The organism is Bradyrhizobium sp. BRP56 (assembly GCF_020194035.1).
GTDB lineage: Bacteria > Pseudomonadota > Alphaproteobacteria > Rhizobiales > Xanthobacteraceae > Bradyrhizobium > Bradyrhizobium australafricanum.
On the sequence record NZ_JADYVV010000041.1, the window covers coordinates 1 to 57,671 of the forward strand.

Consider the following 57,671-nt stretch of genomic DNA (forward strand, 5'->3'; position numbering starts at 1 on the left):
CCCTCCGCCGCCTCCCCCGATCGGCGAAGATCCGCCTCCGCGAGAACGCCCGCTGCCTGCCGACGGCAAGGGTCCATACGACAACGCACTCCACTTTCGCATCTTGAACGTCGCGGTGTCCGGCACTCCTGTCACGATCGTGGCCTCCGCGCCGAGAGACGCGGTGCGCGGGCCATTGTGGGAAGCGATGCGCACGTTGGCCTTGTCGCTCGCGGTGCTCGGCATCGCATTGATCTTAGCGATGCTGATCCAGGTTCGTCTGGGGTTGCGTCCCCTCGAGCGACTTCGTCAGGCGGTCGCCGATGTAAGAGCTGGACTTCGCGACAACGTACCCGACGCACAGCCGGGCGAGGTGCAGCCATTGGCCACCGAACTGAATGCGCTGCTGGGTCAGAACGCCTCCAACCTGGAGCGGGCGCGCAAACACGTGTCGAATCTGGCGCACGGACTGAAGACGCCGCTTGCGACGCTGGCGGTCGCGCTGCAGAAGCAATCGTCAGGCTCAGAAGATCTGCACGGTCTCGTCGTCCTAATGGACCGGCGCATCCGGCATCATCTGGGCCGCGCCCGATCGGCCGCACTTGGCGGTCCGGTTCGGACAAGAACAGTAATCGCGCCACGCGTCGCGGATCTCGGCCTCGTCCTCGGCAAAGTGAACGCCGACAAGACGATCGATTTCGTCAATCATATACCGGCCGGCCTGGCGGTAGCCTGCGAACAGCAGGACGTCGACGAGATGCTGGGAAACGTGCTGGAGAACGCCTTCTCCTGGTGCCGCAGCAAGGTTGTCGTCGAATCTCGCGAGGAGACGCGAAGCGTCGTCCTCGTCGTCGAGGACGATGGACCGGGGCTCTCGCCGGAGCAGATGTCGCAGGCGGTGCAGGCCGGCCAAAGGCTCGACGAAAGCTCTCCAGGATTCGGCTTCGGGCTGTCGATCACACGGGAACTCGCCGAGCTTTACGCCGGATCCCTTAGCCTGGACCGGTCTCCACTCGGGGGACTTCGAGTGGCGATACGTCTGCCGTCCGCGGGGCTGGAGTGAGGGAAATCCGGGATGTCTGGTGCCGGTGACCGGCATCCGTTGCCGGCTGGTCGGGCGCACGGGCGCCAAGGGGAGTGGTGCCGGATCGCAAATACGTATATGGAGCAGCTTTCCACATACGAAGATCCATATCCGGAGGGTCCGATGGCGGATGCCGCGATCAAGTCGGCACGGCGCGTGTTCGAGATCATGGAATTTTTCGATCGGGCGCGTCGCCCGCTCGGCCTCAAGGCGATCTGCGACGAACTCCGCTACCCCGTCTCAAGCGGTGCGGCGATGCTGAAGAGTCTCGTGACGCTCGGCTATCTGGAGTACGACCGCAAGACGCAGACCTATCTGCCGACCATGCGGATCGCGGTACTGGGACGATGGGTGTCGGAGCAACTGTTCGGCGAGATCAGGATGCTGCCGCTGATGGAGGAGTTGCGCGAGCGTACCCGCGAAACGGTGATCGTGGGGACCCAGAGCGACATCAGCGCGCAATATGTGCATGTGCTCCGCTCGAACCAGGCGCTGGCCTATTCGGCCGAGCCGGGATCGCTGCGCCCGCTGGCGCGCTGCGGTGTCGGTCTGACCTTGCTCAGCAGCAAGTCGGACGAGGAGATCGACACGCTTGTCTACCGCAGCAATCATGCGGAGCCGGTGCGCAGCCACCGCGTGGCGCTGAAAGACGTGATGGCGAACGTCGCGCGCATCCGCAAGCAGGGCTACTTCTTCTCCCGCGGCATCTACAGTGAGGGCATCGGCGTGATTGCAATGCCGCTGCCGCAAGCGCCGTTCACCCGCAGCTTCGTCATCGCGCTTGGCGGGCCGGTGTACCGCCTCGAGCGGCATCTCGATCAGAACATCGCGGCACTGCTCGGGGCGATCCGTCGGTTCTTGCCGAAGAACGCAAAAGCCTGATCGTCTCGCACTTCCATGGATATGGAAGTGACCAACATGTTCATGTAGCGGATTGCGAGCCGCGTCCTCCCCGATCTAACTTGCCGGCGAATGACGAGCCGGTTCGCACATCGCCCGGCACAATCGCTCGGGAGGACAGGCGGCGTGGACTTTGCGCGGGGAGAAGGCGACGAGATCATCGCCGAGACGATCGGGCGCTTCGCGGCTGACGAACTGCGGCCCCGCCTTCGCGAGTTCGAGGCGGCGCGTGCGGTCAGCGAAAGCGTGCAAGAGCGCTTTGCCGCGCTGGGGTTCGAGGCGCTGGATGTCGCCGAGGACGCCGGCGGGGCCGGGCTCGGTCTGCTCGCTCGTGCCAGGATCAACCGTTTGCTCGCTGAAGCCGACGCCGGCGCCGCGCTTGCGCTGGACCGGTTCGCGCCGGCGATCTACGTGATCGAGACCTTCGGCGGGGTTGAAGCGGTAAAATCGCTTGCACTGAACCTCGGGCAGTCCGGCCTCCGCTTCGCCCTCGTGATGGATCCCGGTGCCGGGGATGTTGCCGATGCGCGCGTGGCAGGCCGGGTGGCCTGGATGCCCGCCGCCCGGGCCGATGTGCTTGTCGGTCTTGGTCCGCAGGGCGCATGGGTGTTGAACGAAGGTTTTGCGTTTGAGCCGGTCCGCGGCGCGGCCCTGCACGCCGCAGGCGCGAGCGGCGTCAAGTTTGACGGAGCGCCCGCTCTGGCGTGGCACGATCCGGTGCGTGCCGCGCACGCATTGGCGCGGATCAGGATTTATTACGCGTCGCTGATCTGGGGCGTCCTCTCCGATGCGGCCCGGTTTTCGCGCAGCTACGCGCTCGACCGTGTCGCGTTCGGCAAGCCGATCGCCCATCATCAGGCGCTCGCATTCCTGATCGTCGATATGTACGTCGCGGTCGAGCGGCTGGGGCTTCTGATCGAAGATGCGGCGATGGCGATCGATGCTGGCGAGGGCCGCGCCGTCGGTGCGGCGGCGGCTGCTTTCGTCGATGCCATCGAGGCGAGCCGCTTCGTCGGCCCGAATGGCGTTCAGATCCTCGGTGGCCACGGCTTCATGCGTGATTTTCCGGTCGAGAAGGCGATGCGGGACTGTCGTGCGCTCGGCCTGCTGGCGGGTGGATACGATGCCGCGCGCGAGCAGGCTGGCGCGGCGCTTGCGGCCACAATCTCGGAGAGGATCGCCGCGTGAACAATTTCAGCGCCGCGCTCAATGCGCATATCGAGCGGGTTCGGGAGTGGGGGCAGCGCGAGGTCCGGCCGGCCGGACTGGAGGCCGATCGCAACGGCGCGCCGTTGCCGCCCGATCATCCCTATTTCGCCCGGTATGTCGCCTTCCGGAAGACGCATCCCGCACCGGCCGAGGACGGCGCGGTGCCTGAAGGTCCCGCGGTTCGAATGGCTGCGATCAACGAGGAGAATGCCTATTGGGATCGCGGCATGGGTGTCGCCGCGCCGGGGCCGGGACTGCCGGCGCCGATCGTCACGGCCGCCGGCACGCCGGAGCAGCGCGAGCGCTTCTTTGGACCGTTCCGCGGCACCGACATCCCGCGCTGGGGCAGCTTCGCGCTGACGGAGCCGGGCGGAGGCTCCGACACGGCGGCGTTCCGTACCCGCGCGACGCGCACCGATCGCGGCTATCTGCTCAACGGCGCCAAATGCTTCATCGGCAATGCCGCGCGCGCCGACTGGGTGCTGGTGCAGGCCAATCTTGATCCCGACAAGGGTCGGGCCGGTCAGCGGTCGTTTTTCGTCGAGCGTGGCAACCGCGGCATGACCGGGATCAAGATCGAGAACAAGATGGGGCTCCGCGCCTATGAGTCGGTCTCGTTCATCCTCGAGGACTGCGAGGTCCCGCACGACAACATCCTGGGCGGCGAGCGGCCCGAACGGACGTCGAAGTCGAGCGCCTACGGCGCAACGATGGGGACGCTCAACACCACGCGCGTTGGCGTCGCAGCGAGTGCCGTCGGCCTGGCGCGCTCCGCCTGCGACGAGGCGTTGAATTTCGCCAAGCAGTCAGGCGCGTTCCGGTCGATACGGGTGCGCGACCGGCTGGAGGTGATGTACCGGCAGCTGCGCGCGGCCTGGCTCATGACACTGCGCGCGGCCTGGAAGGCCGACAACAGGATTCCCAACGTCGTGGACGCCTCGATGGCCAAGGTGTTTGCCGCCGAGACCGCCCAGGATCTCGCCGCTGCGGGCATGGAGATCGTCGGGCTTGAGGCGGGCGCCGGTCATCACCTCGTCGAGAAGCTGTTTCGCGATGCGAAGGCGCTGAACATCGTCGAGGGCACCGGACAGATCCAGCGCATCATCATGGCGAGGAATCTCGTCGGACTGCCGCGCTGACGCGATCCGAACATTTGCATGGATGGTCCCTTGAACAAAATTCTCCGACCCTTGGACGCGGCGTCGATTGCCGCGTTTCTTGCGCCCCGCTCGATCGCCGTCATCGGCGCCGCGCCCGCCGAACAGCGCTCGATCCGCGGCCTGTTGCTGCGGATGCTGCGCCGCGCCGGCTTCACCGGGCGGATTGCGCCGGTCAATCCGAGCTACCGCGAGGTCAACGGCTTGCCGTGCTATCCCGCGATCGCCGCGGTCGAGTTCCCGATCGACCTCGCCATCATTGCGCTCCCGGCGGAGCTGGTCTGCGACATCGTCGAGCAATGCGCCGCGGCCGGCGTTCGCTGGGCGATCGTCATTTCCTCGGGCTTTGCCGAAGAAAGCGCGGCGAAGGCCGAACGGCAGTTGCGGCTGTCGGAAATTGCGCGACGCACCGGGATCCGCATCTGCGGTCCGAACTGCGAGGGATTTTACAACGTGCGCGATCGCGTCGCAGCGACGTTCAGCTCGGCGGCAGAGCCCTTGCATCGCGGCCCGGCGCAGGACGCGGCGGCCGGCCGCGTTGCGATCGTGGCGCAGAGCGGTGGTCTCGGCTTCTCGCTGCTCAGTCGCGGACGCGCCGCCGGCCTCGAGATCGGCCATGTCGTCACGACGGGCAATGAGTGCGACCTCACCGCAGTCGACTTCATCGCGCATTTTGCCGACGATCCCGGCTGCGCCGCCATCATCGCCTACCTCGAGGAGATTCGCGACTTCGAGCGGTTCGCTGTCGCGGCGGCCAAGGCGCGTGCGGCAGGCAGGCCTGTGATCGCGATCAAGATCGGTCGGTCCGATGCCGGCCGTCGTGCGGCCGTCGCACACACCGCCAGCGACACGGGGGTGGCTGCGGATTTCGACGCGATGTTCGCAGCCACCGGCGTGATCGCGGTCGCCGATCCGGATGATGCGGTTGCAGCAGCGCTTGGATGCTTGACCAATCCGGTTGCCGCCGGGCGTCGCGTCGGCATTGTCACGACGGCGGGGGGCGCCGGAACCGTGCTGAGCGAATGTCTCACGGAAGCCGGCTTCAGCGTTCCTTTGTTGGATCACAAGCTGCAGGCACGGCTTCGACCGACGTTCCCCTCCTATGGCTCCGCCGCGAATCCGGTCGATGTCACCGCGCAAGGCATCTTCACGGGTGGCGTTCTTCAATCGCTCGAGCTGCTGCTTGACGGCGATGAAGTCGATTCCGTCGTACTGGCGCTGTCCCTGTCGAACGAACGCAGCGTCTCGCTCGACGTGGAGGCGCTCAGCGCGCTCCGCGCGCGCCGATCAAAGCCCGTCCTGATCTACAGCTACACCTTGCTGTCGCCCTTCGCACGCGAAGCGCTCTCGACTGCGGGGTTTGCGGTGTTCGAGCGGGCCTGGGACCTCGTCGTCGCGATGCGCGCGCTGAGCACAATCGGCGACGACCATGCGCGCGCAGTCGGCCGCGGAGCTATCGCATCATGATCAGCTTTGATGTCACCGACGAGCAAAGCCAGATCCGCGACATGCTCGTCGCGTTCGCCACGAACGAACTGGCGCCGCGGGCACGGCAAGCCGACGAAGCGTGTGCCGCGTCGGCCGATGTGCTCGACGAAGCGTGGTCCCTAGGGCTGGTTTCACTCGCGATTCCTGAGGCCTATGGTGGCAGCGGTGCGCCGCGCTCGGCGTTGACCGGCGCATTGATGTTGGAAGCGATGGGCTCCGGATGCACCGGGCTCGGCGGCACCGTCGTTGCGTCGTCGCTGTTCGTCAATCCGCTGATCGACCTCGGGTCGGAAGCGCAGAAGAAGCGTGACCTGCCGAAATTCTGCGGGAGCTTGCGCCGCGTGGCAACGCTAGCGTTGCACGAGAGTTCGCTTGCATTCGATCCGTCGCGGATCGCCACCTGGGCCGAACCGGATCGGGACGGTTGGCGGATCACCGGCGTCAAGCGGCTGGTACCTCTCGGCGAGGAGGCCGAGGATATGCTGGTGCTGGCGCGGGCATACGACGCGCCGGGCATCGACGGGATCAAGGCCTTCATCGTCCCTCCGCGTGCCCGGGGCGTCACGATTGTCCGCGAAAGCGGCACCATCGGGCTCACGCCGATGCGGTTTGCCCGGGTCGAGCTGGCCGGCGTGTCGATTCCGGCCGATGCGATCCTCGGCGAGGGCGATGGCGCGGATATCCGCCCCCTGCTGGCCAGCCTGCGCATCGGTGGTGCGGCGCTCGCCGTGGGGCTGGCGCGCGCGGTCACCGATTTCGCGATTCCGTACGCCAGGGAACGCGTTGCATTCGGCGAGCCGATCGCGAAGAAGCAGTCGATCGCCTTCATGCTCGCTGACATGCATATCGAGTGCGAAGCCATGCGCTGGCTGGTCTGGAAGGCCGCTGCCGCGTTCGACCGGGGAGTCGATGTTTCAAAAATGGCGGTCCTTGCGCAGGACTACGTCAACCGTCGCGCGATCAAGATCGCTGACGACGGGCTGCAGATATTCGGCGGCCACGGCTATATCCGCGATCTTCCGCTCGAGATGTGGCTGCGCAACGCGCGGATGCTGACCATCCACGGCGCGCTCGCGGTGGCATGAAGGGGCAGAGCATGGTGGACTTCACGCTTTCGGACAGCGATCGGGACATTCTTTCGGGAGTAGCCGAAGAGGCAAAGGTCAGCGAGAAATACGCGCGCCACTACGACGCGAACGAGGACGAAATCCTGCCGAAAGCGTTTGCGGAGGCTGCGGCGTTCCCCTCGTTGCTCGATCGGATGCGGCGTCGGCCCAGTGACGACACGCCATCCGTGATCATGCAGATGCTGATCAAGATCGAGCGCGAGGCGCACAACGGCGTGCCGTTGCGCCAGGCGCCATCGGCGCTTGGGAACGCGGCGCTGGGCGCGGCCGGCACGCCCGCCCAGCAGAAGCGGTGGGGGCATCTGATGCTGGCGATGTCGATCACCGAGCCGGGCGCCGGATCCGATACCAAGGCGATCCAGACGACCGCCGCACCCGACGGCGACGAGTGGGTGCTGAATGGCGACAAGATCTTCGTCACCAATGGGGTGCGATGCCACGGCACGATCGTCTGGGCGACCGTCAACAAGGCGGCCGGTCGCGGCGGCATCAAATCGTTCCTGGTGCTGAAGGGCACGCCCGGGTTCGAGCTGGTCCGCAAGGAAAAGAAGCTCGGGATTCGCAGCAGCGATACCGCGGCCTACGCGTTTCGCGATTGCCGCATCCCGCGCGACCATCTGATCGGTGGCGACGAGCGCGTGCCGCAAGGCGCGGACGAGGGCTCCGCCTCCTACAAAGGGGTGCTCAAGACGTTCAATATCACCCGTCCGACCGTTGCCGCGGGCGGGATCGGAAAGGCGTTCGGCGCTTTCCGGTATGCGCGGGATCAGCTGGCCGAGGAGGGAATCGCGGTCGACTGGGACCGCGGGCCGCACGCTCGGACCTCCACGAAGCAGACGCTGCTGGAGCTCGAGGCCGACATCGAGGCCGCGACGCTGACGGTACTGCGCGCGGCTTGGCTCGCGGCACGCGGCGAACCCAACAACCTCGAGGCGTCGGTCGCAAAGGCGAAGGGTGGCGAGCTCTGCCGCAGCGGTCCGCAGCGCGCGATGGAACTGCTGGGGGCAATGAGCCTCAGCCATGATCATCCGGTCGAGCAATTCCTGCGCGATGGCCGCATCACCGACATCTATGAGGGCACCGGCCAGATCCAGCGGCTGGTCATCGCGCGCGCCATCCTCGGATATTCGTCGGCCGAGCTCAGTTGAACGCAGCACGAAAGGCCAAAGCCCGGCACGGTCGATCGACGGAAATTTCCGGACAGGAGGAGTTTTGATGCGTGAAGCTGTGATCGTTTCGACGGCGCGGACGCCGATCGGCAAGGCCTATCGAGGCGCGTTCAACAATACGACGGCGCCGACGCTGGGTGGGCACGTCATTCGCGCAGTCGTCGAGCGCGTCGGGCTCGATCCTGCCGAGGTCGACGACGTGGTGATGGGCGCCGCGCAGCAGCAGGGGACCTCCGGCAACAACGTCGTCCGTCACGCCGCGCTGCGCGCCGGACTTCCCGACAGCGTCGCCGCAATGTCGATCGATCGCAAATGCTCGTCCGGTCTGATGGCAATCGCGACTGCCGCGAAGTACATCATCAATGACGGTGCACCGGTCGCGATCGGTGGCGGCCTGGAATCGATCAGCCTGGTGCAGAACGACAAGGTCAACCGTTACCGGGCGTGGGAGGATGGATCCTTCGCCATGCAACGGGCCTCACGAGCTCGATGATCGAGACGGCCGAGCTCGTCGCGGAACGTTACGGTGTCAGCCGCGAGGCGCAGGACGACTATGCCCTGCGGTCACAGCAGCGGACGGCGATAGCGCAAGCCGAAGGCCGCTTCGACCGGGAAATCGCACCGCTCAGGACCGAGATGACGGTCACGGATCACGCCAGCGGCGAAACCGCCGTCAGGGAGGTTACGCTGACGCGGGACGAAGGCAATCGTCCGCAAACCACCGTTGAGGATCTCGCCAAGCTCAAGCCCGTGTTCGCCGGTGGGCGCTTTGTCAAACAGGGGCGATTTGTCACCGCCGGAAACGCCTCGCAACTGTCCGACGGCGCTGCGGCGGTGCTCCTGATGGAAGCCGCGGAGGCGGAGCGGCGTGGCCTCGAGCCGCTCGGAGCCTATCGTGGCATGGCGGTCGCCGGCTGTGCACCGGAGGAGATGGGCATCGGCCCGGTCCTCGCGGTACCCAAGCTGCTCGAACGCAACGGGCTGCGGATCGACGATATCGACCTTTGGGAGCTGAACGAGGCGTTCGCATCGCAGCTGCTTTATTGCCGCGACCGGCTTAGCATTCCCGATGAGCGGCTCAACGTCTCGGGCGGCGCGATCGCGATCGGTCACCCCTATGGAATGACGGGCGCGCGCTGCGTCGGACATCTGATGCACGAGGGGAGGCGTCGCAAGGCCCGCTATGGCGTGGTGACGATGTGTTGCGCAGGCGGTATCGGCGCCGCCGGCCTGTTCGAGATCTTTCATGGAGGGACCGCATGAGCAAGCGCGAGGCCGATCTGTCGGAAGTGCAGCAGCACATCATCGCCGCAGAGCGCAGTGCGGCGCGGATCGATGGTGTGAGTGCCGATACGCCGAGGATCCCGATCAAGCGCGTCGGGATTCTCGGCGCCGGTACGATGGGGGGCGGCATCGCCATGAATTTCCTGTCGATCGGATTCCCGTGATGATCGTCGAGCGCGACCAGGCCGCGCTGGAGCGGGGTGTCGCCACGATCCGGCGAAACTACACGCGCGCCGCAAGCCGCGGCCGCCTCGCTGCGGACGACGTCGAGCGTGCGCTGGCATTGCTGACGCCGGGCCTCGTCATCGACGAGCTTGCCGATTGCGATCTCATCATCGAGGCCGCGTTTGAGAACATGGCGGTCAAGAAGGATGTGTTTCGCAAGCTCGATGCGATTGCAAGGCCGGGCGCCATCCTGGCGTCGAACACCAGCCGGCTCGATATCGACGCGATTGCCGCGGAGACGCGCCGACCCGAGGCGGTGATCGGGCTGCATTTCTTCTCGCCGGCGAATGTCATGCGGTTGCTCGAAATCGTGCGTGGGGCGAAGACGGGACCGTCGCAGCTTGCGACCGCAATGCACCTTGCCGGCCGGATCGGCAAGATCGCCGTCGTTTCCGGTGTCTGCCCGGGGTTCATCGGCAACCGCATGCTCGGACGGCGACAGGCGCAGGCCCAAAGGCTCATCCTCGAAGGAGCAAGGCCCTGGGATGTCGATCGCGTGCTGACCGCATTCGGGTTTCCGATGGGGCCGTTCCAGATGAGCGATCTGGCGGGCCTCGATCTCGGCTGGCGGCGCGAGACGTCGAAGGGCGAAAGCATTCGCGATCTGTTGTGTGAACGCGACCGACGCGGACAGAAGACCTCGAAGGGCTACTACGACTACGACGCCGAGCGTGTCGCGACGCCGTCGCCGGAAGTGGAGGCGCTGATTGCCGAGTTTGCACGGAGCCGCGGCTATCGTTCGCGTCGGGTCACGGACGAAGAAATTCTGGAGCGGCTGCTCTATCCGATGATCGACGAGGGCATGAAGATGCTCGATGAGGGTATCGCGCAGCGCGCGTCCGATATCGATGTGGTCTGGCTCAATGGCTACGGTTGGCCTGCGCGCACGGGAGGCCCGATGTTCTGGGCGGAACGCGTCGGGCTCGGCCGCATCGCCGCGCGTCTTCAGTTCCATGCCGAAAAGCTCGGTTCGGATGCCGCACTGTCGCCGCGGCTCGCACGCAGCGCCGCATCGGCTGGACATGCCAACTGACCGGCGGCGTATTTTCGTCGCGGGAGGAGCCCGGCGTCGAATTCGGTGAGAGCGTCGTTGCCGGTCTTCGCTTTCCGCGCCGGCAGCTATTTCCATATCCATGGAAGTGCGTATGCGTCCCGCGCGGATGAGGCGGATCGCGATCGGTGACGATAGGATCGATGCAATGGCCGGTGTCGGTCGCCAGGTTTGTGGCGCCCGATCGCAAGAGCCCGTCGTAACAACCGCGTGGGACGCAGCAGCCACGCCACAGGGGAAACGCTCCGGATGTCTGAGGATGTTATTGCCGTATCGCGACCCGTCGCGACCGCAAGCCCTGGCTCGCGCGCCCTGACGCTCAGCGCATGGTCATGGATCGGCTACGAGGCGACCCGGATCCCGTATCTGGTTCTGCTCAAGATCTACATTTTTGCGCCCTATGTCAGCAAGGTCATGATCGGCGATCCCGTGCTCGGACAAACGCTGTTTGCGCGATACGGCTTTGCTGCAGGTTTGGTCGGTGCCGTGACAGTGCCGTTTCTCGGCGCGTCGCTCGACCGGATGGGTCCGCGAAAGCCGTGGATCACGGCCTGCATCCTCATCTCGCTGCCGCTCTTGGTCAGCCTGTGGTGGGCGAAGCCGGACCGCAGCGGACTGTCGGTCGCTGCCGTGTTGGTCATCGTGATGGCGCTCAATCTGCTGTTCGTCTATTCCGAGATCCTGCATAACGCGATGCTGGGACCGGCGGTCGGGATGTCGCGGGTTGGCCGCTACTCGGGTGTCAGCCTGGGTATCGCAAATCTCGTGTCCGTCGCCATCATGACGTTCCTGTTGTGGGGATTTGCGCTTCCCGGGCAGTTGCACTGGTTCGGGATCCCCGACGAGCCGCTGTTTGGCTTCTCGCAGGCGAGCCACGAGATGGAGCGGTTGATCGGGCCTCTGATCGCGGCGCTCGCCTGCGCCGGCCTGTTCATGCTGCTTCGCTTCACCATCGACGCGCCGGCATCGGGCGAGAGCTTCGTGAGGGCGGTCCGCCTCGGCTCAAGGGACGTATTCGCCCTGATCGCCGGTCTGCGAAGGCAGCCAAACCTGCTGAAATTCCTGATCGCCCGCACCTTCTATGCCGACGGCTTTCACACCCTTATCATCTTCGAAGGCATCTATGCCTCGGGCGTGATGGGATGGCACGGCTTCAAGCTGCTGAGTTTTGCCGTCGTCAAGATCGCGTTCGCCGCTCTCGGCGGCTTGCTTGCGGCAGGCCTGAACGCGCGACTTGGCACGCGCCGCGCCATCATCGTCCAGATATCGATTACGGTCGTGCTGTTGGTCATGGTTCTCGGCACGACGCCGGACAGGATGATCTTCTTCTGGCCCCATGATCCGGCCGCGCCGCCGCTGTGGAACGGCCCGGTTTTTCGAACCCTGCCCGAAATCGTCTTCATGCTGCTGTCGGGATCGATGACGGCATTCGCGGTGGCCTCGATCGCGTCGGGGCGCGCCATGATCATTCAGATCGTACCGCCGATGCGCGTCGGCTCGTATTTCGGGCTGTTCGGCCTGACTGCCAGTACGACGGTCTGGATCGCACCGATGCTGGTTGGCATCCTGACGGCGCGCTTTCAGTCCCAGGCTGTCGGTCTCGTTCCGATCGCCGTGCTGTTGACGCTCGGCGCGATCGGCATGACCTTCGTCAAGGGTAGTGACCGGCTTGAGGAGTGAATACGGCTTGGAGGGTCGCGGGAGCAACTGGATCAAGCATGCCGTCTGGTGGCATGTGTACCCGCTCGGCTTCGTCGGCGCCGAACGGGAGGCCGGCGCGTGTGCCGGCATCGTGCATCGCCTTGACCACCTGGTGGGATGGCTCGATTACGCCGTCGATCTTGGCGCATCCGGTATCCTGCTGGGGCCGATCTTTGCCTCGTCGACCCACGGATACGACACTATCGATCACTTCCTGATCGACGGGCGGCTTGGGGACGATGCGGACTTCGATGCATTGGTCGCAGCAGCCCGTGGCCGTGGCCTGCGCATCATCCTGGATGGCGTGTTCAACCATTTCGGCCGTGAATCTCCACGCTTTCAGCGCGCTGTCGCCGGCGGCCCGCAATCGCCGGATGCCGCCTGGTTTCGCTTGACCTGGCCCCCGGACGGTCAGGCGCCCGATTGCGCGACCTTCGAGGGTCACCACCAGCTTGTGACGCTCAACCATGACGAGCCCGCGGTCGTCGATTATGTCATCCGCGTGATGAATCACTGGCTTGATCGCGGTGCCGATGGTTGGCGCCTCGACGCAGCCTATGCCGTCCCGCGGCAATTCTGGCGGCGCGTCCTGCCTGCGGTTCGCGCGCGGCATGCCGACGCCTACATTTTCGGCGAGGTGATCCACGGCGATTATACCGGATTCGTCGCCGAGACCGGCGTCGATGCCGTCACGCAATACGAGCTCTGGAAGGCGATCTGGAGCGCCCTGAACGATCGCAACTTGCATGAGCTCGCATGGGCGCTCGGGCGGCACAATGCGATGCTCGACCGCTTCGTGCCGCAGACGTTCATCGGCAATCACGACGTCACGCGGATCGCGAGCCGGCTTCTGGACGAACGGCATATCGCGCACGCGCTGGTCACCCTCATGACCTGTGGCGGCACGCCTTCGATCTACGCGGGGGATGAACAGGCGTTCCGCGGGATCAAGGAGCGTCGTGCCGGAGGTGACGACGCGATCCGTCCGACCTTTCCGGCGGCGCCAGCCGAACTGGCGCCATTCGGCTGGCCGGTCTACCGGCTCCATCAGGAGCTGATCGGACTGCGGCGGAGGCATCCATGGCTGCTCCGGGCGAAGTCCCATATGATCGAGCTTCGCAATTCCGACCTCGTCTTCGAAGCATTCGACGAAGGCAATCGGCTATGGGTTGCCCTGAACCTGGCCGACGCAGCGGTCGTACGCACCATCGACTCTGGCGTCGACAGACTCGCAGGGTCAGTTGCGGTGCGCAGGGCAGGCGCAAGGACCGAGCTCACGCTGCCGCCGCATGGGTGGGCTATCCTGGGCTAGCGGCAGCCGGCCAGGCGCGACTGGCTCCGGGCTTGTCGATCCCTCGCTGCCGCGGCGTAGGACACGCACAATGGATAATCCGGAAGGAGTAGTGGGCTCCCCCATGGGGAGAAATAGCGCGCGCCGATGAACTGCATGAAACTACGACAAAATCACCGATCGGCGAGGGCGGAGATCCCATGGGACAGACCGCAAAAAGGGAATTGCACCCGTTGCGCATGCTGGCGCTGCTGATTCCGCTGCTCACGACCGTTCCGCTGTCAAACGTGGATGCACAGGCGCAACCTGCTGCACCGCGTCAATTGCGCCGTGAGCCACCGCCGCAAAAGCCGCAGGTGACGATGAATGCCTGGACGGTCGGCCTCGCCGGGGGCCTGCTCGAGGGCGCGCCCATTCGTCTCGCGGCCGAAATCGCCCGCGTCGTAGACGATGGCGACAAGCTGCATGTGTTGCCGGTCGTGACGCGCGGGCCGACGGAGAATGTGAACTCACTGCTGTATTTGCGCGGCATCGATGCCGCCATCATCAATTCCGACGTGCTCGAGGAATACAGGAGCCAGGTGCCGGATATCCAGCAACGGCTGGCTTTCGTGCTGAATCTGTTTCCGTCCGAACTGCATATCTTCGTTCGTCCCGAGATCCAAAGCCTGAGCGATCTCGCCGGCAAGAAGGTGAACTTCAATAATCTGGGTACTGCGGCGGCCTATTCGGGGCCGCTGATCTTCAGCCGCCTGGGCCTCGATGTGGAAAAAACCTTCATCCCCCATCAGGTCGCGCTCGAGCAGATGCGCAAGGGCGAGATGGCCGCGGTCGTCTTCATCACCTCGAAGCCGGTGGATGCCTTCGTGCGCGGCCGCTGGGACCCGGGGTTCAAGTTCCTGCCTGTTCCCTATGACAGGAGGTTCGAAGACTTTTATCTTCCCGCCTCGCTCGAGGCCACGGAGTATCCCAATCTCATCAAGCAGGGCGAGCGCGTCACGACAATCGCCGTGCCGACCGCCCTGGTGGCTTTCAACTTTCCGGCCAAGTCGAACCGCTATGAGCGCCTTGCGCGCTTCGTGGAGTATCTGTTCTCGCGGATCGACAAGCTGCAGCAGCCGGGCTTCGACCAAAAGTGGAAGACGATCAATCTCGCCGCGACCGTTCCCGGCCTGACGCGCTTCCCCGCAGCGCAGGCGTGGCTCGATCGCGAGCCGCGCGCCGCCGCAAATACATCGCAATGAGACGCGCGGCGACCTGCGCGGTGGCTGGAGTCTTGCTCGCAAGCGGCATTGCTTCGGCGCAGGCGGCAGGATATCGCCAGATCGCTCAGCTCCGCGATTGCTCCGCCAAGGAACGATCCGAACGGCCGGAGTGCTCCGACAAGACACCGCGGGCGTCGGCGCTGCCCCAGGCGAACCTGGGTAACAGCTGGGTCGTCAGCCTGACGACTTCACCGCTCGACTATTCACCGGTCGCCACCGCCACGACGTCATCGCGCGACGGTGCCGGCGAAAGCGGAATGACGCTTTCGATTCGCTGCCATGGCGGGCGGAGCGAACTGATCGTCGCCGGACCCCGTGTGTCCGGTCGCGGCGATGGATATGCGATTTCCTACCGCATCAACGACGGTCCGCCGCAGCAAGTCGCGGCAGCTGTGCCTGCGTCCGGGACCGGTGTTGCGTTCGGCGGCGATGTGATTCGCTTGCTGCAGTCCCTTCCGGACGGCGGAGGTCTCAGTATTCACCTCGCACCCCGTACCGGGCCGGCGCTGGATGCGGTGTTCCCGTTGAGCGGGATGGATGTGGTGCGCGCGAAGATCTCCGCTGCCTGCAGGTGGCCACAACCGACCGCAAAACCCAACGGCTAGAGATTTCAATAACGTGTCTTTAACAGGAGAGGCATCCATGCGCGTGTTTCAGCAAATTGCGAAGGTAACCATGATCGGAGCCGCAACGGTGCTGCTGTCCGCTTCATACGCTGCGGCGGAGCAAGGCGGCGGACGGTACTGGACACCGACAACAACGAACCGCACTGCGGACTATCAGCACGTTTCAGAAAAGGTCCAAAGGGTTCATGTCTCGCGCAAGGCGACCACCCACAAGGGGGAACGATCTCCTCTCAACGCGAACGCCCGGCTTCCATCCAACACCAAGTCGCACAACCTGATCCTGCAGGTGAACACGAACGATCCCGCAGCCATGAATCTCGCGCTCAACAACGCCGTCAACGTTGCGCAATATTACAAGGATCTCGGCGAGAAGGTGAAGATCGAGGTGGTCACCTTCGGACCCGGCCTGCACATGCTGCGCGACGACACGTCGCCGGTGAAAGCCCGTCTCGAGGAAATGGCGCTGAGCACGCCGGAGGTCTCGTTCAAGGCCTGCGGCAATACCCAGGAAAAAATGCACAAAGCCGAGAACAAGGACATCCCGATCGTTCGCCAGGCGGAGGTGGTGAAGTCAGGCGTCGTGCGCGTGATGGAACTGCAGGAGAAGGGCTGGTCCTATGTGAAGCCGTGACCTGTGGCCTAACCCGAAAGGGGTGGGTGGGGTCCTCCATGCGGGCTGTAGGCTTCGCGCTGCGGTACGGCGCATAATACCGCACCTCAACAGCTTGTGTCGCCGTGCGGCAGGTGATTGCGGATGGGTCCGGTTATCCTCAAGGACAAGGCAGTTGCCGGTTGCGACATCGCAGATGCGTCGCGCCGGCTGCTGCCCAGGGCGGGACGGTCCGCGCTGTCGTGGACGACTGCTGCCATGCTCGCAATGGTGTGCGCGCCGGAAACACGGGCTTCCCCAGATCCGGCCCGCCCTTCGACGCAACCGCAGCATTCGGCGGCTGCCGGTAGTCCCGGTTTCATCGAAGCGGCAAGGAACGGCGCTCCCGAAGCCTTGCCGCCGGGTCGAGGCGGCAATGACAGACCGGTGCAGGTCGCCCAAGCGAGCGTCGGCGACACGGGGCAGGCCTCGAAACGGGAATACAACTGGGCGGAGTCGCTCTCCTGCGACCTGACGAATGCAAGACGTGACATCGAGTTGCTGCAACGTCTCGAGCAGGAGCGCTATCGGGCCGAGTCGCTGGAGCAGAGTCTCGCGGCGGCGCGCCGCGATATCGAGGCCCGGGCCGCGTTGGCGGGCAAGGCGGTCCAAGAGAAGCAGGCCGCGCAGGACGGCGCGGAGTTGCTGAACTCCCTGCAAGAGACGCGTGAGCGGGCGGAGCGCCTGGAGCGGGACCTGGCGGCAGCGCGGCGTGATGTCGAAACCCAGACTGTGCTGGCGACAAAAACAGGTGAGGAAGCGTCTCGGCTGAAAGCAGCGGCGGAAGGTGGCGCGGCGGATCTGCAGCGGGAGCGCGAGCGGTCCGCGCGGCTCGAGCAGGATCTCGAGGCATCGCGCCGCAACGTCGAGACCCAGACTGCGCTGGCGGCGAAGGCGGGCGAGGAGGTTTCCCGGCTGAAGGGGATGCGTGAAAGCGGCGCTACGGAGCTGCAGTCGGCCCTGCAAAGGGAGCACGAGCGGAGCGCGCAGCTGGAGCAGGATTTGGCGGCAGCGCGGCGCGATGTCGAGACCCAGATGGCGTTGGCGACAACGACAAAGCAAGAAGCTCTGCGGCAGAAGCAGGCAGCGGACGTCGGAGCTGCCGAGCTCAGGCAATTGCGCGAACGAGCCGAGGCGCTGGCACAAGACCTCTCGCTGTCGCGGAGCTCGATCTACGCATACGAAGCCCAAGTCCGCAAATCCGGAGATGAAGCGACGGAGCTCAGGCAGGCGGTTGCAAGCTGCACGGCCTCGGCCGGCAAATTCACACCCGACGAAGGTGAGCGGTTCGCGCGGCTGGAGCGGGATCTTGCGGCTGCCCGCAGCAATGTCGAGACCCAGGCCACGCTGGCCACCAAAGCAGGCGAGGAGGTTTCCCGACTGAAACAGCAAAGCGAAAGCGGAGCGGCCGAGTCGCAGGGCTCCCTGCAAAAGGAGCGAGAGCGGTCCGCAAGGCTGGAGCAGGATCTCGCGATCGCGCGGCGTGATGTCGAGGCCCAGACCGCGCTGGCGGCAAAGGCGGCCGATGAAGCCCTGCGGCAGAAGCGGACTGTGGAGGCCGGGGCCGCCGAACTGCGGGAATCGCGCGCGAAGGCCGACGCGCTGGCACAGGAGCTTTCGCAGACGCGAAGCACGATCTACGCCTTCGAGGCGCAGGCCCGCAAAGCCGGTGAAGAAGCGGCGGAGCTCAGGCAGGCGGCAGAGAGCGGCGCAGCTTCGGTTCACAAAGCCACACCGGACGAACGTGAGCGACTGATGCGGCTGGAGCAGGATCTTGCGGCTGCCCGCAGCGATGTCGAGACGCAGACCGCGCTGGCGGCGAAAGCAAGCGAGGAGACCGCCCGACTGAAGCGGGAAAGGGAAAGCGGTGCGGCGGAGTTGCAGAACTCACTGCAAGCGGCGCGGGCTGACCGGCTGGAGCTGGATCTCGCGGCAGCGCGGCGCGATGTCGCGACCAAGACGGCGCTGGCGACGAAAGCAGACGAGGAAGTGTCCCGGCTGAAGGCGGTGGAGAAGAGCGGTGCGGCCGAGCTGCAAAAGGAGCATGAGCGGTCCGCCAGGCTGGAGCAGGATCTTGCGGCAGCGCGCCGTGATATCGAGAGCAAGGCCGTGCTCGTGACCGAAGCGGGCAAGGAAACGTCCCGGCTGAAGGCGGCTGAGAAGAGCGGTGCGGCCGACCTGCAAAAGGAGCGTGAGCGGTCCGCCCGGCTGGAGCAGGATCTTGCCGCGGCGCGACGTGATGTCGAGAGCAAGGTCGTGCTGGTGACCGAAGCGGGCAAGGAAACGTCCCGGCTGCAAGCTGTGGGAAAGAGCGCTGCGGCGGACCTGCAAAAGGAGCGTGAGCGGTCCGCGCGGCTGGAGCAAGATCTGGCGGCAGCGCATCGCGACAGCGAGACCCAGACGGCGCGGGCGGCAAAGGCAAGCGAGGAAATCTTGCTGCAGAAGCAGGCGGCGGAAGCCAGCGCTGCTGAATTGAGGCAATTGCGCGCCAGGATCGACGTGCAGCCACAGCACCTCCCTTTGTCGCGGAGCGCAATCCATGCGTATGAGGCCGAGGATCGCAAAGCGCACGGCGCGGCGTTGACGACCGGTGCGACCGCGCGGGACAAGTCCATCGAAGTGGCCACCAATCCGGTCGCCGAACAGACGCGAGCGGCGCCTGCTCGCACGGTTGCGCAGCCGGCTCCCGAGCAGGCTGCGGAAGCGGGAGGGCTGGTTGCGCGGGCGAGCTCCTTGTTGCGTCAGGGCGACATAGGCGCGGCGCGGCTTGTACTCGAGCGCGCCGTGGAAATGGGCAGCGCCCAGGCGAGCTTCGCGTTGGCAGAAACCTACGATCCCCTGATTCTTGCGAAGTGGGGGACTTACGGCACGCGCGGCGACGAGCGCAGGGCGCAAGACCTCTATGCCAAGGCCAACGCCGCGGGAGTCCATGAGGCGAAATCGCGTCTGGAAGCGCTACGCCGATAGCGCATTTGCCGATCCACCGGCAATTTCACCGCAATCGTCTTAACGACTGCCACCAACGCGATCAGCGTCGCTCTAAAGCGAGTGGCGCGTCGCTCGGCCGCAATGTCCGGCGACGCGCTTCGCTTTAGCGTTCGCGCAGGGCCTCCTGCCGGTACCGTGCCAGCGGCGAAAGCAGGTAGCTGATGATCCTGCGCGTGCCGGTCTTGATTTCGACCGTCACCGCCATGCCCGGCCCGAGCTTGACGAGCTTGTCCTCGATTTGCATGTGCGTCCGGTCGAGCGAAACGCGCGCGGCATATTCCAGCTCCTGACCTTTAGGCTCGCTGCTGCTCTGCGCCGCGCCCAATGTCCGGTCATTGGGGTTGCCCTGTTGCTTTTCGCGCGTGATGGCATCTGTCGACACGCTGAGCACATCGCCATGAAGCAGCCCGTACCGGGTGAAGTTGAACGTATCGACCTTGATCTCCGCCTTCTGGCCGGGATGAACGAAGCCGATGTCGCGGTTCGAGAGCATGGCCTCAATCTCGAGCTGGCTCTCGCTCGGGACCACGACGGCCAGCGCCTGAGCGGGCGTCACCACGCCGCCCACCGTATGAACGGCAAGCTGCTGCACGACGCCGTCGACCGGTGCAGTCAGGCTCTGCAGTTTTGTTCGCCGATCCGCCTTGACCACCTCCTGGGCGGCGCTCGCAGCCTTCTGCTCGGCCTTCGCAAGAGCATCATAGGTCGCGCGGCGATACTCCGCGGCAGTCTTGTCCTTGGTCTCCTTCAGCAGCGCGATCGCCGCATCGGCTTCGCGCAGCCGGCTCTGCTGCAGGACGAGGTCCTGCTGCATGGCGACCAGCTCCTGATATTCGGAGAGATAGACGACCTTCGACGCCAATGCCTTCTCGACGAGACCCTTGCGGATGTCGACGCGCTCCTTCAGTACCGGAATCGTCGCCTCCAGCTTGTCGACGCTCGCCGATGTGGTCGCCCGTTCCGCCTCCTTCTGCCCCTGCTGGCGCTCGATTTCAGAAAGCTTTGCGCTCTGCTCGGCACGCTGGCTGATCAGGAACTGCCGATGCATCTCGATTTCGGCGGCACTTGCGTTTTGCGGCGGCCGGAAGGCCGCGAGCGGGTCTGCGGCCAGCGCGGCGCGCAGCCGCGCGACGTCCAGCTCGGCTGCAAGCAGATCGCTCTTCTGGCGCTCCTGGTCGGCTTCCGTCATTGTCGGGTCCAGCTCGATCAGGACGTCACCGGCCTTGACGCTCTGGCCGTCGCGAACGCGGATGGCGCGGACCACACCGGTCTCGAACGGCTGGATCAGCTTGGTGCGCCCGCCCGGCACGATCTTGCCGGTCGCGCTGGCGACGATATCGACGCTGCCGAGCGTCGCCCACAACAGCGCGATGCAGAACGCGGCGATGATGCAGGCCCCGATCGCGCGCCCGATCGGCGACGGCGGCGATTCGGCGATCTCGAGCGCCGCCGGCAGAAAGGCGATTTCGTGCTCGCGGCGGCGAGGTTCGCGTCTCGGGAACGCGACGACATTGCGGCTAGCGGACGTCATGGATACCGGCCTGCAGATAATGGAGGTTGGCGTAACGGCCGTTGGTGCGGATCAGCTCGTCATGGCTGCCGTCCTCGACGATGCGGCCATGCTCGAGGGTGATGATCCGGCTTGCATTGCGCACGGTCGACAGCCGGTGGGCGATGACGAACACGGTCCGGCCGGCGGAAATCCGCCTCATGTTCTGCTGGATCGCGCGCTCGCTTTCGTAGTCCAGCGCGCTGGTCGCCTCGTCCAGGATCAGGATGCGCGGATCGGTGATAAGTGCACGCGCGATTGCGATGCGCTGGCGCTGCCCGCCGGACAGGCTGCTGCCGCGCTCACCCACGACGGTGTCGTAACCCTCCGGCAGTTCGAGGATGAAGTCGTGGGCGCCGGCCAGCTCCGCCGCTTCGATGACGCGCTCCATCGGCATCGCCGGATCGGCCAACGCGATGTTGTCACGAACCGTGCAGTTGAACAGTACGTTCTCCTGCAACACGACGCCGATCTGGCGCCGCAGCCAGCTCAGATCGACCATTGCGAGGTCGACGCCGTCGACGAGCACGCGTCCGCTCTCCGGGACATAGAGGCGCTGGATCAGCTTGGTGATGGTGCTCTTGCCCGAGCCCGACGAACCCACGATGCCGATGACCTGGCCCGGCTCGACGCTGAAGGACACGTCGTGCAGCACCTCGGGGCCGTCGATGCGGTAGCGGAAAGTCGCGTGCTCGAATGTGACCTGGCCGCGGATCGGCGGCAGCGCCGCGCGGGCCGGCGTGAAGCTCGGCTCGGGAATGGTGTTGAGGATGTCGCCGAGACGATCGATCGAGAGGCGGGCTTGATGGAAGTCCTGCCAGATCTGTGCGAGCCGCAGAACCGGCGCGCTGACGCGCGCGGCCAGCATGTTGAACGCGACGAGCTCGCCGACAGTCAGGTCCCCGCTGACCACCAGGCGGGCGCCGAAGTAAAGGGTCGCGGCGATGACCAGCTTGTTGATCATCTGGACCGCCTGGCTCGCCGTGTTGTTCAGGCTCAGCACGCGGAAGCTTGCGGACACGTAGCCGGCGAGCTGCTCCTCCCAGCGGCGTTGCATCTGCGGCTCGACCGCCATGGCCTTCAGCGTCTCGATACCGGTGACGCTCTCGACCAGGAAGGCCTGGTTCTCGGAGCCGCGATTGAATTTCTCGTCGAGGCGCCGACGGAACAGCGGCGCGGCTCCCGCGGAGATGCCGATGTAGAGCGGGAAGGACGCCAGCACGATCCACGTCAACGTCGTCGAGTAATAGAACATCACCGCAAGGAAGACGACGGTGAACAGCAGATCGATCACCAGCGTGAGCGCCGAGCTGGTCAGGAACTGGCGGATGTTCTCGAGCTCGCGGACGCGCGCCACCGAATCGCCGACGCGGCGGGTCTGGAAATAGGCGATCGGCAGCGCCAGCAGGTGACGGAACAACCTAGCGCCGAGCTCGACGTCGATACGGTTTGTCGTATGCGCGAACTGATAGACGCGCAGCGTCTCGAGAACGGCCTCGAACACGGTCAGTACGACAAGCCCGACGACCAGCACGTCGAGCGTGCTCATGCTTCGATGCACGAGCACCTTGTCGATCACCACCTGGAAGAACAGCGGTGAGACAACGGCGAAGATCTGAAGGAAGAACGACGCCGCCAGCACCTCGCCGAGCAGGCGACGATACTTTTGCATGGCGCCGACGAACCAGGAGATATCGAAGCGCCGCGCGAGATCGGTCAGGCTGGCGCGCCGGGCCATCAGGATGATGCCGCCGTCCCAGATCGCCTCGAGTTGCGCCTGGGTGATTGCTTCGGGGCGCGGAGACAGCGGGCGCTGAACGAGAAGCTTGTCGTCGATAACCTTGCCGAGGATCAGGAAGCTGCCGTCGCGCAGCACCGCAATTCCCGGCAGCGGGGTGACGGCAAGCCTGTTCCAGCTCGTCCGCTGCACCTTTGCCTTGAGTCCGAAATCCTTGGCGCAGCGCAGGATTTCAGTAACGCCGAGGCGCGCCGCGCCGATCCGGTGACGAATTTGGCCGGGGTCGGCAGCGATTCCATGGCAACGCAGCAAGATCGCCAGCGCAATGAGCCCGGATTCATCGTCATGTTCGGATTCGACGCCGGCGGCCGGGGATTCGGTGTTTGTGTTCGCCGGATGGATTGCGGCCTCGTCGCGAGGCCCGCGCATCAGGATGCCAGGTCTCATCGCCAAGAAGCTCTTCGTGAGGCCGTCACGGGCGCGCATCAGGCCCTCGCCGGCGCGGTGCATCAGGCCGGTGCCCAGGTCAAACGAGCGCGTGCGGATGTCTGCAAATGCATGACGTGCGCGCTGTGCGAGGCTCTGTGATCCAGCACAGATCAAACCGCCATCCCAGATCGCTTCGAATTCCGCGCGCGTCATCCGACTCGGATGCGGCGAGGTCGGGTGCAGCACAAGCGCCACCTGGTCGTCGATCTTGCCCAGCAGCAGAAATCCGCCGTCACGCAGCGAGGCGATTCCGGGCAGCTGGATACCCGCAAGGCGGGTCCAATCCATTGTCCGCGAGCGGACCTTGACCCCGAATTCGCGCGCGCAGCGAAGCATCGCGCGGACGCCGATCTCGTCGCTCCCGCAACGATCGCGGAGCTGGTCCGGCACAGTATTCACGCCATGCAGGCGCAGGAACAGAGCTAGCGCGCGAAGCCCTAGATCTGCGGCGGGGGCATTTCCGTTCTGGATCGCCATTCTTACTCAACCCTTCGCGGCTACCCGGCCGCGTTAGTGTTCCTTCTCATGCATTTCCAAAGACTGGGAATTCCAATGCCGCGCATCGACAGAGCATGCGACATACCGCTTGCTCGCAGCCAAAAAGGCGCAAGCAACATCAAAGCACTAGGGCCTCGAACCGCGAGGGGATTTCAAAGCAGTGGGATTTTAGACCTGCCCCCCGACTGCTGAACCGGTTCGTTAATGCGCAAAAATGGCGAAAAAAGTTTCAAATCTTGATTTTTGCACCGTTATGTTGCGCGCAAATTTGCCGCATACCCGAAGCTGTTGCGCCAGCACGCATTTCTATCGCTTGGAAACAGATGCGAGCGATGAAGCCAACCGAGACCAGGACCCGCGCGTGACGGCCTCCTCGCCGTTACCGTCCGCGATCGACCGCCCGTTTCCAACTCCCAACACGTTGATGGTACTGCACCCGGGCGCAGAGCCCCCGGGTGCAGTAGCCGGATCAACCTTGAGGTTTGCTCAAGAACGAGTTGTGCGTCCAGCCGGTCCCATTCGACATGGCCGCCACGATCTGACCAGCGTCGACCCGACCGGTGCTACCGGCCAGATACTGGTTCAGCAGCGCAAAGCCCTGGCTTGCCTGGGACGCTCGCGCGCCTTGATCGGCCCAACCGGTCGTCTGCGATGCTGTGTTCGCCAGGGTGCTGGTGTCGCCCATCTGCTGCTGCAACTGCGCAAAGCCGTGGTTTGCCCAGCTCCCTGCGTTTCCGCCAGTCGAGCTGGACGGCCGGGGATCCGTCACGCGGATCGTCTGCGGGTCCGACGACATCACAGCGCCGGTGGTCGGATCCATAGCGCTCGCGGTCAGCGTGAGGTTCGCGACCGGATGAGCATTGCCCTTGTAGTACGATGTCAGCGTCAGTCCGCTGTCGACCTGCGCGGACGTCAGGGTGATGTTGTTGCCCCTGAGCGTCGTGCCATCGCCGGTCGTGATCGTCTCGTATCGCGGCAGTCCCATGATGCTGAGGGTGAGGTTATCGTTGGGATCGGTCGTCGTAATGGTCGTCCCCAGGTCGACCTGACCGCCTCTGCCGGCCACCCAGAGCGACTTGTCCGCGACGTCGAGCACCGGTGCGGTCACGCTTGGAGTCGTGGGGGTTGTCGGCGTCGTGGGGTCGGTCGGCGTCGTCGGCTGCGCCGGTATCGTGGGATCGGTCGGCGTCGTCGGCGTTGTCGGTGTCGTGGGCGCCGTCGAAGAGGTGCCCTTCAGCGGAGGCGGCAGATCGGCCTGCAACTGCGCGGAAGTCATCGAGGTGAAGTAAAGGGTCTTGTAGTTCGTCGTCAGCTCGACCCAATCGCTCATCCCGGCACCGGGATTGTTGGAGAAACCGTCGACGTAGGGGGCTGTCGGGGTCGACCACCAGTCAGCTCCCAGATCGGCAACGAGATGCTCGTTCGGATCAGTGGTCCTCATATTGGCCTGGACATAGACGCCATCGACCGTTCCGGCAGAATAGGAGCCGCGTGAGCCCGGCCAGAAATGGTCGTTGTATCCGCTGAGGGGCGCAGCGCCCATCGCGCTGCCGTCCGCCTGCTTTGTCACGCTCCAGGCAGAGTTCGTGTTTCCGGAAAAGTCGGCGAGAAACTGAGATCCCGCGATGGGGTCCGTCGCCTGATCTTGCACGAGAACCCAGCCGCCGGTTTTCAGATGCACCCACGTCTGGAAGTCCGCGATCTGAACGTTGGCCGGATTAGAATCGTTGCTTGCGCCGGATTCGGGATAGACCTGTCCCCACCCTGTGACGGAGGTGAAATTGGAGGGCGGGGTGCTGCCTGTATGGCCGGTGCTCCCACCGTACCAGGAATAGCTTGTGGGGACGCCAAGCGGAAACCCTTCGCTGTTGCCAGGCGTATTTTGATAGATGACATCGGTCAGCGCCACTTTTGTTCTCCATTGCAGACCAGATTTAAGGACGAGGAATTCCGCTGCCGCGCATCAGGGATGTGCGACAGATTGCATGCTCGCGACTTCAGTCGCGAACAGATTCCAAAGACTTGCAGCCTCGAACCGCGAGGAGATTTCAAGCAGTGGGTTTTTTGGAAGTTGCCCCCCCGACTGCTGAGCCGGTTGGTTAATAATCAAAAATGGCAAAAAAACTTTCAAAGTGTGATTTATACACACGTATATCCGGCCCAATCCCTTGTTTCCGGCGCGCCTATGTTGCAGCGACGGATGCTTGTCGATTCAAGCGCGGATTAAGTTCTGCGTTCCGGGGTAACCCGCAAGGATTATTGCGACGACCTCAAGATCAAGAACACACTTGCCGGTGGAGACGGATCGGTTCTCTTGAATGGCGGCTCGTGGGTTGACGAATCTGAAGCCCGACTATTTGGCCATCCAGTGGCGCCGGAAGGACACGCGGCCGCCTGGTCGCCCGATCGCACACTACGAATTCGAACGCAGGCTCTCGGATCGGCTGCCGTTCGCTGGCCGCGGCGAGCGCTCCCGTCGCCATCACGTGACCGCACGGCACTTCAGGTGCCGGTTCGCGAGAGCTGATTGCAACTCTGGCGTCCCGATCGGTCGTCCAGGTCGCCATTCAATTGAGGGAGAGAACAATGGCTGTCGTCAGAGGGGCAGGGCTCGCGTCCGACGATCTCTATACTGGGGAAGGTTATGCCGAAGCCCATCCGGGCTGGCATGACGAGGATGCCGGAACCAAGGCCGCGAAGATCGCCAGGATCGTGCGTGCCAACAACATCACCTGCCGGACGATCGTCGACGTCGGTTGCGGAGTGGGAGGCGTTCTAAACGCCCTGCTTGAGCACGACGTCTTCCGTGACTCAACCGCCGTTGGCTACGATATCGCCCCCTATGCCATCACTGCCGCCAAACCGCGCGAACGGGACAATTTGCGCTTCCACTGCGGAGACTTCTCTCAAACCAGCGGAAGCTACGATCTTCTATTGTGCATCGATGTTTTCGAGCACATCGACGACTACATGGGCTTTCTGCGAAGGCTCAGAGGGCGTTCGAAATACTATGTGTTTCATATCCCCCTCGACCTTAATGTCCTCAGCGTTCTGCGCGATCAGCCCCTTCAGAAACGTAAGGAGGTTGGTCACCTGCATTACTTTGATCAGGCAACAGCTCTGGCGACACTGCGCGACACCGGCTTTGAGATCATTGACAGTCAGTACACCAGGCTTGAAGATTTCCTCCATCTCCATCCGGAATTGCGAACCACGAAAACCCTCCTCGTTAACGCCGGCCGGCGCATTGTTCGGACTATTGCCGGAGAGGATCTGTCTGTGCGCTTGCTCGGCGGGGCATCACTGATGGTTCTCGCCAGCTAGAACGCGGGGTACCGGCGGCGCAAGCCGCCCGACACCTGGGAGGTTCATGAGAATGTTTTGCGAAAAATGAGTGAAGGAGTTCGGCTCCGATCCTGTGCAGGCCTTTGCCGGGTCACGGCCAGATGAAGCCCGAGCAGCAGAGCAAATCGCGCGGCTCAGGCGTGAGGTCAGCAAGCTCAGGCCTGAACGGGATATTCTGGATTTCCATCGCCATCGTGACCGCTCCTGAACCACCCCCTCAGATATTGCCGCCGCGCATGCGATGATCCTTGGCGAGCGCGCCTGGTGCCCGAGCGGATCTGTCGAGCACTGAAGCACTGTTCAGCTATCTCAAGGGCGGCGGCTCGGCTTGCAGTTGCGATTTGGTCATGGTCGTGAAGAAGAAGTACTGGTACGTCGTCGTCAACTTGACCCAGGTGCCCATGCCGATGCCGGGGTTATTTACAAACACTCCATTCACGTAGAGGTACGGAGCTGAGGTGTCTCTCCACCAGTCAGCTCCAAAGTTTGCAATCAGATTTGCACTTGCATCATCGGTGCGTAGCTGTGCCAGCGAGAACACCCCGTCGACTGTTCCGGGAGCATACGATCCTCTCGGCTCAATCCAGAAATGATTATTATAGCCGGATGCTGGCGAGTCCATTCTTACGCTTCCGTCAGACTCAACAACGAGACTCATTTCCGAAGAGGAATTGTTGGAGAAGTCTGCCACGAAACGCCCGCCACCGATGGTATTCGTGGCTTGATCTTGTACAAGTTGCCAACCGCCACTCGTCAAGTGCACATAGACGCGATAGTCCTTCAAATAGACGTTGGCAGCAACGTTCGAAACGCCGACTTGCGGATATATCTGTCCCCAACCCGTCAGTGAAGAGAAGTCGGAAGGAGAAACAATGTTCCCGGTGGCAGCGGGGCCGCCTGCATACCACGAGAAATAGGTCCTGACGCCGTGTGGATATATTCCGTTGTCATATCCGGAAGTTTGCGAAACCACACAATCGATCGACAAGGACGTGCAGATGGGTTTGAGCGCCGGAGGCTTGCGTAGTTGCACTTGCAGCACTGGATTGTGATGACACATTCCCCGCTGCGTCATGTGCGATGCAGATTCGATCTCTGACAAGAGATTGCCGTTGTCGCTGCATCGTCCGTACTGGGATGGAGGCGCTATCGTCGCGGCGCTCGCCAATGAGACGAGGGCGCGGAGTAACATGAGAGCCGTGAGCGGAATGGCAAGATACTCGTTCATGGGAGGTGCTCATAACCAATATCGGCCGATGATGCCAACAGCGGCCATGTTGCTGTTCAGATAGTTTCTCGGCTCGCCGATGCTTCAATCCGCGAACCAGCAGTCATCGAGATGTGCGAGTAGAGCGATCCTGGGTCACGTTCGGTGACGGCTTCAGGTTGCGCCAGCACCACAAACATGCTGACGATCAAGTGCGAAAACGCGACCGTTTCCCTGTCGAAACTCGCATCGAACGATGCAACCAGCGTCACGCCGGCAAACATGGCCAGCCACAAGTGCAGGATTCCAATTTCTGCTGACCGCTTTCCATATGAGGAAACGAGCCGCCGCCGGTCCGACATCGCGGCCAGCGGAAGACTGAACCAAAACACGGCAAAGGTGATCAGGCCAACCACGCCCGACTCGAAGAATATTTCTACGAACTGACTATGCGCCAAAAGAAGAAACGGGCTATAGAACCCTACTTGACCGGGGCCATATCCGGTCCACGCTCGTTCCAATCCAAGTGTGGACAGATAGTACCAGTGGTGAATGCGCCAATGGACCGAGGTCGGCGCGGTGCGCCAGTCCCACACCGCATATTCGCCGTTCATGATGTATTCCGGAACGGTGTTCAGGTCCGAAAACAACTCTCCAAATGGAGATGCCCACATGAGGATCGCGAATGCTGCCGCGAACACCGGAAGGAGAGCAGGCCGCTGGACAAAAAAGTATACGCTGAGGGTCACTCCGAGCAACGCGACACCGGTCCTTGAAGCGGAAAGGACCAGGGCAACAACAAACAGCGAGTACACCGCGAGGTGAAAGTGCTGAACGGGAAGCCGCATTTTCCGGCGCGACAGCTCGCAAACGAAAAAGGTCAGCACGATCTCCAGGCTGTAGGGTACGGGGTGCGAAGAAAGACCCGCCACCCGCTTAAACTTGTCGTATTGGGTGACAAGCTCTGCATGACCGGTCAGGTATTGACCTAGTCCGACGGCGGAAATGATGAGCAGCAGCGACATATAAACGCGATGGACGTTGAGGCAAAAACTTGGATGTCGGTAGAGGGACGAAAGCAATGCCACAAACATGATCAGTTGCAGATACCTGAAGATCTCGTACCAGGCGGAATATTGGTCGATTATCTTGCCGGCTCCAGCGCTAACGATAAGCGACAGTCCGCAAGCGGCAATAAAGATGGACAAGCAGATCAACAGTGTGAAAACTCGTCTGTGTATCCTGACGTCCCGCATGTGCCAGATTGCCACAGCACCGATCCCGATGACGGTGATCGACAGGATCATGGAAAAGCTCGTCCCGGACAAACGATCGACGCCGTTAGAGATTGATCGAAAGAACGTATAGATGAGGAAATACAGCAAAAGCATATTCATCTTGAACGTCGCTTTGGTTCGATCGGTTTGAGGCGATACCTCAATTGCGGGACGGGAATCGCGCGTTGGCCGATGCGCCGCGTGCGCAGCTCGCTAGGCGGTGCTGGGCGGCGCCGTCCGGGACCGCGCATGAGGACCGCCTCGACGAGGTTCAATCGCCCTGCGATAGCATCCGAGAGTTCGCTCTGCGATCGAGCGCCAGTCTTCCCGTTCGGCCAACCAGTTGCGCGTCTTCTCGCGCAGCTCCAACGGCCACGGACTGTGTGCAAACGATGCCAGGCGATCCGCGAGCCCCGATACATCTCCCACATGAAAATAGTGCGCGTCATTCAAGCCGATCTCCAGGTGAGCAGGAATGTCACTGGCCACCACGGGCAAACCGAAGCTCAGAGCTTCCAGCAGCGCGATCGGCAAGCCTTCGTGCGAGGATGGCAAAACGAAAATGCCTGCGTGGGCGTATAGCTCCCGCAGTGCGAGGCCGCACTGGAAGCCCGCCATGATGACGCCAGCGGTTGCCCCGGCGCGTGCCGCAAGCATCTCGGTATAGGCGTCTGGATGCTCGGAGGCGCCGACGAACACGAGCTTCCATCCGGTGAGCCTGGCGTCGGCAAAGGCTTGAATCAGGTCGGTGTGCCGCTTCTCCGGCACCAGCCGGCCCACCATCAGCACATATCGTCCCGGCGTAAGCCCAAGCTTGTCCAGCACCGAAGTGCTTTTCGGCACGTCAGGCAAGGTGACGCCGTTTGGAATGAGGTCCGAATTCAGGCCGTACTTATCCCGCACCAGTTTTCGGATGGTCTGGGAGATGACGATGCGGCCGTCGGAAAATCGCATTCCCCAGGCCTCGCCGGCGCGCAGGGCCATTCTGGCCAATCGACCCCACTTCTCCCGTTCGTAATCCGGGCCGTGGTGGGTCACGACAACATGCAGTCCCAGCAAGCGCGCGAGTGGCGCCATCAAGGCCGGCCCGATGGCCTGGATGTGCAACACGTCCGGCCGCTGCCATGCAGCGACAAGCACCCCGAGGAACGAATGGACGATTGTCTCAAGACCCGAGGTCTTCGGACACCATACCCGCTGGTAGCGTACGCCCTGCCACTCGTCGCCGCGATCATGCGGCATATAGGAGGAGCGAACGATTACCTCGACGTCGCAGCCCAGTTCCTTGAGATGGGGGCACAGGTGCTCCGCGTGAACTTCCACTCCTCCCTGCACATTGGGAAATCCACGCAAGCCAAGCATGATCACCCGCAGTACCAGATGATCCGCACTCACTGCACCCTCCTGTCGAATTAGTTATTGATGAATTCCTTGAGCGGATATCGAGCGTCGGCCGTGTCTCTCCCGCGCACCAATCGTGCCTTTTGCTTTTCGTTGAGGAATGACGTTCGCTGGACGCGCGGAGTAGGCGCGACGTTGGAATAATCAATGTATTGATCGAAACAGATCGGCCGGCCGAGCTCGACCTTCAGCTTGTTCTTCAGCACCCAGATGAGCGGTCCCATCTTCGGTGCCTGCGGAATCAGCGTTGAGCGCATTGCCGTGCGCGCGGTCGTCACCATCCAGCAATTTTGTTGGCAAGCGTGAACCTTGGCGACGGAGTTCTTGGCCGTGTCACTGGCCATGATCTCACTCCAGGACTGGCGCGCCAAATTGCCCAGCGGCAGGTCCGACCGCACATTGCAGGCCCACACATCGGACCAGGGGTCGATGAATGCGAAATCCGTCCCCGCGCTGCAGCGGATCAACCGCGGGTGGCCGAGGATCTTTTCGATCAGGCCCAGATTCAGGTAGGCGCGAAACCAGTTCTTCGGCTTGTTGCTCTTGAGCATCGCAGTGATAAGCCCTTCGACTTGCCGGGCCACCGCGACGCGTTCATAGAAATAGTTGTCGTTCTTGTAGAACTGCCACGCGTTGTGCAGCGTCGATGTCGCAAGTTCGAACCCCATCGAACGCGCCAGTTCATAGGTCCGAACGAGCTGAGCCACATTCTCGTCCTGGATGACGAAGGCGAATCCCAGGTCTTGTCCGCCTGCCTCCTGCAGCATGCGAAGTCCGGCGACCTTCGTGGCGTAGCCGTCCTTCTCGCCGCGGATGCAGTCGCTGGTGGTCGCGTCACCCTCGAGGCTGAAACGAACCTTGATCTTCGGGTGCTTCTTGACGATGGGCAGGAGACGCTCGGGATGCAGGCCGTTCGAGCTGATCTCTATGATCCGGGCCTTTGGGTGGAGTAGGTCCACCATCTCGGCCAGATCCTTCCGCAGGGTCGGCTCTCCGCCGGAGATATTGAGATTATCGAACCCCGCAGGAAGTTTCGCCAGGGTCTCGAGCGTGACCTCTTCCTTTGGATCGGTCGGATTCTTCCAGATGTAACACATCTGGCATCTCGAGTTGCAACGAAACGTGGAGATTACGGTGAGGTCCATTTGCAATCCTCAATGCGATGAATGCCGCTCGCTCACCAGTGATCGGTAGACGGCCATCAGCTCGGTGTTATGCTTCTCGAGAGAGAAGTCCGCTTCGACGCGGCTTCTTCCCGCTGCTCCCATGCCTGCACGGCGTGCGGCGTCGTTCATCAGGCAATCGATGTGATGTCGAAGCTCGTCCGTATTGCCGGGCTCAAACAGAAGCCCCGTCACTTGATCGTCCACGAGCTCCGGTATGCCGCCGACGCGGGTCGCTACGACCGCCTTGCCATAGGCCATCGCCTCCAGCACCGACATCGGACAGTTCTCGCACCACTCCGAAGGCACAACCACCACGGAAGCCTCGGCGATCGTCTCGTTTAAAGTCTCGCCGGATAGCTGGCCCGCGAAACGCACATTCCGTGTGAATTGCGTCTTCAAACTATCCGCCAGCGGGCCGGAGCCTGCGATGACGAGAGGCCACCGGCAGTCCGCTGCTTCGTGGGCACGCAACAACGTCTCCGCACCTTTTCCCGGCGCGAGCCGGCCGCAATAGAGCACGTATCCCTTGTCCCGATCGCTCGCCGAAATGCCGCTGACATCCACGCCGTTGTAGAGCACCTGTACCCGGTCCGCGGCGAATCGAGGCAACACCGACTCCCGCATGAACCGGCTCGGCGCGAGGAAGCGATCCACTTTCTCGTAGCTGCCGAACCAGCGCTGAATGACCGCTTCCATGTAAAGCGTGGCGCTCTGTGCGATCGAGCCGTCAGCGCAACGGTGCATCAGCACGTGATGGAAATCGCCTGAGAGACACGATGAACACAATTGGTCCTCTCGCATGCGGGTGTGCACCGGACACACCGGCTTCGAATCGTGCAGTGTCAGAACGACCGGAATCCCGCGCGACTTGGCGACGCCGACAATCGACGGGGTCAGTTGGTGATAGATGTTGTGGCAATGCATCAAGTCCGGTCGGGTCTCCTCGATCAGGGATGCGAGTTTGCTCACGGCTTCGCGCGAGTGGATCAATGAGAGCGCGCTCTTGATCTTGGCGAGATGGCCGCCGGTCCGGTATTCCTGGCGAGACACGAAGTGATTTGCGTAGCGGGACTCGATGTTCCGCTCGTGCTGCATCGCAAAGTCAATGACGTCTGCCCCGCTGCTCGTCAGGAACATTCTTTCCTGAAGCAGCACTGCCTCTGCGCCACCGTTGTTGAACAGAAACTTATTGGCGAGCAGTACTTTCATTAAGGCCCTCGACACGCGCGTCACGAAGGCCGGCATCACCAGTGGCCGGTGCACTCTGTGTCTGACGAAAAGCTACCGTGAAAGCAGTTCGATGCAGGCGGCGCATTCAGAGTGGAGACGATGAAATCTGGGGTACCCAGTAGTGAGTACCAGCGCCGTGGTTGCCAGAGCGGCACGGTTTGTCGATAAATGGAGGGGTGTTTCCCATCGGAAACACTGCTGCGTTCACGAGGGCTATTCGAGGATGAGCATGGGCAGATCGCGCACGCAATCACATGAGCGCCGAAGACGCTTGGTCGGCTTGCGCGCAATCAACCTGTCCGGCGGTGGCTTCGCGTGAAGCGACTACTCAGCCGAACGATATTTCATGCGGCAAGTTGGGCGGGACTTGCGCCTGCTCTGCGCATGGCATTTGCCGGCAGGGCCGCTATTCTGATGTTCCACGAGATTCAGCCGGATTGGCGCTCGGAGCTGAAGACCGGTGCATCGCCTGATTTCTTTGAATACACCCTGAAGTGGCTGCGCCAGCAAGGATGGGAGATAGTCAGTCTCGATGCATGTCTCGAGCGGCTGGCGGTGGATCCCGAACCCCGCCGCTATGCGGTGCTTACCTTCGACGACGGCTACAAGGACAACGTCACGACGGCATTGCCGATCCTTGAGCGAAATAACGCGCCCTTCACCGTATATGTTCCAACGGGTGCGGTGAAGCGGACGCTGCAACCGTGGTGGCTGGGCTTGCGCGACCTATTCCGCTCGAGAGACAGTCTTGCGATCGACGCAATGAACATGCGATTCAGCTGTCGCGATTTTGACGAGAAAGCATCGGCCCTAGAGAAGGTGAGCAACTGGGTCCATGAAGATTACCAACGAGTCGAGATGCTCGCCCCTACGTTCAGCAAGGCCGATCTGTCGCTGGAGGCCTTGAACGACGCCTATTTCATCAACGAGCGGGAGCTTCAGCTCCTGGCACGACACCCCTTGGCTACGATTGGCGGGCATACGGAATCGCATCCAGCGCTCGCGTACCTGAATGCAGCTTCAGCGCGCGCCGAAATGGCGGGTAACCGCACCTATCTTGAGAGACTGCTTCAGCGCCCGGTTCGGCACGTCGCTTTTCCCTACGGCAACTCCAGGGCATGCGGTGATCGGGAACAGCATCTCGCGGTGGAGGTCGGTTTTTCGACCGCAGTCACAACTCGGCATGGACAGATATCTGATCGCAAGCTGAATCCTTTTGGGCTCCCCCGCATCGCGGTCGGAGGTCCTTCCGACGGGAGAATTCCGTTCGAGGGGCGAATGAATGGCGTCCAGTCGGCGGTTCAGATGCTGTTCGGTCGCGGCGACTAATGTCGTGCATTCCGATCGCGTCGAAGAGCCGGGTGCAAGCGAATTCCGGCTCGGGCACGCGAAGTAGGTTCAGCCGCCGGCGATCTCGTGCGCCAGGATCGGCGCCCGACACGATCAGGCCTGACTGGCGATTCCTGATATCCAGCGGTGGAAGCCGGATCCGGGTGGGCAGGTCGCGAAATTGTAGCCGATTTTGGGGTTCACCTTCAGGCGATCCAGTGTGCCGAGGTCACCGACCTTCGTGATTGACCCGTCTGCAGCAAGAGCAAACACCGGAAGTCCAAGTGCCTCGAACACGTACCTCGTGGTCGCGTGGCTGCGATCCTGGCCGTGATCTTCGTAGATGATCAGCGTGTCACGCTTCAGAGCCTGCCGAGCACCCTTCAGGGCCGCAATCTCCTGGCCCTCGACGTCGAGCTTGATGACGAGCCGATCGCTGTCGGTCAGCTGCTGGTCCCTTGCCAACGCATCGATCGTTATCGACATGACGGGTTCGGTGTGTGACGGACGGCTGCTCTGCGACGTTACGATGTGCCGGGCCGAATGGGGGCCGTCGTCGGAGAAGAACAGGCTGCGCCCGTCGTACTCAAACAATGCCCTTCGGCAGATCTCGAAGCGCTGATCATTCGCGTCACGGTTCTGCTCGAGAATTGCAAGCGTCTCCCGTGAAGCCTCGACGGCAATTGCGCGCTTGCGACCCAGCATTTCCGACGTGACGAGAACGGACCAGTACCCGATGTTTGCACCGCAATCGAAGAACGTATAGTCGGTATCCTTCAGCCGTAGCAGAAGCGTCGCTATGTCCGGCTCGTAGGTCATACTAGGCTGGCCGATGAAGAACGCATTCCAGTAGACGTCGTTCAGCTCGAAGTACAAGCGGCTACCGTCGGCGAAATGGACGCAAGACAGCTGGGAATGCAGAAGCGGCTTGACCGCCCGCATGGCAAGTCCCATACCGCGCCCGGTACTCCGCGCAACAACGGTGTGCAGAAGCCTCACCAGCCCCATGGAAAGCCGGCTTCCTGACACCTCGTAATCGAATGTAGACCGGCCCATCAGGTACCGCCTCCCGCGCGTAAATCCAATTGCAGCAGTCGCGTCCTCGGATGACAGCGAAGGCATTCAACTATCTCCCCAATTCATGTACGTGTGTCCCGACTGCCGCGAACAGGCTGCAGGTCAAGAATGGTGTCGCTGGCTTCTGGCCGTATTGCCTCGCTGCGCGGTTCGGATGCTCCTCGCCGCGTTGCGCGCCTAACCAACGCGCGGAGCGCCGTGGTGGCGGTGAGATCGATCCCTTCCGCCGAATAAATGTAGGCCGCAGTCCATACCCTGGTTGCGATGCCCGCGCAGGAGCCGGCAACCGCTGCTCCTATCGTCCCGAAGGCCCAAGTCGCGCCGACCATGGCCAGGATCCCCGACACCCAAGTGATCACCACGATGTGCATCGCGGCGCGCTGATGGCCTGTCATATTCAGGGCGATGGGGCCGATCCCGAAATACGTCGACACCAGCATGCCGGTTGCCAGGACCATCAGGACGCCGTAGGCGCGGGTGAAAGTCGCTCCGAACGCCATCAGCGCGAGGTCGCCGCCAAGCGCCAACGTCGCAACGCAGCCGAGAACAGCGACAAACGCAGCCAATGACGCTCCCGACGTGACGCGCGTGATTTCCGCATGACGATTCTCATCGAATAGACGTGCGATGAGGGGCGCCGCGGGAATACAGAAGGTCGCCAGGAAGAAATCGAGAAGGAGCGCGATCCGGCTGGCAGCGTAGTAATATCCTCCGGCTTCCGGGCCGACCATGACCGAGATGACGACGAGGTCGACCGTGCCGCCCATGATGCTCGTGACGCTGGTTACCCAGAACGGTCCCGAAGTGGACACGATGTCGCGAAGCCGGTCATTCGATCGCCCCACCGCCATGGTGAATACCTTACACCCCTCCGCGAGATGCCGCAGGTAGATGTTCTGGGCGGCGATCAACACGATCAGGATTCCAGTCGCAATCAGCAGAACGTCTCCAGCCGGGAGCGGATGGCCAGACGTCGCGAAGAGAACGGCGCCCAACAATATGATGAGAAATCTCCACAGCACATCCTTCGACACGAGTGCGAGATTGACGGAGCCGAGCGCGCGCCCCAGCGAGCTCTGCATTTCGATCAAGGACAACGGCAATATCAGAAGCACGCTCGTGGCATATTGCCAGCCTCCGAATATTCCGTCGCGGCCGTGGGCGGCGACGAACGGAAGGAGGGCGAGTACGGCCACGGCAACGCTGCCTAGACATGCCACGCGAACCCGCTTCGCGACAATCGAGCCGATCTCCGGGTAGTCTTTCCGGGCGGCGATGCTTGGTATTTCCCGCAACACGCGAAATTGCTGACCGATGAGGCCGACCGTGGAGGCGACGAGCGCGAACGTCATCAACGACATGAGCGCACCGTATTCCTCTATGTTCATCATCCGCGCAAAACTTACGCCGAAGAGGAGGGAGACGACGGCGCCCGAGCATCGGTATGCCAAAGCCAGCCATGACTGCCGGAAGACATTGCTGAACATGGTAGCCGGTCCGCCGGACGGTCGAGTAAAGCTCGTCATTGCTCAAGCCAACGTTGGTGGACGCCACGCGGCGCCCAGTAATTGTGATCGAGCTCTTGCCCGGAATTCCCGATTCGGCGCACCTCGTGGGCGGAGGAGCGGACTGCGCGGAGGCTGAGCGTTCAAATGTTACACATTGTCAAATTGGCACATTGTCGCAGGGTCGAATATAACCCCACGGCTGCGGAGAGCGTTCGGCCCTTCTGGATTACCCACTCCGGTGGCCGTAACGAGAAACATGCTGCCTTCATCGCGATGAGGGCGGTTCGCCGACGAGCATCGTTCGACGGGTGATGTACGGGGCGTTTCAATCGAGCTTGCGGTATCGCGATCGGGAACCAATTCATGCGACTATAAGTCAGGATTGGCCTCCTTGTAGGTGTGTTGTTTCTCGACCTTGAACGAACCATCGAAATGGGGCTTCACGCCGTTCGCCTTGAGCCCCTGGACGACTGCAGTTCCTCCGGATGCGGTGGCTGCAGACCTGCGCGCGGGCGCGCGTTCCCGGTCCGACCTGTCGCGCAGCAATCCTATTCCAATCCCCAGAAGCATGCCGCCGAGGATCGCTGATCCAAGTATCAAACGGGCGTTCGGCGAACTGGCCGTGTAGGGATGAGACACTCCGGTGAGCAGACGAGCCTCGAACACCGGCGCGGATTGCTGCTGCATGGCGTCCATGTAACGCAGCATCCGGAGGAAATTGTCGTACGTTCTGGTGGCGGCGTCAGCCGTGGCTTCCAGTTCGCGGAGTTCGTCTTGCGCCGTTCCGGTCGACTGCGACGAGGGTGGACCTGCCTCGGCGGTGTTCGCAGGAACCGCGATGCCATTCCTGGCCCTGTTGTAATCCGCTACGGCCTTTTTGGCAGTCGACGCCTGGTTGCTCAATTCGTTGACACGTTCCTTGACCCATTTCTCGTTTTGCAGACCCCATTTGTATTTCGCGTCCATTTGCGTCGTGATGTAGGTCTCTACGATGGTGTCCAGGACCTGCGCGGCCCGATCGGGGTCGGCGGAGCTGAAGGCGAGATCGACTATGTAGGTGAGACCGGCTCGCTTCACCGAGAGCTTGCGCGCGAATGCTTCCATCGCATCACGCGTGACGACGTCCGTGTCCTGTCTGCTCCAGCCGAGCAACCGGGATGTCGACCGACTGAGGTGGTGCAGGGCGCCGCCGGAGAATTCCCGGTCTCCCGCCAAACCGAGCTTCGCGATCGCTGCGCGAGCGACGCTCTCCGACTTCAAGATTGCGACCTGACTTTCGACGGCTGTCGTTGCCGACGCCGTGTCGTTGGAAGAAGTCGTCTTGGCGTCGACGATGAGTTGCGCGGTTGCCGTAAACGTCGGAACTGCGACAACGAGATAGAGCAAGCCGGCGCCAAACATCACGAAACACGTCAGCAGTATGATCGAGAGGCGGCGGCGCAAGAAGGCGAGACCCTCCGCCACGAATTCGGCCGGCGAACCAAATTCAGGCGGCATCGTGTCCTGAGGTGCCGAATTGTCAGTTCTGTGAGTTTGCAGCATTGTCTCGAACCTGCAGTTACTGGTGGCCTACCGAAGCCTCCGCCGATCAAACGGGAACGGGATCGACTGCAATGCCCTTGCGATCTTGCTGTACGGACTGCATGCAGCAATCGTCATCGCGCTAGAAGGCATTCCAATAGACCTTTCTGGAGAAGAGGGTCATGACGATGATCTTGAGATCGAGAAGGAATGACCAATTGTCGATGTAATAGAGGTCATGCTCGACACGACGTTGCATCTTCTCCAGGGTGTCGGTTTCGCCACGATAGCCGTTGACCTGTGCCCAGCCGGTAATGCCGGGCTTGACGTTGTGGCGGCGGGAGAATGACGAAATCATCCGGGCGAAGCTCTCGTTCTGCGAGGTCGCGTGCGGACGAGGTCCGACGAGTGACATGTCGCCGACCAGCACGTTGAAGAGCTGTGGAAGCTCATCGATATTGGTGTGGCGCATGAAGCGTCCCAACCGGGTCACGCGTGGATCGTGTCTGGTCACCTGCTTGAAATTGTCGCCGTCCTCCGTCACGGTCATCGATCTGAATTTCAACACGCGAATAGTCTCGTTGTTGTAGCCGTGCCGGGTCTGACGAAATAGCACCGGCCCGGGCGAATCGAGCTTGATTGCGATTGGAATGATGACGAAGAGGGGACTGATGATAACAAGTCCGGCAATTGCCGCCGCGATGTCGAAGGCTCGTTTGATCGCCCGGTGGAACGGCGTCAGGGGAGACTGGAAGATGCGCATCGTCACCATGTTGCCGAATTGCGTGATGCGCGACACGGCCATGAGGTCGATTGCACCGACCGGGACGACGTGAACGTCGACCGGGAGCTCTGACAGGGCGCCGGCGAGCGCGAGGGCCGCCCGAACATCCGACTCCGAAGTCAGAATGACAATGTCATCCGCTCGCAGGGGCCGGCACTCTGCGATCAGTTCGCGGACATGGGATAGCACTTCGACCGCCCCGAAGTGCTCCGATGCCGAAGAGCCCTTGCGAAAGGTCGGCAACTCGAACGAGCGAATGGTCCGGATTCCGGTGGCGCTTACTCGTGCGGAAAAATCCAGGCAGTGGCTCGGTTCACCTATGAGGATGACGCGCCTGGCGTCGATCAGTCCGGATGCGATGGCAGGCTGCAGCAACGAGAAGCATATTGCCCGCGCGAAGAGCACCATGACGATAACGCTTGCCGCCTGGGCCATCACGGTCGCGCGCGAGTAGCCGTCCGAGATCTTGAGAAGAAATATCGTTGAGATGAAGAAGGAGAATACGAAGAAGACGGCGCTGACGCCGCTCCATAGGAAGATGTGCCGGGGCTGCGTCTGGATCCGCGAATACTGCCGGAGCCCAACGGATACGAGCAGTTGCAACGTGGCAATCAGAAGAGATTCAAGGATGTATTTGGGAGTGTCCGGATAGTCGAGCGCAAGGACCAGCCGATAATAGAGGACGGCAGCGGCAAAAGCCCCAACGGCTACGAGGAGGAACTCGGCGGCTGCCGCCAGTACCAGCAAGGCGGCCAGTCTGTTCTTGCCAAGGTCAGCCGCAATTGCCTTGCGGCCAGTGACCGAATGCGCCGAACGCTCGGTAGGGGCCGGCGAATTGGTGAAAAACGCATAACTCACCGGTTACTCCCAAGCAGTCCGTCACGCAGTCCGTCCCCCTGACAAAAACATAGCATTCGGGTCAGGAGGCGGATTGGCAATAAATGGGTAGCCGGGAGTAACTACGATGGTCAGTTGAGCCGAGGCGCTGCGGGATTAGATTGTCGATCAATCCGTGAGACCGAGCCATCGAGCACGCCATGCCGAACGCCAAGCTGCGTAATTTCCTCCGTCTTGACAACCGTCGCGGTCAACCAGGCCGTTGCGTCAGGTGGGGCCTGGTGGCTGTTGGCCTGACGATTTCCGCGCAGGCGAAAGCCGAATATCGAGTGAGCGTCGGAGATGTTCTGGAGGTCGCGGTGGCCGGCGTGCCGGAGCTGCGGCAGCGCGCGCCCGTCCAGGTAGATGGCAATATCTCGTTGCCGCTGGTCGGGATGGTCCCGGTCGCCGGCCTGCCGTTGCAAGAGATTCGGGCCAAGGTCGGGGCCGCAATGACGAGCAAGGTCTTTCGACAGAGGACCGTAGACGGCCGCGAGGTCGTGGTCGTGATAGATGCAGATCAGGTCACGGCGATCGTTGCCGAGTACAGGCCTGTTTATGTCAACGGGGACGTGTCGAAGCCGGGAGAGTACCCTTATCGTCCGGCGAGCACCGCGCGCCAGCTCATCGCCATGGCGGGTGGCTACGACATCATGCATATCAGGATGAACAATCCGTATCTCGAGTCGGCCGACCTGAGAAGCGAGTATGGTTCGCTCTGGACAGAACTCGCCAAGGAACAGGCGCGGATGTGGCGCATCAAGAGCGAGCTCGGGGAGGGGACGCAGATCAATCCAAGCGCGTCTCTTGCCGACCTGCCGATAGCCCGGTCGGCGGTTTCGGAAATCGTCAATGCGGAAGCCGAATATCTGAAGACGAAGCAGAGCGACTATCAGCAGGAAAAGGCGTACTTGCAGCGCAGCGTTCGGCAGGGAGACGACGAGGTCCGCGTGCTGTCGGAGCAGCAAAAGAAAGATGAAGAGGGACTTCAGTCCGACGTCGAGGATCTTCAGAAAGCGACCGACCTGTTCGGCAAGGGATCGTTGATCAGCCCTCGCGTGACGGATGCGCGTCGCGCGGTTCTGCTGTCGGCGACCCGGAGGCTGCAGACCTCTGCGCAATTGCTCCAGGTCAAGAAACTGCAGGACGAGTACGCCAGACGGTTGGCAAAGCTCGACGATCAGCGGAAGCTTGATCTGTTCCGTGAGCTGCAAGAGACCAGCTTAAAGCTCAATCAGATTCGCGAGAAACTGCAGAGCGTCGGTGAGAAGCTTCAATACACTTCGATGGTTCGATCGCAGCTCGCACGGGGAGCCGGCAGTAAGCCGGATATTGCTATTATTAGAAAGAGCGAGAAAGGGCCGGAACGGATTGTCGTGAACGAGGATGCCGAGTTGCAGCCGGGTGACACCATCGAGGTCTCGCTGCGATACCAGGATGGTCCCGACGCGGCCCCCCGAAAGCTGAGCAGTTCAAACGTTCCGGTCGTGATGGGCCGGACCGACGTGACCGCGGCAGACTCGCGGCGTGACAGCAGGTGACAAGGCCGGAAGCGGCAGAGTGATCGGGATCGGCACGTCGAGAAGACACGAGCAGCCACGGAGTTTGATGCCGCTTGTCCGTATATTTTTAGCCTATGCGACGGTGTCGCCGCTTAGGCATAGGCATAAGGTAATTCCGCTTGATCTGAACCTTGAATATTTTGTGACTTTTGCCGTTCTCGATCCGCTGTTCCGCTTCGCTGCGATCTGAACTTACAGAAGGGGCAACCTCCTTGTGCGGCTTCGTTGGCATCTTTGGATTTAAAGAATCGCTTGAGTCGGCGCGCAGCCGGGCACTCGAGATGGCCAAGACGGTCAGGCACCGCGGGCCAGACTGGAGCGGCATTTACTCCAGCGACGGCGCAGTGCTCGCGCACGAGCGCCTTTCCATTGTCGACGTGGAGCACGGCGCTCAACCCCTTCTCGACGTGACCGCGGGTCGCGCCTTGGCCGTGAACGGAGAGATCTACAATCATGTCGGTTTGCGCGAGGCGCTGAAGCTGCCGCACGCATGGAAAACGAAGTCCGACTGCGAAATCATCCTGTATCTCTACGACGAGTACGGCCCTGCCGTGTGCAATATGCTGAGTGGCATTTTTGCATTTGCCCTCTTCGATGAGCGCAGTGGCGAGTTTTTCGTCGCCCGAGACCACATCGGCATTGTTCCGCTTTACATCGGATGGGGCAGCGACGGCACGACTTACGTCGCGAGCGAAATGAAAGCTCTCGATGGCGTATGCGAGACGATCCGGGAGTTTCCTCCGGGACATCATTACAGCGCCAAAGCCGGAAAGTTCGTCAAGTGGTATGATCCACAGTGGGCACATACTCTTCCAAGCAGGAAGGTATCCCTGCAGGAGCTCCGATCTTCGCTCGAAGCTGCGGTCAAGCAGCAAATGATGTGCGATGTGCCTTACGGGGTGCTTATTTCCGGCGGGCTCGACTCGTCGCTTATCGCGGCGCTCGCGGCGCGCCACCGCTTCAAGCGGATCGAGTCGGGAGAAACCGAGGAAGCATGGTGGCCGAGGCTGCACTCGTTCTCGGTCGGCCTCGAAAACTCGCCTGACATGAGGCATGCGCGAGACGTGGCGGCTCACATCGGCACGGTCCATCATGAGATTGTTTTTACCGTGCAGGAAGGATTGGACGCATTGCCGGACGTGATCCGGCACCTGGAGACCTTTGACGTCACCACCATTCGTGCCGGCACGCCGATGTATCTCATGGCGCGCAAAATCAAATCAATGGGCATCAAAATGGTGTTGTCCGGAGAAGGCGCTGACGAGGTATTCGGCGGCTATCTCTACTTCCACATGGCGCCGTCAGCAGAAGAATTCCACGACGAGACTGTCCGAAAGATCTTTGCGCTCAGCAAGTATGATTGCTGTCGCGCGAACAAGGCAATGGCGGCTTGGGGGGTCGAAGCCCGTGTGCCCTTCCTGGACAAGGAATTCCTGGACTACGCAATGTCGATAAACCCCGCCGAGAAAATGTGCCCTGGCGAGAAAATCGAGAAGGGCATATTGCGGGAAGCATTTACCGATCTGTTGCCGCAAGCGATCTTGTGGCGTCAAAAGGAGCAGTTTTCCGACGGGGTAGGATACAGCTGGATTGAAAGCTTGAAGCATCAAGCCGAGAATAAAGTCTCGGATCAGATGCTCGCAGAGGCGAGCAAGCGCTTTCCGCGGCAAACGCCGACGTCCAAGGAAGGCTATTTCTACCGGACCATCTTTGATGGCATTTTCAACAACCCGACAGCCTGCCTGACTGTGCCCGTCGGTCCTTCGATCGCCTGCTCCACGCCGACGGCATTTCTCTGGTCTCAGCAATTTGCGAGCATGAATGACCCATCTGGAAGGGCAGTGAAAGGCATCCACGTTCAAGCCATTGATCATGTTCGGTCAGTTGAAAACCTCAACAGTTCGAAGGCCCCATCGGGCGGACGGGTTGCAGCGGCGGAGTGAAATCGTCCTTCAAGTGAATTTCGGATTCCACACAGCGTCGCCCGGTGTTCGGCGGCAATGACGCCTGCCGGATTTCGTGGGTGAATCCGGCGCGCCGTATGCTGCGTCGGTCGCCGCGACCGGCCCGGATGCCGAGACCATTCAAAGCCCGGCCCGCCGCACGAAGCGCCGGCACTTGGCCTTTCTGCAAGCAACGCCAGAGCGACGTCCTCAACGCCGCATCAGGATCATGACATCGACGCGACCACCTCAAGCATCACCTCGGTCGCGCCGCCGGCGATGGAGAGGACGCGGGCGTCGCGCGCTACGCGCTCGATCGCGCTCTCGCGCATGACGCCCATGGCGCCGTGGAACTGCACGCAATCATACGCGACCTCGTTGACGAGTTCGCCGCAGATGGCCTTCAACATCGAGATCTCGCGCAGGCAATCGTCATCGGCCGCCATGCGCCAAGCGGTGGCATAGAGAAACCCGCGGCTTGCCTCCACTTTCGCAGAAAGCATCGCAAGCCGCTGACGGATCGCCTGCATGTCCCAAAGGACGCCCCCGAATGCCCGGCGGGTTTTCACGTAGGTGAGGGTCATATCGATCGCTGCCTCGGCCATCCCTATCGCCATGGCGGCGAGGACAAGGCGCTCGTTCTGCAAGTTGCGCATGATTGAGTAGAAGCCTTGTCCCTCCGCGCCGAGCACGTTCCCGGCCGGGATGCGGCAGCCGTCGAAGACAAGTTCCGCCGTGTCGGAGGAGCGCCAGCCGAGCTTGTCCAGCTCGCGCGCGACGCTGAAGCCTGGCGTTCCCTTCTCGACGAGGAACATCGTGATCCCGTTGCTTCCGGCCGAGGGATCAGTCTTCGCCGCGACGCAGTAGAGATCCGCGTGGACGCCGTTTGTGATGTAGAGCTTCGTGCCGTCGAGCACGTAAGAGTCGCCATCTCGCACCGCGCGCGTGCGGATGGCTTTCACGTCGGAGCCCGCATCCGGCTCCGTAATGGCGATCGCGGTGATCACCTCGCCGCTGATAATGCCCGGCATCCAGCGCGCCCGCTGGGCTTTGGTCCCGTCGTGAAAGACGTACGAGGAAGCCATGTCGGCATGGACGAGCATCGCGTCGGCGGCGCCGCCATAGGTCGAGCGCCCGAGCTCCTCGGCGAAGACCGTTGACGCGACAGCGTCCATTTCGGCGCCACCATACTCAGCCGGGTAGCGGATGCCGAAGAAACCGAGTTCGCCCATGCGGCGCAGGATCGAACGGGGAATGAACCCGTTCTCTTCCCAGTGATCCGCGCAGGGCTTGATTTCCTCCTTGACGAACCGGCGGACCTGGTCCCGCAAGAGCTCATACTCCGCCGCCATCCAGGGCAGCTCCGGCTCTCGCGCCGCCTTCCAAGCTTTGTCCATCATCTTCATCCGATCTGCTATGAGCCTGACTCAAAGGCTCCTGCCCCGCCCAAGACCAGGCGGAGGCCTTCCGGCTAGAGTTCGACCTCCTCTCTCGGTCCCTCCGAGAGGGAAGGGGCATTGGAATCGGCCACCCAGCGCATTCCGTCGATGACTTCCGCCAGTTCGGCCAGTGTCGGCCGCTCAAAGAGGTTGCGAAGCTGCACGTCGACGCCGAAGATCTTTCGCATGCGCGACACCGCCCGCACCACCAGGAGCGACTCCCCGCCCAGTTCGAAGAAGTTGTCGTGGCGTCCGATCGACTCGAGCTTCAGGAGTTGACACCATAGAGCGGCCAGCGCCTTCTCGGTCTCTGTCGAGGGGGCGGCGAAGACCTGCGCCGGCTGGATGTTTTCCGCCGTCGGCTCGGGAAGCGATGAGCGGTCGATCTTGCCGTTGGGCGTGAGCGGCATCCGCTCGAGGCGAACGTAGTGCGTCGGAATCATGGACTCCAGCAGTTCTTCGGCGAGGTGCGCGCGCAGGTCCGCCACGGTCAGAGGTTTCGACGCAACATAGTAGGCCACAAGTCGTGCGATGCCGTCTTCGGGCGTCGACGGTTCGCCATTGCCGATTTGGGCCATTTTTTGTGTCGCTGCTTTCGTCATCGAGGTGGCGACGGCGCATTCGTGAACGTCCGGGTGCTTGAGAAGCCGTGCTTCGATCTCGCCGAGCTCGATACGGGTGCCACCAACCTTCACCTGATGATCGGCGCGGCCGAGAAATTCCAGGTGTCCTTCCGAGTTCCAACGGGCGAGATCGCCCGTCTTATAGAGCCGCAGCTTCGAGCGCCCATCTCGGGGATCGGTGACCGTGCGGAAACGCTCGTCGGTCAGATCGGCGCGATTGAAATAGCCTCTCGCGAGACCGTCGCCGGCAATGAACATCTCACCGATGATTCCGGGGCCGGTGGGCTGATATTCTATGCTGAGGACGTAGATTCCCGCATTCGCGGCCGGAACGCCGATCGGCACCGATGCGGATTGATCCCGATCGGTGTCGAAACGGTGAATCATGCAGCCCACCGTGGCTTCGGTTGGTCCATACTCGTTGTAGATCTCGATAGGATGGGGAATAGCGTTGGTGATATCGCGAGCCAGCGCGGCCTTGAAGTCTTCACCCCCCACGATGAATTTGCGCAGTCTTGTGGTCTCAAGATTGCGGTCGCGGATCATCGCGAGATGCGCCGGCGTCAGCTTGATGATGTCCACTGCGTTGCCGTCGATCACCTTGAGCACGACCATGCTCTGCACTCCGGGATCACCAAGATAGACCACGATGCGGCCGCCGGTGATGAGTGGCGTAAAGAGCGTTGTGACGGTCAGGTCAAATGCGAGGGAGGAGAAAAGGGGCCATGCGAGACTTTCGCCGGAACTGTACACCCGGGCGGCCCACCAGATGTAGTTCACCAGGCTTCGGTGCTCGATCTCGACGCCCTTGGGCGTGCCGGTCGAGCCGGAGGTGAAGATGATATAGGCCGCGTCGTCCGGCGTGGCAGCGGACGGTCGGGCCGAGGCCGGCTGATTCGATATCGAATCGAGATCGGCGTCGAGCACGAAAATGTCGGCAAGGTTCGGGGCAATGCCCGAACGCAGGCGCGACTGGGTGATCGCCACGGGCGCCCGCCCGTCGGTTCCGTTGGAAATGTCCTGCAGGATTGTTGTGATACGCCCCTTCGGCGTTGCCGCATCCACCGGCACATAGGCCGCGCCGGACTTCAGCACGCCCAGGATCGCAACGACGACTTCAATGGAATGCTCCATGAAGACAACGGCAATCCGGCCCGGGCCCACGCCGGTCGAGCTCAAATACGCGGCCATCTGGTTGGAGCGTTCGTCGAGCTGCCGGTAGGTCAGCGTTGCATCGCCAAAGCGGATCGCTTCAGCGTCGGGACTATGCGTCGCCTGGTCGCGGAAGAGATCGATGATCGTCCTGTCCGACGGATAGCGTGCCGCCGTAGCGTTGTAATCGACAACCAGCGCCTGATGATCGGAATCTTTCAGCAGGGGAAGCGCTACGCCCTCCGGCGCGGTAGGTAGGACTTCGTTCATGAAATACGCTCCCGTCGGGAAAACCAAAAAAGAAACTCACGTCAATCGTTCTGCTTCTGGGTTGCCTGGCGATAGAGGTCAGCAATCGCAGGTGCGTCAGGTTCCATGAGCATCGAGGCTTCGTTGCAGTCATCGGGCCCGAAGTAAAATTCGGCATGCGGCACTACTCGTAGCCATCGGTGTGGCGCGGCACCCGATCGCAGCCAGGCTTTGTTGGGAAGGATTATGCAAACCCGACCCGAATACGGAGTGGGAATGTACCGCTGAAAGGCCGCGATCGCCGTGGATTTGAGCAGAGCCCTGCTCGCCAACACCGGATCTGTCGCGACAGGCTCTTTGCTCTTGCCAATGAGGGGTGCGAGGGCACGGACGTGCTCGCGCAGACGACTGCCGAAATATCGGAGACGGGCGCCGAATGTCGGCAGCTTCGCTGTCTCATGCAGGAACGATTCCGCCTTGCCCCTGGCAATAAAATACAGCCGGCGCGGCCATTCCCCATAGGTGGTGGGGTGAAGCGGGCCAAACAGCGCAACGCATGAGACCTCGGACTCGCGCTGTCCCAGGATTTTCGCCAGTTCAAAAGCTGTTGGAGCGCCCGAGCAATAGCCGACGATGATGTACGGACCGGTCGGCTGATATTCGACGATCTGGCGGGCGAAGTACTCGGCGATATCTTCGACGCGGTCCATCGGCTCGCTCTGCCCATCGAAGCCAGGCGGTTGGAGGGCGTAGAACGGTTGATCGCCGCCCAGGTGCTTCGAGAGGTCCAGAAATGAGGACGGTGCCCCGACATGACCGGGTACGGCGTAAATGGGTATACGTGTGCCGCGAGACTGCAAGGGAACGATTGCAGACGGTTGCTTGGCCGCGGCCGTGGCCATGTTCAGAAACGCGATGATCTCGCCCTTCCGCCCCTGCAACTGATCGCGAAGCTCCGCCGTCAGCGCGCCGGCCGGGGCGTTGCAGCGCAGCCGGTCGCCATCCACCCAGACCTTGATGTCCTTGACCGCGAGGTCTGCGAGCAGCTCCGAAAACTGCATCACATGCGCTGACATCGGGCTTTTCATCGATGAAACTGACATTTCCTGTTCCGTGCGCCATCGCGGCAACTTCGACTCCGGATGACAGTTCATTTCCGGACGACTACGCTCCCAACATATCCAGGTTGCGGTACGAAGCTTCGGACAGCCCAATCCCTTTCATCCCAGGAAATCGGCTGTCCCAAGCCACACCCCAGCGCCTTGGAGACAGCCTCCAGCCGGGTCCAGCGCTGGAGGAAGCCTTCCAGCCGGTCTTTCGGATCGAGGGCGGCGAAGGACTCGTATTCGGAGGTGGAAAGGCAGAGCGCTGCGATCTCGTCCGCTTCGGGCACAGGGAGGATTGCCTCGATGTCCACGCCGACCTCTTGCCTGATCGAGAGGGCGATAACCGCTACTTCTCCAGATCGCGAGACGCTGAAGCGCAAGTCGCGGGCGGGCATGCGGCGGGAGAGGTGGGGTTTGCCCAGCCGGCCATATTCCAGCTCGATCTCCGAGGGCGAAATTCCCAGTCTGGAAGCGAGGACCTGGCGCAGCTGCCCGCGGCTAACAATGAAGCGGCGGCGATCGCGCTCCAATCTCAATCCCGCGGCGCGCCGATGTTCTTCCTCGTTGAGGCAAGCGCTTAGCTCCCGGATGGCGTCCTGCTCCACATGGAGCATGAATGCCAGGACCTCCAGACCATCATGCTTGAGAACCGGCGTGATGACCCCGGGTCTCAGCTCAACTGCTTTGTCCAGAAAGCTCGAAGGGGCGGTGCCGGCTCCGCGAGTCCCGCGTTCAAGTCTGCGATAGCCTTGCCCGTCAAAGGAACGACTATTTTCCCACTCGCTCTGTTGACAGGCACCTGTGCGAAAAGCCATCACAACTTGCTTTCTATTAGCCTCGATCCGGATTGCCGCCGGTAGGTTGCGAACGGTATTGCGATGGGCATTCGAGCGGACTGCTGATTGAAATTTTAATCGCGCACCGCCATGGCTCAATGGACCATCGTAATTACCCATTTTTTGCCAGTTCCCATCAGGCCCCCGGATCGGACTGCTTGAGTTGAGTGACCTGGTAGTAAAGCGCCGCGTCCTTCCGCCAAGAGCGCAAGCGGGGAATATTCCTAGGGGAATTGGGCCGCTAAACTGTCAATGGATGCAGTCCAGGCGTAAGCGCCTGCCCCAGCCAGCAGTCAGAAGGGGGGCAGCACCGACATCGCCAACCCAGACGTTGGTTCTCGCCAAAGAGCCCAAACCGATCGACTAGGAACTAGTCCCGAATACGGAATACAGAGCCGCGGTCTTTTTCGGAAGATTCGTCGCAATGGTTCGCAGCATCCGCTTGGCGCTGCGCAGCTTGGCCTCGATGTGGCGCTCTGGACTGTCTTTGCCTACAGCGATCCACGTCATGGCTTGCTCCCGATTGGCCAGATGGGACTTGTGCCCGCCGCCACCAGCCAGGAAGTCGTAGCCGCTTTCCCCGCGTGAAATGCTGTCCTCGATAGCCAGCACATGGCTGACGAGCCCGGGCTTGAGCCGGCTGTCGCTCTCATAGAGAAAGCCGCTCTGGTAGTTCAGGACACGGCCGTCGTGCACGAAATTGTACACCACCCCAATTGTCTCGTTCCCCACCAGCGTCCGTGAGATGCGAACGGCCCCCGTGGGAACGCCGTGCGCAATGAGGTCCTCGTGAAACGGACGGAAGCCGGGATTGGCGAAGGCTCCCCTGCGTCCCCATCGCGACCGATGAAAGTCGCTCAGCAGATCGAACGCGGCGAGGGCCTCCGTCGTCGTTTCCATGATGCGGAGTTCAACTGGGCCGCGTTCGGCATACAGCCGCATGGCACGGCTCACGGCCTGGCGCGTGCTGCGGCCCAATGTAGCGCGATAATCCCCCCCGCGCTGGCGGACCGGGGCAAAATCGACCCACAATGCCGCATCAGCCTTCTTCACCTCGGTCACGAGCCCGGCCCGGCCTGCGGCGCGACTGGCGGTCGCCTCAAGGTCCGGATCAATTCCGGAGAGCACCAACTGATCCGAGCGGCGCAGGCGGGACGTCAACGCATTGAGGCCTGCCGATATGATGGCATCGGATTGCTCTGCAAGAATACCGTTGTACTCGATGAACAATCGGTCGAAGCGAGTATCTCCCGTTTCATTGAGCAGCCAGCGCGTCCGCGCATGCGGCCCGAGACTCCACGCCCTCCGCCGGCAAATAATCGCCAGGCCAACGATCTTGCCTGATGACCGAGCCACGAGGACGTGTGGTCGCGCGCCATCCGGGATATGCCGCAGCCAAGTGCCGATCCAGAGCCAGGACAGGAAGAACGAGTGAGTCACTCGCGCTTCGAGCTCCTTCCATGAGGATTCAAGCCACGCAATGCTTTCCAGGGCATCCAGGCTGACATCAGTGACCGTCTCAGGCATGCTTTCCCGTTCCAACGCCGGAGGGCTGAATGCGCGATGTGACGGGAATACCGAAGGATCGAGCTGCAATGTTCGCGCAAGATCCGATGATGGATGGCTCGTCACGCGCGGATATCCCTCTGGCAGACACGTCCTGGTTGGGCGTCTCTGACCGTTGTCTCGGCGGAGGCCGATAACGGCAACTATATCCGGAATTCGATCGAGGTGCGGACCCTTTCTGATTACCCACGGTAGCTGCTTGTGCCAGCGCAGCAACTGTGCCGAGGTGAAGCTGTGATCGACCGGGTTCAAGGCTGATGCAGCGCGCTCCTGCCTTCGGCGTCCGACGGCCGCGATCCTCCGCCCGCTCATCTGGGCAAGTCATGGCTGACGTCCGATTTCTCACGTGGCGCTCGATCCCGAGGCGAGTTTTTCAAATCTCCGCCGCAGGTGATCCACGAGCAGTTCCGCACCGATCAACAGGCAGCCCGGATGTCCGCCAGGCACCTGTATCAATTCCAGTTGAGGGCTGAGATGCCGCCACGCTCGGCCATCGTGGTCGGCCGCGTAAAAGGCCACCGGGATCTCGAGCGGCGCCGGACAATACCGCGCCATTGCGATTGAATGAGCGTCCCACAACGCCGTTGGAATTGCGACCTTGGCGATCGCAGGCTGTTTGTTCACCGGGAGCTTCAGGTGTCGCTCCAGTCTCACCATTTGCTCGAAGGTCCAACGCAAGAGATAAGGCGAAACCAGCGGCTTCAGCAGGCCCAGGATCGCCCGTGGCATCGGACGGGCACTAACGGTCGGCGGGTCCACCATCGTAACCAAATCAACCGTGTGGCCGGCTGCCGTCAACTGGCGGGCCACTTCGAACGCCACCATGGCGCCATTGCACTTGCCGCCCAAAAGAAAGGGTCCGCGCGCTTGCCTTGCCAGGATGAACGGCAGGCGGTCGGCGGCCATCGCCTCGATCGAGCCCGGAATCGGCTCCCCATGAAGACCGTGGGGATTGATCGAGATGATCGGATAATCCGGCCCCAGAAGCTCTACCACCCGCCGAAGACTCGCGTGGCCGCTGACAAGGTCGCCGTTGAAGAAGTACAGCGGAGACCGCGTGCCAGGCCCATGGGGCTGGAAGAACGGCGTCGTCCACGTGTCCGTTGGTGTGGAAACCCTTGCGGCAAATTGCCGGACGGTTTCTGCCCCGAACATGATGGTTTCCGGCACGGGATAGCCGACGAGCCGCTCGACCTCGATCAGCATCTCCACCGCGAGAAGCGAGTCTCCGCCGCTGGCAAAAAAATCATCGTCAACGGTCACGGCCTGGTTCTTGAGCAGCCTGCGCCAGAGGGTCAGCAACTCGGCTTCCAAATCCAACGGCCCGTTCGCGACGGGCGCCGGCATCGTCGCCTGGTGCCCCCGTGGCCGGTCGACCAACTCGCGCAGACGTCGCCGCTGAATCTTTCCCGTCACCCCCTTCGGCAGATGGTCGAGCGTCAGAATGCGTCTCGGAATCTTGAACGAGGCCAGCTCGCGTTGCAGGAACAGGCGAAGCTCCGCAGCGCTCGCCTGCGCGCCGCGATGAGGGACGATGGCGACTGCGACGTCCTCGCCCAGGCGCGGATGCGAGATCGCGAAGGCCGCAGCTTCGGCGATCGCCGAATGTCGCAATAGCGCGGCTTCGATCTCGGCGGGAGAAACCTTCTCACCGCCGCGATTGATCAGCTCGCTCAGGCGGCCGTGCAGCGAAAGGAAGCCGTCTTCGTCGAGGCTGCCGATATCGCCGGTGCGAAACCAACCCTTCGTGAAAGCGGCTTGATTGAGTTCCGGCGCATCGAGATAGCCCGACGTCACGGTCGGTCCACGAATCCAGATCTCTCCGCGCTCGCCGGCTGCCAAGGGATGTCCATCCTCACCAACGATGGCCACGGTATCGGGCCAGGGTCTTCCGCAGGTGCCCGGCCTGTTCGGACCGGGCGGCAGCTGGTTGGCGGCGATCTGGGCCGCCTCGCTGGAGCCGTAATGCTCCAGCACCGGCACGCCGAGAGCGTGTTGCAGGTCGTCCTGCACGGCCCTCGGGAGCGGCGAGCCGCCCGACATGGCGAACCGCAAAGTGTGCGCCGCCCGTGCATTCTCGAGACTTTGCGCCTTGTCGAGCACCGTGGTGTGAAGCGTCGGGCCTGCCGAGTACCAGGTCGGCCGCAGGACATCGAACCACTCATCGAGTGCGACGACGGCACTGTTCGCTGGGATCGCAATGCTGCCGCCCGTCAGCAACGGCGTGAAGACCGTCACTTTGAGCCCATGAGAATAGTAGGGGGGCGACACGCTCAGGCATCGGTCCCGGGACGTGAGGCCGAACCAGGCCTGAAGGCGTTCGGCCGCCGCCAGCATATTGTCATGGCTGAACGGAATGAGCTTCGGCTGCGCGGTCGTGCCCGACGTCTGCAGAATGAAGGCGGGGGAGCGCGGATCCGGCTCGGCGTCGATGGCAGGGGAGCCGGCAACTTGCACGGCGATCTCGAGTCCAAGCTGGCCCTGTCCGACCGGAGCGGCTTCTATGATGGCAAGCGTTCTGCGGGCTGCGGCCTGGCGAGCTTCAGGGGCACTGCCCTGCAGCACAACGAGGGCGCTCAAGTTCAGCATGTCGAGACGCTGCTCGATTTCAGGCTGGGAGAGGCGTGGGTCGAGGGGCACCGCGACACTACAACAGGCGACTGCCACGATGGCGAGAACCGCCTCCGGGCCGTTCGGCATCAAGACCCCGATCCGGGTATTGCAATCGAAGCCGGCCAGGCGCAGCCGCCGGCGGATTGCGTTCAACTGGCGTTCAAGACCGTTGTATGTCAGAGGCTCGAAAGCGCTCGAGACGATCGCCGGCTGGTTCGGAAACCGACTGGCAGTTCGAGCGATGACCTGGGCTATTGTGAGCCGGGCTTCCGACGCCCCATGGTCGCGCGCGCGGAAGCTCTCGGAACACATGGTGGCGCCAGGCGTCTCGTTGTCCAGAAGCATTCCGTCCTACCTTGAACAACGTAAGTCGGCTCGCACAACCATAGCGCGCCGCTCCCGACGATGCCTTGCTGTACAGCAAGTGATGGCAGCAATTAAGGATTAGCCAATAGTCGGTGCGTCATCCTGCCATCCTGCCGATCGCGACCATTGCTGAGTGGCGGCGTAACCAGGCGGCGGCGCGACTTGAGCTTGCCGACGAGAGCAGTCATCTGGCTTGCGCGGGATTGAGCAGGCCTCGAACAAGCCAGAAATTCTCGAAGACGCAGATGGCTCTCGCCGACTACGCGCCGCGATAGCCATTCGGGTTCTTCATCTGAAAATGCCAATGGTCGGCACACATCTGTGTCAGCGATCGCGTTGATGTCCAGCCCAACAGGTTCTTCGCGAGAGTTGGATCGGCATAGCAGATTGCGACGTCACCGACCCTGCGTTGGTCGATCACATACGGCACGGGCCGGCCACTCACTTCCTTGAATGTCCGGATCACGTCCATGACGCTACTGCCGTTTCCCGTTCCGAGATTGACCGTAAGAAGGCCGGGCTGTCTCAGTTGGCTCAGGGCGCTCAGATGTCCGGATGCAAGATCGACAACGTGAATGAAGTCACGGATCCCGGTGCCGTCCGGAGTGTCATAGTCGTCTCCCCAAACATGCACCTTCGGACGCCGTCCGATCGCCACTTGTGCGACAATCGGCAGCAGATTGTTCGGCACATCCAGAGGATCTTCTCCGATCAGCCCGCTTTCGTGGGCGCCAACCGGATTGAAGTAGCGCAAGATGGCAATCCGCCAATCCTTGTCGGACTCATGAAGATCCTTCAGTATTTCTTCGATGAAGTATTTTGTGCGGCCGTACGGATTGATCGGTGCGACAGGATGCTTCTCGTCCAGCGGCAGGTACGCGGGTGTCCCGTAAACGGTTGCGGATGAACTGAAGACCAGCGTCTTGACGGATGCTCGCGTCATGGCCGACACGAGCCGCATCGTTCCCACGACGTTGTTGTCGTAATAGGTGATGGGTTGAGCGCCGGACTCGCCCACCGCCTTGAGGCCGGCGAGATGAATGACCGCGGTCACGTCGTGGGCGCGCAGGATCTGGTAGATCGCCTCTTCATTGCGGATATCGGCATGCCGGAAAATGACCGATCGCCCGCAGATGGCTCGTATCCGTTCGAGGGAGGTGCTGTTGCTGTTGGAAAGATTGTCGACCGCGACGACATCGAGCCCGGCGTCGAGTAGCGCGACGGCGATGTGGGATCCGATATAGCCGGCACCGCCGGTCAACAAGATCATTTCCGCTTCCGTTTCGCGTCTGCGTGGTCAATGCTCGCCGCGCGCGGGAAATCATCCCGCGCGGTGATGCCGATGCGCCAGACCGGACGAGTCTCAGCTATTTCCGCAGTCGGATCGCCCCGTCGGCTTTGGAGCTCATGTCCTTGCGGGTATGGCCGTTGGCGAGGGAGACTTCGAAGTAGTTCTCCGCATGGTCGATCGCGCCAAGTGGCGCCGGCCGGCCCGCTCTCGCGATCTTGGGAATTTCCCGGCCGGGTGGGAGGAGCCGCTCGGTTACGTCAACGATCTGATGCGCCGAACTGCCGTTTCTCGACCAAGCCGCAGATCGATGGTTCAATCCCCAGATTGCTGCCTGCGTTCTGTTTTGAACCCGGATCTTGCGAAGGATCGCCTTGATGTGAACCTTCACCGTGGCTTCGGCAATCTTGATCTTGCGCGCAATGCACTTGTTGGAATCGCCTTCAATCAGGCACTGCACAATTGAAACTTCCCGCGGCGAAAGTTGCTGAGCCAGCGTGTCATCTGCCGTTGCGACGGCATGATCGTCATCGCTGGGTACAGGAGCATCGTCCACCTCGCGTTTCTCGGTATCGAGAGCGGACTCCAAAAATGCCGGCGGGAATACCGTCCCACCCATCATGACGAGTTCGATGGACTTGATGAACGCGTCGCAGTTCATCACGTCGATGAAATATCCGGTGGCGCCGGCTCGGAATGCGGCGACCAGATCATTCAGATGAAAGTGATCCGCGACAACTGCGACACGTGCATCCGCGTGACGGCGCTTGAACGAGTCGATTTGCTCGACTGTCAGGCGAAAATCATCGCCACTATGAACGATGAGGAACAATGACGGACTCGCGGGGGCTTTCTGAAGCGCCTCGTCGCTGGGCCAATCATCGGCGTCGTATATCGAGGTTAGGACGAAATTCTCCGAATTTAGAATTCTTGCAAGGCCTTCTTTGCGAAGACTATTTTCACCAACCAGTGCAATGGCAAAAGGATATCGTCGTCTCATGGAAACTCTCCCGGACGCTACAATGATACAAGCGGTTGAAGGGTTGAACCCGGTTCATTTTTGGTGGCCCGCCCAGCTGAAAAGAACGACGTAAAAACAAGCTTCCTCAGATTCGGTCGATAGAACAAACCTGGGACGAAAAGCGCTTAACCCACTCTCAAAATATTTAAGAATGTTAGATGCTAATCCCCAATATCCCTATATACCGTTGGTTATAGGCATTTGGGGCCGCCAAACCGACAAGGGTGGTCTCTCGGTCCTGGTCGACAGGTACGCGCTGAGGGTGTGTCGGATCGACGCTGCGATTACGCGTTGTGAAATCATGTTTGTCGGCGCGCTCCAGGCGGTAGATTCACGGGACCAAGCGACAACAAAACCTTACTGAAATGTCTCATATTGGAGTAACTTATTAATGACATGGGCGCCGATCTGAACTGAGGGGGACTGAGGGTTGATCGGAAATGCATTTCAGTCGTGTAGTCATTGCCAGTAGATATCCAGTCGTTTTATTGGGTCTGAACTGCCTGCTCGAAGCAGAGCGTGATTTCAAAGTTGTTGCTCGCTGCAATGATATTGCGAGCTGCTTCAAGGCAATACAGAGCCTCGCGCCCGACATCGCCATTCTGGACATGTCGATGCCTGACATTTCTGGGCAGGCCATGCTCGAGGTCGCAAATTCCGGGGCGCTTGGTGTGCGGCTCGTGTTTCTTGCCGCCTCGGTTGAGGATCGCGATCTCGCCATGCTCGCAGCAGCGGGAGCTTGCGGTGTTCTTCTGAGCGAGGAGGAGCCCGAAACGCTCTTGCAGACGTTGCGGCAAGTCGCCGACGGCCAGAAGACGTTGCCTCCGCCCTCGTACGAAGAAGCCATCCCTTATGCGCAAACGACGATCCCGGAGAAATATCTTGCGGTGCTGACGGACCGCGAGCGTCAGATCATGCGTTTGGTGTCGGAGGGCTTGTCGAACAAGGAGATTGGCCGCCGTCTGAAGGTGGCCGACGGTACCATCAAGGTTCATCTGCACCACATCTTCCGCAAGCTCGAGATCAGCAACAGGACCGTCCTTGCTACGCTTGCCGTCTCATATTCCGGGCCGACCGGGTCTCCATCCGTCGAATAGCGGCGACGGACCGGCGTTTTTCATCGAGCTTCGTGCGCGATGATCATCCCCGCTAGGCCAACGGGCTGTCTGTACGCCTGGAGATTACAGAAAACGAGCGTCGCAAGGCAGTTGCGATGAAAACGCCTGCACAGCAGCCGGCGCCTTTGACGAACATGTCCTTTACGTATCCATGTCTGTCGGGGAGCAGTCTTTGGATGAGCTCGAAGCCGACGACTATAGCGAGAAGGACGAGCAGGATTTGCAGCACGTGCTTCGGATAGGCGAGCGAAAAGGCGACCCCGATAATGAACAGAGCTGCAAAACGATCGATGTTCGCCGATATCAACGTGTGCGGACGGAATGCCAGCGGTGTATCGGTGACGATGAAGAGGCCTAGGATCAAACCCCAGGCCAAGCATCGGAATACGGTTTGCGTCATCCCTTGTGGTTCCGCAAGAGCGCAGTAACCTGGTTTCATCATTCGCATTCGCAACTATTCTTCAGGCGTGTCAGGCGTGGTCGTCTTAAAAAGATGGATCGTCGTTGCACGATGGGGGCAAGCTCAACTGCCGATCACCATGGCGGGCTAGGTTTTGCCAAGCCACTGGCCAATGTCTCTGGATCCGATGACTCGTTTGGG

Annotated in this window: 42 protein-coding genes and 2 pseudogenes; 23 read left to right on the forward strand and 21 right to left on the reverse strand. The window is 62.0% G+C overall.

Annotated features, from left to right (window positions below; genetic code table 11):
• The 16 genes and pseudogenes from I6F38_RS26170 to I6F38_RS26245 all read left to right on the forward strand — a co-directional run.
• On the forward strand, positions 1-1,042 hold a 1,042-nt coding region (locus tag I6F38_RS26170; RefSeq protein ID WP_225162353.1), incomplete at its 5' end, for a sensor histidine kinase.
• A 144-nt stretch (positions 1,043-1,186) separates the two neighbouring features.
• On the forward strand, positions 1,187-1,945 hold the full coding sequence (locus tag I6F38_RS26175; protein WP_225162354.1) for a helix-turn-helix domain-containing protein: 759 nt from the start codon (positions 1,187-1,189) through the stop codon (positions 1,943-1,945).
• Positions 1,946-2,089: 144 nt separating this feature from the next.
• Positions 2,090-3,151, forward strand: coding sequence for an acyl-CoA dehydrogenase (locus I6F38_RS26180; protein WP_225162355.1), 1,062 nt, complete (start codon positions 2,090-2,092; stop codon positions 3,149-3,151).
• On the forward strand, positions 3,148-4,311 hold the full coding sequence (locus I6F38_RS26185) for an acyl-CoA dehydrogenase family protein (RefSeq protein ID WP_225162356.1): 1,164 nt from the start codon (positions 3,148-3,150) through the stop codon (positions 4,309-4,311). The genes I6F38_RS26180 and I6F38_RS26185 overlap by 4 nt, the downstream gene beginning before the upstream one ends.
• 30 nt (positions 4,312-4,341) lie before the next feature.
• Positions 4,342-5,796: a CoA-binding protein gene (locus I6F38_RS26190; RefSeq protein WP_225162357.1), complete on the forward strand. Its 1,455-nt coding sequence runs from the start codon at positions 4,342-4,344 to the stop codon at positions 5,794-5,796.
• A complete protein-coding gene (locus I6F38_RS26195; RefSeq protein WP_225162358.1) occupies positions 5,793-6,902 on the forward strand; it encodes an acyl-CoA dehydrogenase family protein in 1,110 nt (369 codons plus the stop codon). The genes I6F38_RS26190 and I6F38_RS26195 overlap by 4 nt, the downstream gene beginning before the upstream one ends.
• Before the next feature lie 11 nt (positions 6,903-6,913).
• Positions 6,914-8,092, forward strand: a complete 1,179-nt coding sequence (locus tag I6F38_RS26200; RefSeq protein WP_225162359.1) for an acyl-CoA dehydrogenase family protein — start codon at positions 6,914-6,916, stop codon at positions 8,090-8,092.
• Positions 8,093-8,159: 67 nt separating this feature from the next.
• A pseudogene (locus I6F38_RS26205) lies at positions 8,160-9,376 on the forward strand (acetyl-CoA C-acyltransferase).
• Entirely contained in the window at positions 9,373-9,561 is a 189-nt protein-coding gene (locus I6F38_RS26210) for a hypothetical protein (protein WP_225162360.1), read from the forward strand. The pseudogene I6F38_RS26205 and the gene I6F38_RS26210 overlap by 4 nt, the downstream one beginning before the upstream one ends.
• Positions 9,561-10,655: a 3-hydroxyacyl-CoA dehydrogenase gene (locus I6F38_RS26215; protein WP_225162361.1), complete on the forward strand. Its 1,095-nt coding sequence runs from the start codon at positions 9,561-9,563 to the stop codon at positions 10,653-10,655. The genes I6F38_RS26210 and I6F38_RS26215 overlap by 1 nt, the downstream gene beginning before the upstream one ends.
• A 267-nt stretch (positions 10,656-10,922) precedes the next feature.
• Positions 10,923-12,353 (forward strand): MFS transporter, encoded by a 1,431-nt coding sequence (locus tag I6F38_RS26220; RefSeq protein WP_225162362.1) that lies wholly within the window; start codon positions 10,923-10,925, stop codon positions 12,351-12,353.
• A gap of 7 nt (positions 12,354-12,360) precedes the next feature.
• The gene (locus I6F38_RS26225; protein ID WP_225162363.1) at positions 12,361-13,686 is read left to right on the forward strand and encodes an alpha-amylase family protein; all 1,326 of its coding nucleotides are present in this window, start codon (positions 12,361-12,363) and stop codon (positions 13,684-13,686) included.
• Between the two features lie 218 nt (positions 13,687-13,904).
• Positions 13,905-14,909: a TAXI family TRAP transporter solute-binding subunit gene (locus tag I6F38_RS26230; protein ID WP_225162405.1), complete on the forward strand. Its 1,005-nt coding sequence runs from the start codon at positions 13,905-13,907 to the stop codon at positions 14,907-14,909.
• Positions 14,910-14,941: 32 nt separating this feature from the next.
• Positions 14,942-15,535, forward strand: coding sequence for a hypothetical protein (locus I6F38_RS26235; RefSeq protein WP_225162364.1), 594 nt, complete (start codon positions 14,942-14,944; stop codon positions 15,533-15,535).
• A 37-nt stretch (positions 15,536-15,572) separates the two neighbouring features.
• A complete protein-coding gene (locus tag I6F38_RS26240; RefSeq protein WP_225162365.1) occupies positions 15,573-16,187 on the forward strand; it encodes a DsrE family protein in 615 nt (204 codons plus the stop codon).
• Between the two features lie 123 nt (positions 16,188-16,310).
• Positions 16,311-19,172, forward strand: a complete 2,862-nt coding sequence (locus I6F38_RS26245) for a hypothetical protein (RefSeq protein ID WP_225162366.1) — start codon at positions 16,311-16,313, stop codon at positions 19,170-19,172.
• Positions 19,173-19,296: 124 nt separating this feature from the next.
• Here I6F38_RS26245 and I6F38_RS26250 read toward each other — a convergent pair whose 3' ends face one another.
• The 3 genes from I6F38_RS26250 to I6F38_RS26260 all read right to left on the reverse strand — a co-directional run bounded on the left by I6F38_RS26250 (position 19,297) and on the right by I6F38_RS26260 (position 25,376).
• The gene (locus I6F38_RS26250) at positions 19,297-20,724 is read right to left on the reverse strand and encodes an HlyD family type I secretion periplasmic adaptor subunit (protein ID WP_092079172.1); all 1,428 of its coding nucleotides are present in this window, start codon (positions 20,722-20,724) and stop codon (positions 19,297-19,299) included.
• Positions 20,711-23,446, reverse strand: coding sequence for a type I secretion system permease/ATPase (locus I6F38_RS26255; RefSeq protein WP_225162367.1), 2,736 nt, complete (start codon positions 23,444-23,446; stop codon positions 20,711-20,713). Before I6F38_RS26255 ends, I6F38_RS26250 begins: the two co-directional genes overlap by 14 nt.
• 490 nt (positions 23,447-23,936) lie before the next feature.
• Complete coding sequence (locus tag I6F38_RS26260; RefSeq protein ID WP_225162368.1) at positions 23,937-25,376, reverse strand: hypothetical protein; 1,440 nt, start codon at positions 25,374-25,376, stop codon at positions 23,937-23,939.
• 677 nt (positions 25,377-26,053) lie between these two features.
• On the opposite strand from I6F38_RS26260, the gene I6F38_RS26265 reads away from it, so the two are divergent.
• A complete protein-coding gene (locus I6F38_RS26265) occupies positions 26,054-26,791 on the forward strand; it encodes a methyltransferase domain-containing protein (RefSeq protein WP_225162369.1) in 738 nt (245 codons plus the stop codon).
• Positions 26,767-26,990: pseudogene (locus I6F38_RS26270) on the forward strand (transposase); the annotation flags it as partial. The gene I6F38_RS26265 and the pseudogene I6F38_RS26270, both read left to right, overlap by 25 nt.
• 126 nt (positions 26,991-27,116) lie before the next feature.
• Here the strand turns inward: I6F38_RS26270 and I6F38_RS26275 are convergent.
• From I6F38_RS26275 to I6F38_RS26295, 5 genes are all read right to left on the reverse strand, one after another.
• On the reverse strand, positions 27,117-28,040 hold the full coding sequence (locus I6F38_RS26275; protein WP_225162370.1) for a hypothetical protein: 924 nt from the start codon (positions 28,038-28,040) through the stop codon (positions 27,117-27,119).
• 56 nt (positions 28,041-28,096) lie between these two features.
• On the reverse strand, positions 28,097-29,416 hold the full coding sequence (locus I6F38_RS26280) for an O-antigen ligase family protein (protein ID WP_225162371.1): 1,320 nt from the start codon (positions 29,414-29,416) through the stop codon (positions 28,097-28,099).
• Between the two features lie 93 nt (positions 29,417-29,509).
• Positions 29,510-30,691 (reverse strand): glycosyltransferase family 4 protein, encoded by a 1,182-nt coding sequence (locus I6F38_RS26285; RefSeq protein ID WP_225162372.1) that lies wholly within the window; start codon positions 30,689-30,691, stop codon positions 29,510-29,512.
• A gap of 17 nt (positions 30,692-30,708) precedes the next feature.
• Entirely contained in the window at positions 30,709-31,842 is a 1,134-nt protein-coding gene (locus tag I6F38_RS26290) for a radical SAM protein (protein ID WP_225162373.1), read from the reverse strand.
• Positions 31,843-31,851: 9 nt separating this feature from the next.
• Positions 31,852-33,072 (reverse strand): glycosyltransferase family 4 protein, encoded by a 1,221-nt coding sequence (locus I6F38_RS26295; RefSeq protein ID WP_225162374.1) that lies wholly within the window; start codon positions 33,070-33,072, stop codon positions 31,852-31,854.
• A 336-nt stretch (positions 33,073-33,408) separates the two neighbouring features.
• Here I6F38_RS26295 and I6F38_RS26300 point away from each other — a divergent pair, with 336 nt between their 5' ends.
• Positions 33,409-34,422: a polysaccharide deacetylase family protein gene (locus I6F38_RS26300; RefSeq protein ID WP_225162375.1), complete on the forward strand. Its 1,014-nt coding sequence runs from the start codon at positions 33,409-33,411 to the stop codon at positions 34,420-34,422.
• A gap of 114 nt (positions 34,423-34,536) precedes the next feature.
• Here I6F38_RS26300 and I6F38_RS26305 read toward each other — a convergent pair whose 3' ends face one another.
• The 4 genes from I6F38_RS26305 to I6F38_RS26320 all read right to left on the reverse strand — a co-directional run bounded on the left by I6F38_RS26305 (position 34,537) and on the right by I6F38_RS26320 (position 40,170).
• Positions 34,537-35,544: an FkbM family methyltransferase gene (locus I6F38_RS26305; protein WP_225162376.1), complete on the reverse strand. Its 1,008-nt coding sequence runs from the start codon at positions 35,542-35,544 to the stop codon at positions 34,537-34,539.
• A gap of 17 nt (positions 35,545-35,561) precedes the next feature.
• Entirely contained in the window at positions 35,562-36,986 is a 1,425-nt protein-coding gene (locus I6F38_RS26310; protein WP_225162377.1) for an oligosaccharide flippase family protein, read from the reverse strand.
• A 390-nt stretch (positions 36,987-37,376) separates the two neighbouring features.
• The gene (locus I6F38_RS26315; protein WP_225162378.1) at positions 37,377-38,549 is read right to left on the reverse strand and encodes a Wzz/FepE/Etk N-terminal domain-containing protein; all 1,173 of its coding nucleotides are present in this window, start codon (positions 38,547-38,549) and stop codon (positions 37,377-37,379) included.
• A 121-nt stretch (positions 38,550-38,670) separates the two neighbouring features.
• Positions 38,671-40,170 (reverse strand): undecaprenyl-phosphate glucose phosphotransferase, encoded by a 1,500-nt coding sequence (locus I6F38_RS26320; RefSeq protein WP_225162379.1) that lies wholly within the window; start codon positions 40,168-40,170, stop codon positions 38,671-38,673.
• A gap of 179 nt (positions 40,171-40,349) precedes the next feature.
• Between I6F38_RS26320 and I6F38_RS26325 the strand changes: the two genes are divergently transcribed.
• Genes I6F38_RS26325 through asnB form a run of 3 tightly spaced genes read left to right on the forward strand, consistent with a single transcriptional unit; the run spans position 40,350 to position 43,693 of the window.
• Positions 40,350-41,729, forward strand: coding sequence for a polysaccharide biosynthesis/export family protein (locus I6F38_RS26325; RefSeq protein WP_225162380.1), 1,380 nt, complete (start codon positions 40,350-40,352; stop codon positions 41,727-41,729).
• Positions 41,716-41,940: a hypothetical protein gene (locus tag I6F38_RS26330; protein WP_225162381.1), complete on the forward strand. Its 225-nt coding sequence runs from the start codon at positions 41,716-41,718 to the stop codon at positions 41,938-41,940. The genes I6F38_RS26325 and I6F38_RS26330 overlap by 14 nt, the downstream gene beginning before the upstream one ends.
• A 22-nt stretch (positions 41,941-41,962) precedes the next feature.
• A complete protein-coding gene (gene asnB / locus I6F38_RS26335; protein WP_225162382.1) occupies positions 41,963-43,693 on the forward strand; it encodes an asparagine synthase B in 1,731 nt (576 codons plus the stop codon).
• Positions 43,694-43,920: 227 nt separating this feature from the next.
• On the opposite strand, the gene I6F38_RS26340 is transcribed toward asnB, so the two are convergent.
• The 8 genes from I6F38_RS26340 to I6F38_RS26375 form a co-directional block, all read right to left on the reverse strand.
• The gene (locus I6F38_RS26340; protein ID WP_225162383.1) at positions 43,921-45,099 is read right to left on the reverse strand and encodes an acyl-CoA dehydrogenase family protein; all 1,179 of its coding nucleotides are present in this window, start codon (positions 45,097-45,099) and stop codon (positions 43,921-43,923) included.
• A 65-nt stretch (positions 45,100-45,164) separates the two neighbouring features.
• Positions 45,165-47,177, reverse strand: a complete 2,013-nt coding sequence (locus tag I6F38_RS26345; RefSeq protein ID WP_225162384.1) for a non-ribosomal peptide synthetase — start codon at positions 47,175-47,177, stop codon at positions 45,165-45,167.
• Between the two features lie 41 nt (positions 47,178-47,218).
• Positions 47,219-48,259, reverse strand: coding sequence for an alpha/beta fold hydrolase (locus tag I6F38_RS26350; protein ID WP_225162385.1), 1,041 nt, complete (start codon positions 48,257-48,259; stop codon positions 47,219-47,221).
• Between the two features lie 47 nt (positions 48,260-48,306).
• Complete coding sequence (locus I6F38_RS26355; protein WP_225162386.1) at positions 48,307-49,218, reverse strand: 4'-phosphopantetheinyl transferase superfamily protein; 912 nt, start codon at positions 49,216-49,218, stop codon at positions 48,307-48,309.
• A 243-nt stretch (positions 49,219-49,461) separates the two neighbouring features.
• On the reverse strand, positions 49,462-50,625 hold the full coding sequence (locus tag I6F38_RS26360; RefSeq protein WP_225162387.1) for a GNAT family N-acetyltransferase: 1,164 nt from the start codon (positions 50,623-50,625) through the stop codon (positions 49,462-49,464).
• 381 nt (positions 50,626-51,006) lie between these two features.
• On the reverse strand, positions 51,007-53,622 hold the full coding sequence (locus I6F38_RS26365; protein WP_225162388.1) for an AMP-binding protein: 2,616 nt from the start codon (positions 53,620-53,622) through the stop codon (positions 51,007-51,009).
• Between the two features lie 280 nt (positions 53,623-53,902).
• Positions 53,903-54,913 carry a UDP-glucose 4-epimerase GalE gene (gene galE / locus I6F38_RS26370; protein ID WP_225162389.1) on the reverse strand — a complete coding sequence of 337 codons (1,011 nt, stop codon included), beginning with the start codon at positions 54,911-54,913 and terminating at the stop codon, positions 53,903-53,905.
• A 97-nt stretch (positions 54,914-55,010) separates the two neighbouring features.
• Positions 55,011-55,931, reverse strand: coding sequence for a response regulator transcription factor (locus I6F38_RS26375; RefSeq protein ID WP_225162390.1), 921 nt, complete (start codon positions 55,929-55,931; stop codon positions 55,011-55,013).
• 461 nt (positions 55,932-56,392) lie between these two features.
• On the opposite strand from I6F38_RS26375, the gene I6F38_RS26380 reads away from it, so the two are divergent.
• Complete coding sequence (locus tag I6F38_RS26380; protein WP_225162391.1) at positions 56,393-57,049, forward strand: response regulator transcription factor; 657 nt, start codon at positions 56,393-56,395, stop codon at positions 57,047-57,049.
• Between the two features lie 52 nt (positions 57,050-57,101).
• Here the strand turns inward: I6F38_RS26380 and I6F38_RS26385 are convergent, their stop codons facing one another.
• Positions 57,102-57,470 carry a VanZ family protein gene (locus tag I6F38_RS26385; protein WP_225162392.1) on the reverse strand — a complete coding sequence of 123 codons (369 nt, stop codon included), beginning with the start codon at positions 57,468-57,470 and terminating at the stop codon, positions 57,102-57,104.
• Positions 57,471-57,671 lie beyond the last annotated feature (201 nt).

Excerpts from the sequence above, each read along its gene's own strand:
- I6F38_RS26175 (WP_225162354.1), top strand. The coding sequence starts at position 1,187 with ATGGCGGATGCCGCGATCAAGTCGGCACGGCGCGTGTTCGAGATCATG.
- I6F38_RS26195 (WP_225162358.1), top strand. The coding sequence starts at position 5,793 with ATGATCAGCTTTGATGTCACCGACGAGCAAAGCCAGATCCGCGACATG.
- I6F38_RS26200 (WP_225162359.1), top strand. The coding sequence starts at position 6,914 with ATGGTGGACTTCACGCTTTCGGACAGCGATCGGGACATTCTTTCGGGA.
- I6F38_RS26210 (WP_225162360.1), top strand. The coding sequence starts at position 9,373 with ATGAGCAAGCGCGAGGCCGATCTGTCGGAAGTGCAGCAGCACATCATC.
- I6F38_RS26215 (WP_225162361.1), top strand. The coding sequence starts at position 9,561 with ATGATCGTCGAGCGCGACCAGGCCGCGCTGGAGCGGGGTGTCGCCACG.
- I6F38_RS26220 (WP_225162362.1), top strand. The coding sequence starts at position 10,923 with ATGTCTGAGGATGTTATTGCCGTATCGCGACCCGTCGCGACCGCAAGC.
- I6F38_RS26230 (WP_225162405.1), top strand. The coding sequence starts at position 13,905 with ATGCTGGCGCTGCTGATTCCGCTGCTCACGACCGTTCCGCTGTCAAAC.
- I6F38_RS26240 (WP_225162365.1), top strand. The coding sequence starts at position 15,573 with ATGCGCGTGTTTCAGCAAATTGCGAAGGTAACCATGATCGGAGCCGCA.
- I6F38_RS26245 (WP_225162366.1), top strand. The coding sequence starts at position 16,311 with ATGGGTCCGGTTATCCTCAAGGACAAGGCAGTTGCCGGTTGCGACATC.
- I6F38_RS26250 (WP_092079172.1), bottom strand. The coding sequence starts at position 20,724 with ATGACGTCCGCTAGCCGCAATGTCGTCGCGTTCCCGAGACGCGAACCT.
- I6F38_RS26255 (WP_225162367.1), bottom strand. The coding sequence starts at position 23,446 with ATGGCGATCCAGAACGGAAATGCCCCCGCCGCAGATCTAGGGCTTCGC.
- I6F38_RS26265 (WP_225162369.1), top strand. The coding sequence starts at position 26,054 with ATGGCTGTCGTCAGAGGGGCAGGGCTCGCGTCCGACGATCTCTATACT.
- I6F38_RS26275 (WP_225162370.1), bottom strand. The coding sequence starts at position 28,040 with ATGAACGAGTATCTTGCCATTCCGCTCACGGCTCTCATGTTACTCCGC.
- I6F38_RS26280 (WP_225162371.1), bottom strand. The coding sequence starts at position 29,416 with ATGAATATGCTTTTGCTGTATTTCCTCATCTATACGTTCTTTCGATCA.
- I6F38_RS26290 (WP_225162373.1), bottom strand. The coding sequence starts at position 31,842 with ATGGACCTCACCGTAATCTCCACGTTTCGTTGCAACTCGAGATGCCAG.
- I6F38_RS26295 (WP_225162374.1), bottom strand. The coding sequence starts at position 33,072 with ATGAAAGTACTGCTCGCCAATAAGTTTCTGTTCAACAACGGTGGCGCA.
- I6F38_RS26305 (WP_225162376.1), bottom strand. The coding sequence starts at position 35,544 with ATGCCTTCGCTGTCATCCGAGGACGCGACTGCTGCAATTGGATTTACG.
- I6F38_RS26310 (WP_225162377.1), bottom strand. The coding sequence starts at position 36,986 with ATGTTCAGCAATGTCTTCCGGCAGTCATGGCTGGCTTTGGCATACCGA.
- I6F38_RS26315 (WP_225162378.1), bottom strand. The coding sequence starts at position 38,549 with ATGCTGCAAACTCACAGAACTGACAATTCGGCACCTCAGGACACGATG.
- I6F38_RS26325 (WP_225162380.1), top strand. The coding sequence starts at position 40,350 with ATGCCGAACGCCAAGCTGCGTAATTTCCTCCGTCTTGACAACCGTCGC.
- I6F38_RS26340 (WP_225162383.1), bottom strand. The coding sequence starts at position 45,099 with ATGAAGATGATGGACAAAGCTTGGAAGGCGGCGCGAGAGCCGGAGCTG.
- I6F38_RS26345 (WP_225162384.1), bottom strand. The coding sequence starts at position 47,177 with ATGAACGAAGTCCTACCTACCGCGCCGGAGGGCGTAGCGCTTCCCCTG.
- I6F38_RS26350 (WP_225162385.1), bottom strand. The coding sequence starts at position 48,259 with ATGTCAGTTTCATCGATGAAAAGCCCGATGTCAGCGCATGTGATGCAG.
- I6F38_RS26355 (WP_225162386.1), bottom strand. The coding sequence starts at position 49,218 with ATGGGTAATTACGATGGTCCATTGAGCCATGGCGGTGCGCGATTAAAA.
- I6F38_RS26360 (WP_225162387.1), bottom strand. The coding sequence starts at position 50,625 with ATGCCTGAGACGGTCACTGATGTCAGCCTGGATGCCCTGGAAAGCATT.
- I6F38_RS26365 (WP_225162388.1), bottom strand. The coding sequence starts at position 53,622 with ATGCTTCTGGACAACGAGACGCCTGGCGCCACCATGTGTTCCGAGAGC.
- galE (WP_225162389.1), bottom strand. The coding sequence starts at position 54,913 with ATGATCTTGTTGACCGGCGGTGCCGGCTATATCGGATCCCACATCGCC.
- I6F38_RS26375 (WP_225162390.1), bottom strand. The coding sequence starts at position 55,931 with ATGAGACGACGATATCCTTTTGCCATTGCACTGGTTGGTGAAAATAGT.
- I6F38_RS26380 (WP_225162391.1), top strand. The coding sequence starts at position 56,393 with ATGCATTTCAGTCGTGTAGTCATTGCCAGTAGATATCCAGTCGTTTTA.
- I6F38_RS26385 (WP_225162392.1), bottom strand. The coding sequence starts at position 57,470 with ATGACGCAAACCGTATTCCGATGCTTGGCCTGGGGTTTGATCCTAGGC.